Source organism: Ruegeria sp. CDSB013, assembly GCF_059611165.1.
The window spans coordinates 1-57,671 of record NZ_JBXWPA010000002.1 but is presented as its reverse complement, the minus strand read 5'-3'; the positions used below and the strand labels follow the sequence as shown (position 1 = coordinate 57,671).

Here is a 57,671-nt window from a genome sequence, read left to right as displayed (position 1 = left end):
GTTTGTCGTCGCGGTTTTCAACCTGACGCGAAAGCTGGGACAGGGCGATCACCGGAATTTGCAATTCCTTGGCGATGGCTTTCATGCCCATCGAAATCTCGGCAATTTCGTTGACGCGGTTTTCGGCCATGCCCCGGCACAGCTGCAGGTAGTCGATAACGAGCAGGTCCAAACCATGTGTCCGTTTCAAACGGCGTGCCCGAGCCGCCAACTGCGAAATCGGCAGGGCGGGCGTGTCGTCAATGAAAAGCGGGCAGGCTTCCAGTTCCTTGGCCGCGTCGACAAAGCGGCGGAACTCGGACTCGGTCATGTCACCCTGGCGGATCTTATGGGATGAGATTTCGGAGGCTTCAGCCAGAACTCGGCCTGCCAGCTGTTCCGCACTCATTTCCAATGAGAAAAAGCCAACGACACCGCCGTCAATCGCGCCCTCTGAGCCGTCTGGTTTCAGCCCACGTTTGTACGCCTTGGCCACATTGAATGCCACGTTGGTCGCCAAAGAGGTTTTCCCCATCGACGGACGACCGGCAAGAATGATCAGGTCAGACGGGTGCAATCCACCCAGTTGTTTGTCCAAGTCGGCCAGACCGGTGGAAATCCCTGCCATGCCACCACCGCGCTGGTACGCTTCGTTGGTGACGTTGACGGCTTCTGTGACCGCCTTGAGGAAGGATTGAAATCCCTGTTCGGTCTGGCCCTGCTCGGATAACTGATAAAGCTGTTGCTCGGCCTCGACGATTTGTTCTTTCGGCTCGCTTGAGACATCAACCCGCGCCGCCTTGTCCGAGATATCCCGACCCAGCCGGATCAGCTCGCGCCGGATTGCCAGATCATAAATCATCTGGGCATAGTCATGCACCGCAAAGGCGCTGATCGATGCGCCCGCCAGTTTGACCAGATAGGCCGGGCCACCCAGTTCCTGCAGGCCCTCATCCTCGGCCATGAAGGATTTCAGCGTCACGGGCGAGGCCAGCGCATTCTTAGCTATCCGGGTCGAGGCGACCTCATAAATCCGAGAGTGAACCGGGTCATAGAAATGCTCGGCCCCGATGATCGAGGCGACCCGATCATAAAGATCGTTATTGGTCAGGATCGCACCCAGAAGCTGCTGTTCGGCCTCAATGGAATGCGGCATGGTTTCGGCGTTCTGAATCCGAGCTGCTGCCTGCTCGATGCTGCTGATCTCGTTCATTTTGTCCCCGCTGCCCTGCGGCGCTTTCTACACGCTATTTCGGCGTGTCGGCTATCTGGAAATACCTGTGGCTAACTATGGATAAAGCCTTGGGATAACTTTCCTGACAGTTTGGATACCTGTGTATGCGTAGCTTATTATGTAGGATTTGGGGAAAAAGTCACCAGATATCGTGGCCGGTCGCCCGATTCTTCCGGGCTTATCCCCAATCTGTCCACAAGAGGTTTACGTGGATTTATTTGCTTCCTGCCAGCCACGCGGGTCTTTCAGGAAGGCTTCGACACCGTCAAGTGTTTCCTGATCAAAGGCTTTCTGCGCTTTGGCCTCGGCCAGAACATCCCACCATGTGCAAAGGTGATGCAGTTGGATGCCGTGGTCGCCCAACGTTTTTTCAGTCTCGGGAAAGATGCCATAGTAGAAGATGACCGCCGTGTGCCCGCAAGTGGCACCTGTTTCGCGGATCGCATCCACGAAGGACAGCTTGGACCCGCCATCGGTGGTCAGATCCTCGACCAGCAGCACGCGCTCTCCTTCGCTCATCGCGCCTTCGATACGAGCGTTGCGGCCATAACCCTTTGGCTTTTTGCGCACGTAGGTCATCGGCAGCGCCATACGCTCAGCCACCATGGCGGCGAAGGGGATGCCCGCGGTCTCACCGCCGGCGATATTGTCGAATGCCTCAAACCCGGCATCCCGCATCACGGTGACGGTCAGGAAATCCATCAGGGTCGACCGAATGCGCGGGTACGAGATCAGCTTGCGGCAGTCGATATAGGTTGGGCTGGGCAAGCCGCTGGCCAGTGTGAACGGCTCACGCGAATTGAAATGGACGGCTTTGATCTCCAGCAACATCCGTGCGGTAAGGCGAGCGATTTCGGTGCTGTCGGGGAATGAACTGGGGATCATAACGGTACCTCTGGGCTGAATGGCATTGCGGGCTGATAGCCTGTCCCCCGTCCCAGAGTCGAGAGGGGTGTGCGCAAAAGAAAAGCGGACCTCACGAAGAGGCCCGCTTTGGCCCTTGCGGGCAAGAGGCAGCCAAGGTGGGCTTAGCTGCTCATGTCATAGGCACGCTCGCCGTGTACCGACAGATCGAGCCCGTTTGTCTCGGTTTCTGCATCTACGCGAAGCGGGGTGATCAGCGCAACCACCTTGATCAACACAAATGTGACAACTGCCGTAAAGGCACCCACGATCACCAGCCCGCCCAACTGCGCGGTCCAGGCACCCAGGCCGAACACAGCGATCATGATGGTGCCAAAGATGCCGCCTACGCCGTGCACCGCGAACACGTCCAGAGTGTCGTCGATGTTCAGCTTGTTACGGATGATGTTCACGGCCTCCTGACACAACACGCCTGCTACGGCACCGATGATCAGCGCCTGAACCGGATCGACATATCCCGAGGCTGGGGTGATCGAGGCCAGACCCGCAATCGTACCTGTAACCAGGCCCACCATCGAGGCTTTGCCGTATTTGATGCGTTCATACAGCGCCCATGTCAGCGATGCGGTTGCGGCCGAGATATGCGTGACTGTTATCGCCATGGCGGCACCGCCATCTGCCGCCAATTGTGAACCGCCGTTGAAGCCAAACCAGCCAACCCAAAGCATCGCGGCACCGATCATGACATAGCCCGGATTGTGCGGCGGGGTCGTGCGGTTGCGGCGAGGGCCAAGAACTACGGCGATGATCAGCGCGGCCAGACCTGCGGTTTCGTGCACCACGATGCCACCGGCAAAGTCACGCACGCCGATCTCGCCCAGAATGCCGCCATCGGTCAGAATGCCACCGCCCCAGATCCAGTGAACGACGGGTGCGTAGCACAGCAGCATCCACAGGCCTGAGAAGATCATGACAAACCCGTAACCCACACGCTCGACATATGCGCCGATGATCAGGGCGGGGGTGATGATTGCGAATGTCATCTGGAAGGCAAAGAACAGTACCTCGGGCAGGGTGCCCGACAGGCTGTCGACGTCAACTCCGTTCAGGAAGGCTTTGCCGAGACCGCCCCACAGACCCGACCCGCCGTCACCAAATGCGATCGAGTATCCGGCGACCAACCACAGGATGCTCATCAAACAGGCGATGCTGAAGCAGTGCATGAAAACGCTCAGCACGTTGCGGGCGCGGACGAGACCGCCATAGAACAGGGCGAGGCCCGGCAATGTCATGAATAGGACCAGTGCAGTTGCAACTATGATCCAGGCGGTATCGGCTCCGTTCATCAGCCGGTCTCCTCTGTGGCGTCTTCAGCTTGCGTGGCTGGCGTTGAAGCGGAGAGAGGACGGGGAAAAAAGAGGCGGACGGGGTTTTGGGTGCCTGTTTTAAGGGCCTTTTATCAACCGATGATAAAATAGGCGTCAAAAGGTACAGAGTGCTTTATTATTGAGCGAACAACGAAACGCCGTGCGACAGAAGGTTCAGAGCATGATCGCGGGCCGCAATGCGGACCTTGTCACGTCCCAACGGCCCAAATTCGACCGTTTCGGTCTTTGTCTTCTGTCCGTCGGCAGCGAGCCCAAAGCAAACGCGGCCTTCCGGCTTGAATTCTGATCCGCCAGGGCCTGCGATGCCGGTGATCGAAACGGTCAGTTGGGCTTGCGAGTTCTTCAATGCACCTTCTGCCATCTCCAGCGCGACTTCTTCGGACACAGCGCCATGGGTTGCCAGAGTCTCGGCGTTTACGCCCAGCATCTGCTGCTTGGCGTCATTGGTGTAGGTGACAAACCCGCGATCCACCACGGCCGAGCTGCCCGGGATATCCGTCAGCGCAGCAGCGACCATGCCGCCGGTACAGCTTTCGGCTGTCGCGATCATCACGCCTTGCGCCTTGGCGCGGTCAAGCAAAGCGGCGACACTCATAGGCCCAGAACACCGTGCGAGATGCCGGCAAGAACCAGAACGCCGATCCCGGCAAAGACGCCGGCGATCACATCGTCCAGCATCACACCCATCGCGTCACCTTTGCGATCCGCCCAACCCACCGGGCCGAGTTTCGTGATGTCGAACAGGCGAAACAGAAGGAAACCTGCGATCCAGCCGGGCCAAAGGGCTGTGATATCGATTCCATGCGCCCAGGATGGGTAGGAAATGGCCCAAAGCGCGATGAACTGCCCGGTAACTTCGTCGATGACGATTTCAGACGGGTCGTGATCTTCCTGACCAGCAGTCATCACTTTGGTGGCCCACAGGCCGCCGACGAAAACAGCGACAGTGGCGAGGACCAGCAATGGAAAGCCGCCCAGCGTATGAAGGACCCAAGCCAGGGGCAAGGCGGCCAGAGATCCCCATGTTCCGGGTGCAGGGCGTAGATATCCGACGCCGCAAACGGTCCCGATCAGGCGCGCGGCGTTCATGACTTCACCAGACAAGCTGTGGCCAGCGAGGCGATGCCTTCGCTGCGTCCGGTAAAGCCCAGACGTTCGGACGTGGTCGCCTTGACCGAGATCTGATCGGCGCGCAACCCCATGATACTCGCCATTTCTTCACGCATCGCGGGCGCGTGCGGACCGATCTTGGGGTATTCGCAGACCAGCGTGCAATCGACATTTGAAATACTGTAACCCATCTGGACCGACAACTCGACCGCGTGGCGGAGGAATATCTCGCTTGCCGCGCCTTTCCATTGGGGGTCCGAGGGTGGAAAGTGCTGGCCAATATCGCCCTGCGCCAGCGCGCCATAGATTGCATCAGTAACCGCATGCATGCCGACATCCGCATCCGAATGGCCCTGTAGCCCCCGGTCATGCGGAATTTTGACGCCGCACAGGATCACGTGATCCCCGTCGCCAAAGCGATGCACGTCATAGCCGTTGCCCAGTCTCACATCCATGTCTGTCCCCAATACGCGTTCCGCCCGGGCAAAATCCTCGGGTCTTGTGATTTTGATGTTATCGGCATCGCCTGGCACGATCACGACGTTCATGCCAGCGGCGCGGGCGACCTCGACATCGTCCGCCGCGCCGCCAGAATGGGCCGCGTGCGCCGCGACAATCGCGTCATAGCGAAAACCCTGTGGGGTCTGGGCTGCGAAAAGACCCGTCCGGTCCTGCGTACCCGTAACGACGGCTTCGTCACCGGTCCAAAGCGCATCTGTAACGGACAGACCGGGCGCTGCAGCCTCATGCTTGGTCAGGGCGGTCAGGACGCCTGTAATGGTCTGGCTGCTCACGCAGGGGCGAGCGACGTCGTGAATCAGGACATGTTCGATCCCCATCCCATCCAATACATCCAGCCCGTTCCGTACCGACCCGGCACGATCGCTGCCACCTTTTGCCAGCAGCAGATCAGAGCCTAAAAACTCGTCCCAAGCGGTCTTATCATCCTCGGACAGCACCAGAACAATATGATCGACCTGATGGCGAAAGCGGTCGATGGTCCAGTCTGCAACTCTGCGTCCGGCCAATGGTCGCCATTGCTTGGGAATGCCGCCTCCGGCGCGCAATCCGCGTCCTGCGGCGACGATGATGGCGGCGGTGGTCATTGGGCGAATTCTCCGATGATTTGAGCGCAGTGTTTAAGCTGCGGTGAATGTAGAGGCAATCACCCGCGTCGAGTTGCTTAAAAAATAGGCAAGTGGTGATTTTGCAAGCTTGTTTCCTGCCGTTTTGTTGTTCATATGCGCGGAATTCGATATCTAAGTCGCAACTGCCCAAGGATTAAGCACGTTGACCCTGCACCTCGCCGACAAAACCTTAAATCCGCCGGTCATGCTGGCCCCGATGGCCGGGATCACCGATCGACCGTTCCGCGATCTGGTGATGCGCTTTGGCGCGGGCATGGTCGTCAGCGAAATGGTCGCCAGTCAGGAAATGGTTCAGGCCAAACCGGGCGTGCGGGAACGGGCCGAGCTGTCTGCTGACGTTGAAAACACCGCTGTTCAACTTGCCGGGCGCGAGGCGCATTGGATGGCCGAGGCTGCGCGTCAGGTGGCCGATCGTGGCGCGCGGGTGATCGACATCAATATGGGCTGCCCGGCAAAGAAGGTGACGAATGGCTATTCCGGTTCGGCGCTGCTTAAGACACCGGATCACGCGCTGACACTGATTGAGGCCGTGGTCGAGGCTGTCGACATTCCGGTCACTTTGAAAACTCGTCTGGGTTGGGACCACAACTTGCTGAACGCACCGGATGTGGCGCGCCGGGCGCAGGGTGCGGGCATCCAACTGGTCACAATCCACGGGCGGACGCGGTGCCAGTTCTACAAAGGACGCGCGGACTGGCAAGCGATCCGGGCAGTGAAAGAGTCGGTCTCGATCCCCGTCATCGCGAACGGGGATATCGTGAATTCTGACGCGGCACGCACTGCTTTGGACCAGTCAGGCTCTGATGGCGTCATGGTTGGGCGTGGGGCGCAGGGTAAGCCTTGGCTGCTGGCCCAGATGTGCCACGACTTGTATGGCGCACAAGCGCCGGTCATCCCCGCCAATGGCGACCTGATCGACATGGTGCGCGGTCATTATGAGGCGATGTTGGACTTTTACGGCACCGATCTGGGGCTGCGCGTGGCACGTAAACATCTCGGCTGGTACATGGATGAGGCCGCGACCCCGGCAACCTTGCGCCGTGCGGTTTTGACCTCGCGGGATACCACCGAGGTGCTGCGTCTGTTGGGCGATGCCCTGCACAGCGACGCAGAGGCCGCAGCATGACCTCGGACCAAAACATCTGGGCCTCGCTGCCGGTTCCGGCTTTCATCATTGATGCCGATGACCGGATCACAGATGTGAATTCCGCCGGGGAGGGGTTCCTGAATGCGTCCCGCAATGCAGTCATCGGTCACCCGGTCTGGGACCAGATCGCCGTGGATGCCCCACTGGAAGAAGCGTTTTTGCGCGCACGCCAACAGGGCACACCGCTTTTCGTGAACGATGTGGATGTGGGGTCAGGCAATCGGGCGCCGCTGCAATGCGCTTTGCAAATTGCGCCGCTGCTTGGGCATCCGGGGTCGATGATCATGACCATGTCCCCACGCGAACTGGCGGGGCGGATGACACGGGGCAACACGGTAAAATCTGCGGCGCAATCGGCGATTGGCATGGCGGAAATGCTGGCACATGAAATCAAGAACCCATTGGCGGGGATCACCGGGGCTGCGCAGCTTCTGAGCATGAATATCAGTCAGCAAGACCTTGAACTTACAGATCTTATCGTTGCTGAAAGCCGCCGAATAGTGAAGCTGTTAGAGCAAGTCGAGCAATTTGGGAACCTGACCCAGCCAGATTTCAAACCAGTCAATATCCACGACGTTCTGGACCGTGCGCGGCGCTCAGCGCTGTTGGGCTTTGGCGCGCATATGACGATTATCGAGGATTACGACCCCTCGTTGCCGCTGGCCTATGGTGACCCGGATCAACTTTTGCAGGTGGTGCTGAACCTGCTCAAAAATGCATCCGAGGCGTCCCCCAAAGGCGGGACAATCCGCCTGCGGACGTATTTCGAACATTCCTTCCGCCTGCGCCGCAGCGACGGTTCGGGGCATTCTTTGCCCCTGCAGATTGAAATCATCGATGACGGCCCGGGGCTACCGGACAAGATCCGCAGCGACATTTTCGATCCGTTTGTGTCGGGCAGGGAAAACGGCACCGGTCTTGGGCTGGCGCTGGTCAGCAAAATCATCTCGGACCACGACGGCTGGATCTTGGCTGAGTCGGTTCCGGGACACACCGTATTCCGACTGTCGCTCAGGCGCGCACCGCGCGACGCGACCTGAGATGGACAACCGGGCAGAGATAGTAAGGAGAGCACCTGATGGATGGCACAGTACTGGTCGCAGATGACGATCGCACAATCCGAACCGTACTGACTCAGGCCCTGACGCGGGCCGGGTGCAAGGTTCATGCGACATCCTCGCTGACCACCCTGATGCGCTGGGTCGGCGAGGGCAAAGGAGACGTTGTAATCTCGGACGTGGTTATGCCGGATGGCAACGGGCTGGAGATGTTGCCAAAAATCGCGCAGGATCGTCCGGGGCTGCCGGTCATCGTGATCTCGGCGCAGAACACGATTATGACCGCCATTCAAGCGGCCGAGGCGGATGCATATGACTATCTGCCCAAGCCCTTTGATCTGCCAGACCTGATGAAGCGGACCGCACGGGCCTTGGAGCAAAAGCAACGCGTGCAGGCGGATGCGGTCGTACCTGCCGAAGACCGTCCTGAGGAGCTGCCGCTGGTCGGGCGCACTCCGGGGATGCAGGCGCTGTATCGCCTTGTGGCACGTGTGATGAATACCGATCTTTCTGTCATGATTTCCGGTGAAAGTGGCACCGGCAAGTCCTTGATAGCGCGAGCTATTCATGATTTTTCGGACCGGCGCACGCTGCCCTTCGTCACTGCGACCGCTGGTGATCTGCGTGACCTCGAGGGACCTGCGCGCATTATGGCCAGGGTACGGGGCGGCACCCTGTTGATCGACGAGATCGCTGATATCGAAGATGAGGTCCAGGCACGTATTGTCCGGATGATGGACACGCCCGGCGATCATCTTCCGCGTTTTATGGCGACCAGCCAATCGGACCTGACCGAAGCGATGGAAAGCGGGCGGGTGCGTCAGGATCTGTATTATCGACTGTGCGGTGCGACGATCCACGTGCCAGCGCTGCGCGAGCGGGTGGACGATATCACCCTGCTGGTTGATCACTTCCTTGCCCGCGAAGAACGGGAGCATGGCACAAAGCGCTGGCTCAGCTCCGAGGCCGTAGAACTGGTCCGAAGGTATTCCTGGCCCGGTAATGTACGACAGTTGGAAAACGCGATCCGACGTTTAAGCCTGACCAGCCGGGCCGAAGAAATATCGAAAGCCGAGGTTGAGATGGTTTTGGGCAGTCAGCCCGAAGCGGAACCGATTCTTGGTGACGGCGAAAGGGAGAAACTCTCGGCCTCTGTGGCCCGTCATTTGCGTCGCTATTTCGATCTGCACGGCAATTTGTTGCCACCTCCGGGCCTGTATCAGCGCATCCTGCGCGAGGTTGAGGGCCCCTTGATCGAGCAGGCACTGGACGCAACCGGCGGAAATCAGGCGAAATGTGCGGATTTGCTGGGGATCAACAGGAATACGCTGCGCAAAAAAATCACCGATCTCGATATTCAGGTGACACGCCGACGCAAACTGATGTAATATCGCCACACAAAGCGTGGCATCCGGGTACAAGCCCGGCAACGACCACGAGATATGGCGGTACGTCGCGTAAGCGGCACATCAGGATGAGGGCAGACGGTGGCAACCCGAGCACAGAGCGGGCTGATCCTATCGATTGATCGGTGGCGGAAATCCCGAAAGCTGCGCAATTTTAGCACCTTGGGGCTGGTCCTTCTGGGGCCAATTCTGGCGTTGGCCACGTATCTGGTCATCGGTCCGTTTGATTTGGGTTCGGCAGCGCCTACGCTGCGGCTGATTCTGCTGGCCGATCTGGTCTATGTGCTGGTCGTTGCAGCACTTGTTCTGGGGCAGGTGTTCAGCCTGATCGCTGCACGCCGTGCAAAATCTGCCGGATCTCGTCTGCACCTGCGGCTGATCGGTGCGTTCACCTTGCTGGCCCTGGTGCCGACAGTGACCGTCGCGATCTTTGCCGGCCTGACGGTAAATATCGGGCTTGAGGGATGGTTTTCGGATCGGGTCCGTCAGGTTGTCGGATCATCCCTGTCCGCCGCCGAGGCCTATGAGCTTGAGCACCGCGGCGGCCTGACACAGGACGCTATCGTTCTTTCCCGATTCCTCGACAATGCGCGAACGCTGGACTTCTACATCTCGGACGCAGAACTGCGCGAGGTTCTGGCACAGGGACAATCGCAGATTCAACGGGGCTTGCGCGAGGCCTATGTCATTGATGGCAGTGGCGAAATCAAATCTCGTGGCGACAGGTCCTACCTGTTCAATTATGAACCGCCGACACCGGAGCAGATGGTTGAAGCAACCGACAGTGGCCTTCTGATCATTGCCGATTGGCAAAACAACGAATTCCGCGCGCTGGTGCCGTTACAGGCTTATCTGGACCGATATCTGTATGTTAGCCGCGAGGTGGATGGCGAGCTTCTGAAATTGCTGGATGACACCAAGGAAACGGTCCAATTCTACCAACAACTTGAAAGTGAAAGGGGCCGGGTTCTTTTTGAGTTCGGGCTCTTGTACCTGGGTTTTGCAGTTATTCTGATCCTTGCCGCGATGTCTTTGGGGATGTGGTTCGCTGAACGCCTGTCGCGCCCGGTTGGCCGTCTGACAACCGCGGCACAAAGGGTCGGCGCCGGGGATCTGAGCGTTCAGGTCATCGAAGAGGCCAGCGATGACGAAATCGCCATGTTAGGTCGTTATTTCAATCAGATGACACGGCAACTTAAAGGGCAGCGCGAAACGTTGTTGGAAAACACGCGTCAAATCGAACGCCGCCGCCGCCTGTTTGATTCCGTGCTCAGCTCGGTGACTTCGGGCGTGGTTGGCGTCGACTCGGATGGATGTGTCACTTTCGTAAACCGCTCGGCCGAGCGTCTTCTGGACTGGTCGCGCGGTGAAGAACAATTGGCTATCGGCATCGCGGTTCCCGAATTTCTTCCCTTGTTCGAAAATCTAAAAGCCAGCGGTCAAGAGGCCGTACAGGGTGAGGTTAAGGTCACGCGCAAGGGGCGGTTGGAAAACTTGCTCGTGCGCATGGCGATCCGGCGCGGTGAGGATGGCGGTTTGGAAGGCTACGTGGTGGCCTTTGATGACGTGACCGATCTGGTCAGTGCACAGCGCATGGCGGCCTGGGGCGATGTGGCCCGCCGTATTGCCCATGAGATCAAGAACCCGCTAACGCCGATCCAGCTCAGCGCGGAACGGATCAAGCGCAAATTCTCGCGCAAACTGAACGAAGAGGATTGTGACAGCCTTGAATCCATGACCGATGTGATCGTGCGGCAGACCAACGATCTGCGGCGGATCGTGGACGAGTTTTCGAAATTCGCGCGGATGCCCGAACCGGTTCGGCGTGAGGAAGACGTTGTTAACTTGGTGCGCGAAGCCGTGTTGTTGCAGCAAGCCGGACAGCCGGACGTTCAGATCGACGCGACGTTGCCAGACAACCCCATCCTGGCAGATGTCGATGCGACGATGTTGAACCAGGCGTTGACGAACCTGATAAAGAACGCGGGTGAGGCCATTGAAACACTGAAGAAAAAAGGCCCGCCTGATAATTTGAAGCCACAGATCAAAGTGGACATTTCCAACGATGATCCGGGGACGGTCATTACAATAGCGGACAATGGCATTGGGTTGCCCGAAGATCGGGCGCGGTTATTTGAACCCTATGTCACCACGCGCGACGAAGGCACGGGGCTGGGCCTGCCCATCGTCAAGAAAATCATAGAAGAACATGGCGGAGCGCTGACTTTGGAAGACGCGCCCGTTTTCGACGGGCAGGACCATTTCGGTGCGATGGCCGTGATCCGTTTGCCAGGGGGCAATATTTCCCAGACCGCAGCGCCACAAAAGCAGGCAATTCATACTAACAAACTGAAAGCAGGCCAAAGATGAGCGACATTCTGATCGTAGATGACGAACGCGATATTCGCGAACTGGTGTCCGACATTCTGGAGGACGAAGGCTATTCAACCCGACTGGCGGCAAACTCGGACGAGTGTATGTCGTCGATCAATTCCGAGCCGCCGGGTCTGTTGATCCTTGATATCTGGCTGAAAGACAGCCGTATGGACGGGATCGATATCCTGAAGTCGGTGAAACGCGACAACCCTGACGTGCCGGTGGTGATCATTTCCGGTCACGGCAACATCGAGATTGCTGTGGCGGCGATCAAGCAGGGCGCTTACGACTTTATCGAAAAGCCGTTCAACATCGACCAGTTGATGGTGGTGATCCGCCGCGCCATGGAAACCTCGCGCCTGCGTCGCGAAAATGCGTCGCTCAAGCGGCGTGAGGTCACCAACTCGGACATGATCGGCAAATCGGCCGCGTTCCGGGCGATGCAGAGCCAGCTGGACAAGGTCACCAAGTCGAACGGCCGCGTGATGCTGAGCGGGCCAGCCGGGTCGGGCAAAGAGATTGCCGCGCGTTATATCCACGCCCATTCCAACCGCGCCAACGCGCCATTTGTCACCGTCAACTGCGCCGGGGTCGAACCAGAGCGCGTCGAAGAAGTGCTATTCGGGCGCGAGTCATCGGAACGTGGGATCGAATCCGGCTTGCTGGAAGAGGCTCATGGCGGCGTGATCTACTTTGACGAAGTGGCCGACATGCCCTTGGGTACGCAGTCCAAGATTCTGCGGGTTCTGGTCGACCAGCAATTCCAACGGGTAGGCGGGTCTGACAAGGTGCGAGTGGATCTGAGGGTCATCTCGTCGACAAATCGCGATCTTGATGCCGAAATCGAAGCTGACCGGTTCCGCGAAGAGCTGTATCACCGCCTGAACGTTGTGCCGATCGCCGTGCCTTCGATGGAGGACCGTCGCGAGGATATTCCGGTTCTGGCGCAGCATTTCATCGAAATGTGTAACGAAACCCAAGGCTTACCGATTCGCGAAATCTCGGAAGAGGCGGTGGCATTGTTGCAGACCATGACCTGGCCCGGCAATGTGCGTCAGCTGAAGAACCTGATCGAGCGTGTCCTGATCCTGGGCGATGGAACAGGCCCGATCGAAGCCCGCGAATTGCCAACCGAAGAAGAGAAAACCGACGACTCGGGCCGCGTGGTTTTGTCCGGTGCGCTGGCAACGCTGCCGCTGCGGGAAGCGCGGGAGGCGTTCGAACGTGAGTACCTGCTGACCCAGATCAACCGTTTCGGTGGCAATATCAGCCGAACCGCCAGCTTTGTGGGCATGGAACGCAGCGCGCTGCACCGCAAGCTGAAATCGCTTGGTGTTGTGACCTCGAACAAATCCGGGGCGCGGGTGGCGCAGATCGACGAACCAGAACCGGCGGAGTAATCCGCCGGGGCTTTACCCTGCCTGACCCGGGGTGATGATCTGAAACGAGCCGTCGTCGAATTTCACATAGCAGGATTGGGTTCCCAGCGGCGGCAGTTTCGTTGTGCGCGCAGGTGGAACCTGAGACTTTACGCTCTGTTTGCAGGGTGGCAGGCTGATCGGACGAAAGCCTTTTTTGGCCATGCATTGGGCCTCGACCTGATTGCGCAGACCGGCATTCACGTCGACCGTATACACGCGCCCGGGTTCCCACCAACCAGGCGAGCGATAGCAGTGCCCCCGGTTGTCGCAATAAGTGCGTCCCGGCCAGTATGTGGGCGGGCTTTGCCGCACCTGATTAGCCACGGGAACGTCATTTACCGCCTTAACCTGACATTGCGTGGTCTCGGACTGCGCGCGCGACACGCTTTCACCTTCGCGGTAGTACAGCGAAAGTGGGCCGCTGCATGCGGACAGGACGGTCAGAGGAATTAGTAAGTGAAGCACTGATTTCATAGGGTTATCTTGCCCCAGCTTCGCCCGAATGACAATTCAATTGACCGCTTTGGGGGCATCTGTCATTCAAGGATTTCAGGCAGAAGGGCCAGAAACATGAAGGTCATCATTTGCGGTGCCGGTCAGGTCGGCTGGCAGATCGCACGTCACTTGTCGGGCGAACTGAATGACGTAACGGTGGTGGACAACAATCCCGATCTGGTGCGCCGGGCGACGGAAACGCTGGATGTTCAGGGGATTGCCGGATTTGCCAGCTATCCTGACGTGCTGGAACGCGCAGGCGCGCGGGATGCCGATATGATCATCGCGGCGACCCATTCGGACGAGGTGAATATGGTCACCTGCCAGATGGCGCATTCGATCTTTTCCATCCAGCGCAAGATCGCGCGGTTGCGGGCTAAATCGTATTTGCAGGCGATCCATTCGGATCTGTTCCGTCGTGACCACTTGCCCATCGACGTCGTGATCAGCCCTGAACGCGAAGTCGCAGCTGCTGCCATGCGCCGCCTTTCGGCCCCGTCCGCCTTTGATACTGAGATGTTCATGGATGGGCAGGCGCAGCTGTTGGGCATCCGTATTGACGAAGATTGCCCCATCGTGAACACGCCATTGCGGCAGCTCACGGACCTGTTTTCGACGCTCAGCTCAATCGTTGTCGGTGTTCGGCGGGATGGAACGCTGTTTGCGCCTGAATCCGAAGATCAGCTATTTGTCGGCGACGAATGCTATGTCTTTACCAATGTCAAAGACGTGGACCGCACAATGGAGGTTTTCGGCAAGACCCACAAAAAGCAGGACCGCGTCGTGATCGTTGGTGGCGGCAATGTCGGGTTGGAAGTGGCCCGGACGTTGGAAGAGCGTGAAAGCCGCGTGCGCGCCAAGGTGATCGAGCGTGATCGCCAAAGCGCTGAAATAGCCGCCGAAACACTGGAACGGACGATTGTCCTGAATGGCGACGGGCTGGATGCCGCTTTGTTGCGCGAGGCCGGGATCGAGCGCGCCGACGCGATGTTGGCGGTCACCGATGACGACCGTGCCAACATGCTGGCTGCGGTGCGGGCCAAGGCCGAAGGTTGTGCCTTGGCAATTGCCTTGATCAATGATCCCAGCATGGTTGCCCTGATGGGCCCACTGGGGATCGACGCCTATATCAACCCGCGTGCAACCACAGTCAGCTCGATCCTGCGCCATATTCGCCACGGGCGGGTGCGGCAGGTGTATTCTATCGGGGATGCCGAGGCGGAAGTGATCGAGGCCGAGGTGCTGTCGACCTCGCCCATGGCAGGACAGAAGCTGCGGGATATCGATTTTCCCGAAGGCGTTCTGGTGGGTGCTGTACGAAAAGGCGATGAGCTTTTGCGCCCGACAGGCAGCCTGCGGATCGACGAAAAGGACGTGGTGGCAATCTTTGCGATGGCCAAGGACGTGCCCGAGGTCGAGCGCCTGATGCAGGTTTCAATTGATTTCTTCTGATGGCGCGCGCTCTGAGACAACAGATCACTTTGATACAGCGATTGCCGCTGTTTCTGTTGATCTCGGGAATCGCTGCGTTGTCGATGTGGATTCCAGCGATTTACGCGCTGGCCTTGGATGATCACGACACGTCGCGATCCTTTTTCTATTCCGGCCTTCTGGGACTGTTCGTGGTATCCACGATCGCTGTGGCAGCATCAAACCGGGTGCCGCGACGTGGGACGCTTGGGCAACTGGCCGTGTTGCTGGGGTGTTTTACCGTTCTGCCGCTGTTTCTGGCGATTCCGCTGCATGATGCCTTGGGCAACACCACCTTTTTGAATGCGTATTTTGATATGGTCAGTGCTGTGACCACCACCGGTGCAGATCTGTTTCCGGACCCGGATCGCCTGACCGCACCTCTACACCTGTGGCGTGCTTTGGTCGGCTGGATGGGCGGCTTGCTGATGTGGATTGCTGCCGCTGCAATTCTGGCGCCCTTGTCGCTGGGCGGGTTCGAGATTACGGCGCGCGGCCAGCCCGGTCGCCCGGTGTCGGGCGTCGCACAAAGCGAAGAGGTCGACCCCCGCGGCCGTCTGATCCGTGTGACCCGGACCTTGACACCAGTCTATACCGGTCTGACCTCAACCATTTGGATATTGCTACTGATCGCTGGCGAAAACGGTTTGACTGCCGTGTGTCACGCCATGTCAACCATGGCCACGTCGGGGATATCTCCGGTCGGCGGGCTGGAGGGGGCGCAGGCAGGCATAACGGGCGAGGCGATCCTGTTTCTGTTCCTGTTCTTCGCTTTGTCGCGGCTGACGTTTTCGACCGATACGGCGACCACAGGTTATTCCCGGCTGGACCAAGACCCCGAATTCCGGATTGGCTTGATGATTGTGGTTGTCGTCGCGGCACTGTTGTTCGCGCGCGTCTGGGCCGGCGTTCTGGAAATTGGCAATCAGTTGGAACCGCTTCAGGCACTTAGCGTGATCTGGGGTATGATCTTTACGGCGTTGTCTTTCCTGACCACAGCCGGATTCGAAAGCGCCAACTGGAACGATGCGCAGCAATTGTCCGGCCTTGGCACTCCCGGGCTGATCCTGATGGGTCTCGCCCTGATCGGAGGCGGGGTGGCCACAACGGCGGGCGGGGTCAAACTGCTGCGGGTCTTTGCCCTGTACCTCAATGGCGCGCGCGAGATTGATCGGTTGATCTATCCCTCATCCGTTAGTGGCATTGGCGGCGGTAACCGTCGCATTCAAAGCGACGGGGCCTTTATCGCCTGGATATTCCTGATGATGTTCGCCCTGACCGCAGCACTGTTCAATCTGCTGCTGGCCGCGATGGGGTCGGGGTTTGAACAGGCCATGGTCCTCAGTGTTGCCGCGCTCAGCACCACCGGGCCGTTGATCGAACTGGCCACCGATGTCCCCATCCGTCTGGTCGATTTGCCCTGGGGTGCAAAGCTGACCATGTGTGCGGCGATGGTGATCGGGCGACTGGAAACATTGGCGATCATTGCGCTGATTACGCCAACCCTCTGGCGAGACTAAGAATCCTCACCTTTGCCGACACCTTATTTTTCATCTGGAATATCGGTTAACGACACTCCATACTCTGCCAGAGGGAGCGCGTTGGTCCGCAGCGCGTAGCAAGAACAATGGCGAGATTATAATAATATGGCTTCGGACAGACAGAATCTGCAGGACGCGTTCCTGAATAATGTACGGAAAGCAAAGGTCCCGGTCACAATTTTCCTGATCAACGGTGTGAAATTGCAGGGTGTCATCACCTGGTTCGACAATTTCTGCGTATTGTTGCGCCGCGACGGACAGTCGCAGCTGGTCTACAAACACGCAATTTCAACGATCATGCCGTCGCAGCCGATCAACCTGTATGAGGGCGAAGACGCCTCTTGATGGAACATGACAGGACGCGCACCCGGGCTTGGGTGCTGCATCCGGAAATCAAATCAGATGAACAGCGCCGTGTCCCTGGACCGGCGCTGGAAGAGGCGGTGGCGCTGGCTGCCGCTTTGCCCGATCTGGATGTGATCGGGTCCGATATTGTGCGCCTGCCGCGTGCCCAGCCGGGGCTTTTGTTCGGGACCGGCAAGATCGAAGAATTGGGCGAACGATTTCATGACGCCGAGGTCGAGCTGGTTCTGATCGACGGGCCGGTTACCCCTGTTCAGCAACGCAATCTGGAAAAAGCGTGGAAGGTCAAAATCCTCGACCGGACCGGGTTGATTTTGGAGATTTTCAGCGACCGCGCGCGTACTCGTGAAGGTGTGCTGCAGGTCGAGATGGCCGCGCTCAGCTATCAGCGTACGCGTCTGGTGCGCGCCTGGACCCACCTTGAACGTCAGCGGGGTGGATTGGGGTTTGTCGGTGGTCCCGGTGAAACCCAGATCGAGGCTGACCGAAGGGCGATCGACGATCAGCTTGTGCGCCTGCGCCGTCAATTGCAGAAGGTGATCAAGACCCGGACCTTGCACCGTGCTGCTCGGGCAAAGGTGCCGTATCCGATTGTTGCGCTGGTGGGCTATACGAACGCCGGTAAATCAACTTTGTTCAATCGCCTCACCGGGGCCGAGGTAATGGCAAAGGACATGCTGTTTGCCACGCTGGATCCGACCATGCGGCGGGTTGAACTGCCCGATGGTCCCGAGGTGATTCTATCGGACACGGTGGGGTTCATTTCGAACTTGCCGACCGAACTGGTCGCGGCCTTCCGCGCCACACTTGAAGAGGTTTTGGGCGCAGATATCGTCGTGCATGTGCGCGACATCAGCCATGAAGACACCGAGGCACAAGCCCGGGATGTCGAGACCATTTTGACCTCGTTGGGCGTAGATGACGAACGCCCCCGGCTTGAGGTCTGGAACAAGATCGACCTGTTGAACGAAGATGAGCGCGAGGCCACGTTTGCCCGGGCCGACCGCGACCCGTCGATCTTTGCCATTTCTGCCGTGACGGGCGAAGGCATCGAACCTTTGTTGGCCGAGATCGCGGTTAATTTGCAAGGGGTTCGGCACGAAACGGTACTGACGCTGGCATTTGCCGAAGGCAACAAGCGTGCATGGCTGTTCCGTCAGGACGTTGTTCAATCCGAAGAGCAGACGGATGACGGATTTCAGATCACCGTATTGTGGACCGACAAACAGGCGGCGCAGTTCGCCGCGCTTTGATCGATAAGTGAGGTCACGATGGTAGAATCTAAGGTGGTTCTGCATGGTCATATTTCCGTGCCTGTCGACCGGATCACGCAGGTGCGGGAGGCTTTGCCGGACCACATCGCCCAGACGCGGGCCGAGCCGGGGTGCATCTCATTCGATGTGACAGAAGACGCGGATATTCCCGGTCGCTTCAACGTGCGTGAAATTTTTGAGAACCAAGCGGCCTTTGACGCGCATCAGGCGCGCACCAAAGCCTCGATCTGGTTCCCGGTGACAGAAGGCATTTCGCGCGACTATCAGATCACGCGCGTTTAGGCGGGGCGTCCGCTACTGCCCGTCTATCTGGCGCTGATAGTCGTCTGCATCGAACCAGAAAAGCGAAGATTGGACTTCGTTGTCTTCGGTCAGCTCCCATTCTTCCCAACCACGTGTGACCACGTGGTTGCCGGTCTCGGAATGATGACCTTCCAGTGTCCAGACAAAAATGGCGTGTGGCCCGGCCCAACGCAACATGTCGCAACGCACTTCCAGATCAGGGAAGTTGATGTGGAATCCGCGCGCCATGTCTGCGACGGCGGCACGGCCGACAGTTGGTTCACCCCGGTTAATTGTGATCTGTCCGTCGGGCGCAAAAAAGCTGGCAACTGCCTCTGGGTCGCCCGAACTCCATGCGATTGCGTAATCGCGCGCGAGATTGTTCATCATATCCCGAAAACTGGCCATCTTTACCCCCGGTTCCGAATGGTCGGTCAACAGATCGTAGGCGAAAACACCGGTACGCGTCCACGGCGGGGTAGAAAAGGGGCAAGGTCCTGCCGAAGTGGTGGAAGTCAGCGCGGGATCAGATTGGTCACACCGACCGCTGCAGCCCGGGCCAGATCCATGTCCAGCGACATCGGGATGTATTCGCCCCGCCGCCAAAGCTGGGCCTGATCGTCGTAGTAGCGCGACAGGAAATGCCCCGACTGACCTGTGGCCGTGATAAAGACCGAACTGTTGGGATCAGCAAAATCATAGACACCGCGATATCCCGCACCGTGCACGTTTTGGAAAGGGTTGGGCCCTTCGCCTGATGTCCGTCCGCGCAGTAGGGTGTTGTCGCCGCCGCTGGTGGATTGGCGGATGTTGACGAAGAACCGCAGAATGGGAACCGTGCCCAGAACCGGGTGGTCATGCGTGGCCTGATGGGCGTCTCCCCAGCGCAGCGATTCCAGCGAACCACCGTATTTCTCGCTGATCCAGATCAGCGCGTCGTCCAGCGCCAACCGGGCCATGTCGGTGCAGGTTTCCACTGGCGCGCTCTGGCGCACGTCGCACCAGACCGAGGCGCCGTCGATATCGCGGTAGACCCGTTCGATGAACAGCGGTTCAACATGTTTGTATTCGGCAGCCAACGGCCCCAACTCGTCCGAGATCAGTCGGATCTGCAACGCGCGCAACCATGCGGCATAGATCAGCGGTTCGGGCAGGTGTTCATTCATCTCACCGTTCCATTCGGCCAGCAAGGCCAGCGCGACCTGACGCTGGCGTTCAGGTGTGCCGTCGGGCGCAGAGGCTCCGGTGAACCAAAGATCGGCGCCGATCAGCGGCAGAAGCGAGCGGGCGGTAAAGCTGACGGTATCAAGCTGCGCTTCGATAAAGCTGTCGCGGGTGTGAACCTCGCGCGATTGCATAAGGCGTTCCCAACGGTGCACGCGCTGCGTATCACCCCATTCATACGAGACATGGTCGGGGAAGGGGCGGTCGATGATCTTGTTGTTTGTATTGCCCAAAATCCCCCCTGCCGGAGCCACGAACTCGGGGTTGTTCGCATAGGGCAAACGTCCTTGCCACGAATTCTCGGCCAGCCAACCGGGCGTTGGGATACGGCCGCGGCTTTGGTTGCGAAGGTCTCGGCTTGGCATTGCGCCGATTAGTTTCATGCCGATCGTGTCCTTGTCGACCAGCGACAGGTTTTGCGAGGGCGCAATGAACAGCTCGGCCACATCGATGGCTTCGCGCACACTGTCCGAATTCATCAAGGCCATCGACGCTGTCATCGACGTGTCACGCGGGCTGAGCGCCGTCCAGGACAACGACGCGACGTGTCCGGGCGGGGTGATCGTTTCCAGATCGTAGTGGCTGCCGGGCAAGACGGGTCCGTTCTCGGTCCAGCGCAGGGTCAGTGTGATTGGGGCTTCATCTTTAATCTCGATGATTGAGGGGCGCGAGCGGAACTGTTTATAACCTTCGGGCGACAGGTATTCTTCTGAGTTTTCAGGGTTCAGCTGTTCGATGTGAACATCCTGATCGTCTAGGTAAGACGACGTCAGACCCCAGCCCAGCCGGTCACTGCGGCCCGTCATGATCGCGGGAACGCCTGGAATGGTTGCACCGATGACACCGCCTTTGGCAAGCTCCAGCCGTGCCAGGTACCAAATGCCCGGTGCGGTCAGGCCCAGATGAGGGTCGTTGGCCAGCAGGGTGCCCCCGATCGCCGAACGCGAAGGCGCGGCGGACCACGCGTTCGACGCCCCGGCCAAGCCGCGTTTAGGGAATGGTGACAGCGGCGAGTCTGGCATCGGCGTGCCTTCGGCATAGCGCGGTAGTTCTGGGAACAAAGACGCATATTCCGGCAGCGCCGCGATGCCCGCACCCGGCACATCTGGCAGGATATCGGCCAGCCGCTGAGGATCGTTCAGCATCAGGGATGTGCGGGCGCGCAGGACCTCATCTTTCAAATGGCCGGACAGTTGCAAGCTCATCAGTTTGATGATCGCAATGCTGTCGCCGGGCTGCCACGGCGAAACAGATGCGTTGAACAGAAACATCTCGGGCGCGCCGCGTCCCAATGCGTTCTCATTGATCTCGTCCAGCCGGGCATTTACGCCCGCAGAATAAGCGCGCAGCGCAGCTTTGGTGTAATCGTCCTGCACCTCGACCGAGCGGTGGGCAAGACTGTACAAGTCAAAACGGCGCAAGAGCTTGTCGATGGGGACAGTGCGCTTGCCAAACACTTCGGATAAACGGCCCTGCGCCGTGCGACGCATCACGGTCATCTGCCACAGGCGATCCTGCGCATGGGCATAGCCTAGGCCAAAGAACACGTCCGGGTCGCTTTCGGCCAGAATATGCGGAACATTGGCGGTGTCGCGCACGATCTCGACCGGGGCGCGCAGCCCGTTGACTTCGACGGTCTGATCATAATCCGGCAGGGACTGGCTGGCCAGAAAGTAGACAAGGCCCACAGCCGCAACGGCCAACAGGATCAGGCCCGTAGCAATCCGTACCAGCCAGCGAAAGACAAGACCCATGAACGCCCCATATCCCCATAAGAAATTATTGGCTGAACCCTACTGGAAGGACCGGGCAACCGAAAGAGGAACGCCGCGCGAACGTTGAGTTAACATGTTGAGATGAATAACCCCGCCATATGGTTTTGAACATGTGGCGGGGTTCGTGGCAAAGGGGGGGGTGGTATTCTGTATCAGGGGATGATGCGCGTGTACTTGGTGCCTTCGACGGTCGCGCCGAATTTCAGACCAGCCTGTCCGAAAACGGCGGCCAACACTGGCTTACGCAATTGGGTTGTGTCGGTCGAGAGCGAGTCGCCGGTGGCATCGACGACATAGCCGATATCCGCACCCGCCGTCCAACCGCTGGAGCGGCGGAAGTCATCCAGCGCGTCCTGCGTCATGAAGAACAGGACGTGCGCATATTGTTGCGCGCCGATCTGCAGACCAGCACTGCCGGATAGGGCCGAGTAATAGTCTACCGTTGCACCGTTAATGCGCAGCGCGCCCTGGCCATATGCGCCGCCAAAGATGAACCCGGCCTCGGTGATCAGGGGCATCACCAGCATGCCGTCGGCTTTATTGGCGATCTCGACGGTGTTGGGGTACTTGCTGAACATTTCGTTCAACGTCACGTTTACACGGGCGTCGATCTGGGCCGCATTGGAATTGCCTACACCGTTTCCGCATGCTGCGGTCAGTGTGAGCCCGGCCATGCCAAGCGCAAAGCCACGACGGTTTAGTCGGGGAGAGTTGGAACTGCTCATGTTTTTTTCTCTGTATAAACTGCCTGAAGTGTCGGGTGTTCCCGATCTTGTGTGCAAGAATACGCCGATTGCGTCCGTGTGTCACGGGAAAGCTGATCCAACAGCGTTCACAATCGGCGAAAAGTCGCGACCGTCCGGGGTTTTAGCCCTGAAGGATGCGTGCGACCTGCGGTGCAAAGTAGGTCAGGATTCCATCGCAGCCTGCGCGCTTGAAGGCCAGCAGGCTTTCCAGCATGACCTTCTCACCATCAATCCAGCCGTTCTGCGCCGCAGCCTGTACCATCGCGTATTCACCGGACACCTGATAGGCGTATGTGGGCGCGCCAAACGTGTCTTTCACGCGCCGACAGATATCCAGATATGGCATCCCCGGCTTGATCATGATCATGTCGGCACCTTCGGTCAGATCTCGTTCGATCAGGCGCAGCGCCTCATTCGAATTGGCCGGATCCATCTGATAGGTCTTCTTGTCACCGGTCAGCGCACCTGACGCGCCTACTGCATCGCGGAAGGGACCATAGAATGCGCTGGCATATTTGGCGGCATAGCTGAGGATCATCACGTTGTGGTGCCCCGCAGTCTCAAGCGCGCGACGCATCGCACCGATGCGGCCATCCATCATGTCTGAGGGACCAATGATGTCGGCGCCGGCCTCAGCCTGCGCCAGTGTCATTTTGACCAGCGCCTCGACAGTCTGATCGTTCACAATCTCGCCATCGACGACGTAGCCGTCATGGCCATTGATGTTATAGGGATCCAACGCCACGTCGGTCATCACGGCAATATCAGGGGCTGCAGATTTGATTGCCCGAATGGCCCGGTTTGACAGGTTGTCGGGGTTCCACGCCTCGGCGCAATCTTCGGTTTTTAGATTGGGATCGGTGTAGGGAAAGATGCAGATCGCCGGGATGCCCATAGCCTGTGCCTCGACTGCGGCCTTTGCGATCAGATCGACCGAGCGCCGCACAACGCCGGGCATCGAAGGTACGGGTTCTTCAATGCCTTCACCATCGCGCACAAAAACCGGCCAGATCAGATCGTCTGTCGTCAGCGCGTTTTCCCGCACCAACCCACGAATGGCGCCGGATTGGCGCGCCCGGCGAAATCGCGTAAGGGGGTAGGGGGCGATGGTCGGTTTCATGTCGCGCTCTCCTTGAATAATCGTGCATTGGGTGGCATGAATTCCCGATGGTCTCAAGGGTAACATTGGACGCGCCTGCGCGAAGAACGCCCCAAGGACAATGAACAAAGGGCTGATGCGTGGATTTGCACTCTTCGATTTTCGAACTCATCGACATGCGCAGCTTTTCGAATCTGTGGTACTGGATCGTGCTGGCGGTGCTCTGGTCGTCGGCCAGCCACTGGGCGATGGGGGTTCCCTACGATCTGCTTGTACGTGCCCGTCGTGTTGGCGGACAGTCCGAACAGGACCTGCTGGATATCGTTCGGATCAATGGGAACAGGCTGCTTTACATCGTTGATATGTCAGGCCTGGTTATTCTTGCTTTATGCTGTTTCTTTTTTACCGGGCTTGCGATGTTGGGTTTCTACTATGGCGTTGAATTTGCACAGGCCGTGTTTTTGTTGCTGTTCCCCGTGAGTTTGGTGATGCTGATCAACATTCGCGCCGCGCGCAAGTTGCAAGGCATCGAGCCGGTGCTCGGAAGCGTGTCAAAGATCCTTGTACGCTGCAGGATTTACACCCAGATCATTGGCATGATCTCAATTGTCATCACGTCACTTTGGGGTATGTACCAGAACGTCTCGATCGGCGTTCTCGGGGGATGAAAACCAGAAAGGCAAAGCGATGACAGCTCCGAACCATGTGACGGTTGGCGGCGCTCCCGAAGGGTTTGACGCACAGCTTGTTCTGAATGAGATCGCGCGCGTTGGCGGGCCGGTCTGTCACGTCGCGCGTGATGACAAACGGATGGAGGCAATGCGGGCCGCACTGGCCTTCTTTGCCCCCGATATGCCGGTCTTTGTGTTCCCGGGGTGGGACTGCCTGCCATATGACCGGGTGTCACCCAACGCCGACATTGCGGCGGCGCGTGTGGCGACATTGGCGGCATTAGTACATCAGATGCCGGATCGGTTTGTCCTGCTGACCACACTCAATGCCGCGACCCAGCGGGTGCCTGCGCGGGATGTGCTGCGCGAGGCGGCCTTTACCGCTCGCGTGAATCACCGCGTCGACGAAACGGCGCTGCGGAACTTCCTTGTACGCATGGGGTTCACGCAAAGTCCGACGGTGATGGAGCCGGGCGACTATGCGGTTCGTGGCGGAATCATCGACATTTTCCCTCCGGGCGAATCCGGTCCCGTACGTTTGGATCTGTTCGGAGACGTGCTTGACGGCGCGCGCCGGTTCGATCCGGTCTCGCAACGCACGACCGAAAAGCTGGATGTTGTCGAATTGGCCCCGGTGTCCGAGGTCATTCTGGATGACGCCGCCATAACGCGGTTCCGCCAAAACTATCGCATCGAATTTGGTGCCGCGGGCACCGATGATCCGCTGTACGAGGCGATCAGCGCGGGCCGCAAGCATCAGGGCATCGAACACTGGCTACCGTTCTTCCACGAAAAGCTGGAAACCCTGTTCGATTATCTGCCGGATGCGACGATCACCGTGGATGATCAGGTGACACCCACGCGGCTGGCACGCTGGGATACAATTGCCGATCAGTATGAAACGCGGCGTCTGGCACTGGAAAACCGTTCGCGCATGGATACGGTGTATAAGCCAACACCTCCCGGATTGCTCTATCTGGACGATGCCGCGTGGGAGCAGGCGGTCGGGGACCGGCGGGTGATGCAGTTCAGCCCGCTGCCTCAGGCCAGCGGTCCCGGTGTGATTGATGCAGGCGGGCGGATTGGCCGCAATTTCGCACCAGAGCGGCAGCAGGAAAACATCAGCCTGTTTGGTGCTTTGGCAAGCCATATCACCGACAAGATGGCCAAGGGGCCCGTCTTGATTGCGTCATATTCTGAAGGGGCACGAGAGCGCCTAACAGGGTTGATCGAGGATGAGGGCCTGGCCGAAGCCGTCCCTGTCACCAATGGCACCCGGATCGGCAAACGCGGATTGCATCTGGCTGTCTGGGCGCTTGAGCACGGGTTTGAAACCCCCGGTCTGACCGTGATCGCCGAGCAGGACGTGCTGGGTGACCGCCTCATCCGCCAGCCCAAGAAGCGCCGCAAGGCCGAGAATTTCCTGACCGAAACCCAGTCGCTCAGCCCAGGCGATCTGGTGGTTCACGTCGACCACGGGATCGGGCGGTACATGGGGATGGAGGTGGTCACGGCCGCCGGTGCCGCGCATGAATGCCTGCTGCTGGAATATGCAGAACAGTCCAAGCTGTATCTGCCGGTTGAGAACATCGAGCTGCTGTCGAAATACGGCCATGACGAAGGTCTGCTGGACCGCTTGGGTGGAGGTGCGTGGCAGGCTAAGAAAGCCAAGCTGAAAGAACGCATCCGCGAGATGGCGGACAAGCTGATCCGTATCGCCGCTGAACGCGCTTTGCGCAAAGCTCCGGTCATGGATCCACCGCCCCACGCGTGGGAGGAGTTCAGCGCCCGCTTTCCATATCAGGAAACCGACGACCAGCTGCGCGCGATTTCCGAGGTGATGGAGGACATCCATTCCGGCGCACCGATGGATCGGTTGATCTGTGGTGACGTGGGCTTTGGCAAAACCGAGGTTGCCATGCGCGCGGCCTTTGTCGCCGCGATGTCCGGTGTTCAGGTGGCCGTGATTGCGCCGACCACATTGCTGGCGCGTCAGCACGCGGCCAGTTTCAAGGAACGGTTCCGGGGCTTTCCGCTGGAAGTGCGGCAGCTGTCGCGGTTTGTGTCCGCGAAAGATGCACAGCAGACCCGTGATGGTATGGCGCGCGGGACCGTCGACATCGTGATCGGCACCCATGCGTTGCTGGCCAAGGGTATCCGGTTTAACAATCTGGGCCTGTTGATCATCGACGAAGAACAGCATTTTGGCGTCGGTCACAAGGAACGCCTGAAACAGCTGCGCAGCGACATTCACGTTCTGACCCTGACCGCCACGCCGATCCCGCGGACGCTGCAACTGTCACTGACAGGGGTGCGCGACCTGTCGATTATCGGCACACCGCCTATCGATCGTCTTGCCATTCGCACGTATGTCAGCGAATTCGACGCCGTGACCATACGCGAAGCCCTGCTGCGCGAACACTATCGAGGCGGGCAGAGCTTCTATGTAGTTCCCCGCATCTCGGACCTGCCAGAGATCGAAGAATTCCTAAAAGAACAACTGCCCGAGCTGACTTATATGGTTGCGCATGGGCAAATGGCGGCAGGCGAACTCGACGACCGAATGAACGCCTTTTATGACGGAAAATACGACGTGCTGTTGGCAACGACGATTGTCGAAAGTGGGCTGGATATCCCTACCGCGAACACGATGGTCGTGCACCGGGCGGATATGTTCGGGCTGGCGCAGCTCTATCAGATCCGTGGTCGGGTGGGGCGGTCCAAAACCCGTGCTTATGCGTACCTGACCACCAAACCGCGTCAGAAACTGACGGCGACAGCCGAAAAGCGCCTGCGGGTTCTGGGCTCGCTGGATACACTCGGTGCCGGTTTCACGCTGGCATCGCAGGATCTGGACATTCGTGGTGCGGGCAACTTGCTGGGCGAGGAACAGTCCGGCCAGATGCGCGACGTCGGCTATGAACTTTACCAGTCGATGCTGGAAGAGGCGATTGCCAAGATCAAAGCCGGAGAGATGGAGGGGCTGTCTGAAGCCGACGATCAATGGGCGCCGCAGATCAATCTTGGCGTGCCGGTTCTGATCCCCGAAGATTACGTGCCCGATCTGGATGTGCGCCTTGGGCTTTATCGTCGCTTGTCATCGCTTTCGACCAAGGTCGAGTTGGAAGGTTTTGCCGCAGAACTGATCGACCGGTTCGGAACGCTGCCGAAAGAGGTGAATACCCTGATGCTGGTCGTGCGTATCAAGGCGATGTGCAAGCGTGCAGGGATCGCCAAGCTGGATGGCGGGCCGAAGGGTGCGACAATCCAGTTTCACAACGACAAGTTCGCCTCGCCGGAGGGTTTGGTAGAGTTCATTCAGAACCAGCGCGGGTTGGCCAAGGTCAAGGACAACAAGATCGTCGTCAGACGCGATTGGAAGAAGGACAGCGACAAGATCAAAGGTGCATTTGCCATCGCCCGCGATCTGGCGGAAAAGGTCATGGCAGCGAAGAAGAAAAAGGCGAAAGCCTAGTCTCCGCTGACGAAAGTGCACAATTGCCATTCGCCCGCGTCCGATTTCACAAGCGCGGCGCGGTGACCTGTCATGGGCCATAGAAAGTCGCCGTGCATGAATCCCCGCGTGCCGTCAGTCAGCATCACCGGTTGATAGTCGGCACCGTCTCGATGGGTCGGGACGATGACGATCTCGTAGCTGATGAGGCTCAGCGCTGGGGAGCCTGGTTCGGCGGCTTGCCGAAGACTGACGTTCTCACCGGTGACAAAGTAGGCCACGTAAGGGTCCAATGAGGCAGGCAAGGTGATCTGCCATTGATGCGGCATCCAAAACTCGCCCTCGTCGTCGAAATAGCCCGGTTGGGACAGGGTGGTTTCCAGATCGCTCCAATAGGCTTCGCGGCTCTGGTCTTCTAGAGAGCTGTTTTCCGGGCCGAGGTATTCAAGGAATTCCCCGGGCCCACCGCTTCCGCCATGGCTGAGGTAGATGTCCGAGCAAGCGGCTGCGATCACGGCCTCGGTATCCCGTGCGGCCACGCTCGCCAGCAAACTATCCCGAAAGGCCACGAGGGTAGGATCGCGGTCTGCTTCATCAACCGGCGGAAAGGATTGGCGGTCAGCCAGGGCTGGGCTACAAAAAAGCAGCGACAACATAACTGCGCGGATCATTCTGCGGCCTTCATTGCTGCCTGAGCGCAAAAACACGAGGCCCCGACGGCCCGGTCAGCGCGGGCAAGCGCCAGATCAAGACGCTGTTTGATCAGTTTGATCTCGCCCCCTTCACCGCGTGCTTTTAGACAATCGTGCAGGCCCTTCAGGCTCCAAACATTGTCGGGGTGGATTGAGGCGCGGCTGAGGGTGCCGCCAAGCCCAAGGTCCTCACGATACACCGCTTCGGCCTCGGCCACGTGGCCTTGCTCAAACAACAGCGCACCAAGCGCGTGACGCGCGGGTTGCATCCACCCCCATGGCTCGTCGTAGGGTAGCGTGTCGTCCAATTCGACCGAGCGCCTAAGATGCGCGAATGCGGCGTCATAGTTGCCTTTGCGATACTCAATCTCGCCCCGCAGCATTTCGCGGGCGATGTCCAGCAAGTCGATCACGCGGTTGTTGTGTAGCAGCCGGGTTTCCGGAACCCGCTCCTTGGCGGCAAGGAACAGTTGCTCTTCGGCCTCTGCTTCGGCGACCTGATCTGTGGCGGCAAAAGCGATTGCACGGGCGTAATGGGTGGTCGCGGTGACGGTGCGGTAGAGGTCCTGATCCTCGGGCAAGGGCAGGGCCTTTGCTTCTTCCCACCGGCCAAATCGGATCAGGATGTGCGGCCCCATCGACATGTAGCTTTCGAAGAAATCCGCCATGGGCGGGCTTTCCGTGCGCAGCATCTCTTCGGGGGTGGTGTCCCATATGCCCTGATTGGCGCGCAGGGCAGGTTCCATCTGACCCAGAAACAGCGCGCCATAGATAGCAAAGTGATAGTCGTGCTGGCGATAACCTGTGTAGATGTTGAACGCACCTTCGCGCTCATAATACTTCAGATCAGCTTCGGTCGCCTTTTCGTTCCAATGGACGACGTTCTGATAATGCCCGCACAGGACATCGATATGGGTGGGCATGTGCACCAAATGCCCCGCATCCGGGACCAATGTGCGCAAGATATCCCCGGCCTTCAGCGCCTTTTCTGGTGTTGGCGACATCTCCATCAGATGAACATAGAGGTGCAGCAAGCCCGGGTGCGACATGGCTGCCGGGTCGTCTGCCATTGCGTCTTCCAGGGTTTTTTCCGCCTCCAACGTGGCTGCGCCTTCAGCGGGCTCACCGGTTCTCAAGTTCCACATCTGCCAAGGAGTCAGGTTGAGTAACGCCTCGACATATATAGTGCGCAGATCGAGGTGGTCCGACTGCTCTGCAAAGGCCACGCGCATCGCATCGGCGAAGTCATGGTCCCAGCTATGCATGTCGTCGACGGGATCGCGTTGAGGATACCGCGCGGGTAGGGCGCGGATCAGCGCCTGTTCCGTCGGGCTGCACCCTTCGGCCAAAGCCACGGCTTTCTGCGTGGCATCATAGGCCAGTGCCAGCGCCTTTCGTTGCCCGCGGTCATCCAGCAAGTTCCAAGGAAGGTTGTAGTTTGGCCCTGCAGCATAAGCCACGCCCCAGTGGGCCATCGCGCAGTCAGGGTCAAACTCAAGCGCGCGCTGAAAACACACAACCGCTTCGTCGTGGTTATAGCCGTAGGTCCAATTCAGCCCTCGGTCGAACCAAAGCTGTGCGTCTGCTGAGGCCGTCGTTATCGGACAGGAATATGCGCCAAGATCGTAATAGTCGCTCACTGAAAAACTCCACTCATATTGAGCAGATGTTAGCCTGATTCACCGTTCCTGCACAGATCAGGCTGGAAGCCTGTTTTCGATCCGCCCCATATGCAGCATCAGGCCGAAGCCCGCGGCGCTCATGGCCAGGATGCCAACAGCCAGCGGGGTGATAGACCCGTCGAACATCTGCCCGATGGGGGCCGCAATCGCGGCTGCAAACACGGTCGAGATCGCTCCGATCACCGAGGCTGCCATGCCCGCGATATGGCCCATTGGCTCCATCGCGATGGCGTTCAGGTTGCCCATAGTCATGCCTGCCATAAAGAAGACTGCCGTTTGCCAGCTTACGAAAACGGCGAAAGACATGGTGGGCGAAAGGTCTGCCGCATTCAGGGCGATGACAGCTGTGGTAAAGAGGACCTGCGCGCCCAACGCCCATGTCACGATCCGGCGCATGCCCAATTTGATAACAAGGGCCGCGTTTAAAAGGCTGGCTGAGCCCGCCATCAACGCCACGAACCCGAACCAGAACGGAAAACTGTCGGCACTGTCGTGGATGACATCGTAGACCGGTTGAACCATCGTCAGCATGGTGAACAACATGCCCAGACACAATGTCTGAACCAAGATCGACAGTCGGACAGTTGGATGTGTGAACATCTGGCGTGCGGCGTCCAGTATAAGGGGCAGTCGCAGCGGGCGACGGTTCTCGACCGACAGGGGTTCCGGAAGGCGCAGGCCCATCCAGACGATGGTGATTAGTGAGAACAGGATGAATGAGGCAAAGATACCCCGCCATCCGGTCAGTGCGATCACTCCGGCACCAAGCATTGGCGCGATCGCAGGGACCAGGGTGAAGATCATCATCGCAATCGATACAATCCGCGCCATCTCGCGGCCCGAATACAGATCGCGAATAATCGCCATGGCCACCACGCGCGGGGCCGCACATCCGATCCCCTGGAAGATACGGGCGACCAATAGCATTTCGAGTGATGAACTGGCCCAGGCAGCCGCCGCTGCAATGATATACAGTGCCGATCCGACGTAGATCACTGGTTTGCGGCCAAAGGCGTCCGACAGCGGCCCGGTAAAAAACGTGCCAATCCCCATGCCCAACACAAACGAGGTTAGGATCAGCTGGGCTTTGTTGACGTCGTCGGGGCTGAGTTGCGCGCCGATATTTGGCAGCGCAGGCAACATGGAATCGATCGAAAACGCGATCGTCGCAAACATCATTGCGACAAGTGCTATGAACTCACCCCGTGACATGCGATTGGCCATAACGCCCTCCTGATCTGTTCGCGCTATCATGGCAAATCAGTTGACGCTAGGTGTCAAATTGCACAGAGGTCTGTGCTATTTTGCAGCGGAAGCCTCAAGTTGAGACATGATTTCAGCAATCACTTTTTCCCACATTTCAGGGGGTTGCGCCCCAGGGACGGCATGTTGATTGGCAACGATGAACGTCGGGACAGAGCTGACGCCCATTTGCCTGGAATGGCTGTCACGGTTGCTGATATCCTCGCGATCGGCATCGGATTTCAGCAGTTTCAGCACGACCGCTGCGTCCATGCCTGCATTGTCGGCAATATCCGCCAGAACCTCATGATCGCCGATATCGCGGGCCTGTACGAAATAGGCATCGAACAGTGCATCGACCACGGCGTTCTGTTTGCCTTCAATCCCTGCCCAATGGATCAGGCGGTGCGCGTCCAGAGTGTTGGGCGTGCGCTTCATACCTTCGAAGTCGATCTTAAGGCCTGCGTTCTCGGCATGATCAACGACCGGAGCATAGGCACGCACCGCGCCTTCCTTGCCCCCGAACTTGCGTTCGAGATACTCGCGGCGATCCATCCCGGCATCCGGCATGTCGGGGTTCAACTGGAACGGATGCCATTCGATCACAAACGGATGGTCCGGGATCGCCGCCAGCGCCTTGTCCAGATGGGTTTTGCCGATATAGCACCACGGGCAGATCGGGTCGGACATGATATCAAGCTTGACGGTCTCGGTCATGGGTTGGTCGCCTTGAAATAGGCCGGCAGCGCCCGGCGCAGAAGTTTCCCGTTCCCGCCGGTGGGCAGTTCAGGCAGATGGATAAAGGCGCGCGGTTGCTTATAGCGCGCCAGATTTGCCTCGACATAGGTGTGCAGGGCGTCGTCGTCCAGCTTTTCTGGTCCTGTATAGAAGGCTGCTATCACAAATGTGTCCTGTTTGACCTCGACTGCCGCAGCCCCGACCTGCGCGATGCCGGGATATCGGGACAGCGCGGCCTCGACCTCAACCGGAGACACCCTATAGCCGCCTGCATTCATCATATCGTCATCGCGTCCCAGATAGGTGATCTGGCCATCCACGGCCATGGCCCCTTGATCGCCGGTTACGAACCATTCGTCCTGCATCCGGGCTTCGGCCTCGTCCGGGGCGTTGAGATAGGTCAGCATCAAGCCGGGGTCGGACCGGTGTATGGAAATGGTGCCTTCCTGACCCTGAGGAACGGGACCGTCAGGTCCCAGGATGGCCACACGGCGGCCGGGCTGCGGTTGGCCCAATGCATCGGACCGCGCTGGATGCGCCGGGCTGGACGAAATGAAAGTCGAACACTCGGACATGCCATAAGCTTCGTAGAGTTCAGTGCCGGTCGCTTGCGTCCACTGTTCATGCAGATGCCGCGACAGTTTTTCTCCGGCGCATAACCCATGCCGCAATTCCGGTAGGTTGAGGTTGTCTGTTGCACTCACCACCTTACGGAATACGCCGGGTGCTGCAGCAAAGATGGTGGCCTGATGACGGCGTAGCAGGGCGGGTAGTGCGTCCAGATCGGTGCCCGGCGCGGGGATAAGAGCCGTTGCGCCAATGGTCCAGGGATCCATTAGACCGGTGCCCAAAGTATAGGTCCAGTTGAACGCGCCCGCGTGACACAGGCGATCGGTTTCACGCAGCCCGTACCAGCCATCCACCATCATCTGACGCGCCCAGATGGCACGATGGGCATGGGCTACAGCCCTCGGTTTTCCCGACGTGCCCGAAGTATAGACGACATAGGCCATCCTTTCCGGGTCACCCATTTGATACTCAGCAGCAGGCAGATCACGCATTCCGGCCAAATCGGACAGGTCAATCTGAACCGGGTGCGCGGCGCACGCAACCTGTGGGTCACGCAGAATGGCGGCAGGCTTGAGGTCCTTGATCATGCGCTCTGTTTCTGGTTCGGTCAGCTGCGATGATGTTGGCACCGGGACGATGCCGACAGCAATCGCTCCGAGATAGGCAATCGGGAAATCGACCGTGTTTCCAAGCCGCATCAACGCGATATCGCCGGGCTTCAAACCAGCTTTCAACAACCCTGTGCCAGTGCCCAGAATGGCCTGCTGCAACTCGCTATACGTCAAATGCTCGGCATCCGAAGACCCTAGAACAGACAGGGCGGTCTTGTCCGAAAGCTTGGCGGCACAGCGCAGCACATGCGCTGCCAGATTGAATGGAGAGGGGCAGGCGGGCGGCGGTCCCTGATCAAAAATAGAAAGCATGGCAACTGGCTAGCGCGACCACTGCTGCGTTGCAAGCGCGACAGGCTGCGCCTATAGAATGACGCATGAGCACCCAAGACCAGACATCTTTGATCCGCATTGCCCGGGACTCGGGCGAACATACGGAAGTTGAACCACTGGACCTCGGCGCGCGTGTGCGCGAGCTGCGGAAAGCGCGGAAATGGACGCTTGAACAAGCGGCCACGCAGGCTGGTCTGGCGCGTTCAACGCTCAGCAAGATCGAAAACGGTCAGATGTCGCCCACCTATGACGCGCTGAAAAAGCTTGCGACCGGTCTTGAGATCTCGGTGCCACAGTTGTTCACGCCGCCACAGCGGGATCAGGTGATCGGCCGGATGGCCGTGACGCGCATGGGCGAAGGGTCTGCCCATCCCACAACCACCTATGAACATGAACTGCTGGCCGAAACGCTGACAAAAAAGCAGATGCTGCCCTATCGGGCCCGTGTCCGCGCGCGGTCAATGGATGAGTTCGACGGCTGGGTCCGACACGACGGCGAAGAGTTCTTGTATGTCCTGACGGGTGTTGTGCGCCTTTATACCGAGTTTTATGAACCAGTCGAAATGCGCCGCGGCGACAGCGCCTATTACGACGGGAGCATGGGGCACAATGTAATCTCGGTCAGCGACGAAGATGCAATGATCCTGTGGGTGACATCACTTACTTAACGACCGGCTGAATTCGCGATTCAAACCTTCCGTGAACAAAAAATCTTCAAGCTCTTCGTGGGCTTCGTTCATGGTCAGTTGATGACGTTCAGCCAGATACGCTTCGAAACATTTGCGGTCTTGGCTTAACCGCACCATGTCCTGATCCCGCAGGTTCGGAAATCTCCGTTTGGCGCGCGTATACATAGCGTCCAGGTCTTGCGTCAGATCGGTCCATTTCAACATTAGACAGCTTTCCGTTTTCATGGTTTCAAACCGCTCGCCCCAAGAACCAGCGTACGAAGGTGGTGGGGGCGTTCGGGCATGACAAAATGTCGCACCCGAGGTCGGGAGGCGGTTTGATTTTTGACGGGGTTGAAAGTGCCCGTTGCAGCCTATCCGCAACGGGCAGACGGACCTGATTTTGAGTGAGTGGAGGCCGGTCCGTAAATTCGATGTGCTGCGCACCGGACGAAGAGTTACGTTTTGAAATTCAAAGCAATAATCAATTCGTGCAGCGTACTGCAGCTTATGCACAAGCTATATCGCTAAACCCAGTTCAGTAAAGCTTTTTGTGTGAGTTTCTTAGGGGAGCACTTGACGTTGGGGCAATTGCAACATGTTGGCGCACCAAAAACTCGACCCGCAATATGCGGTGCCAATAGGCTGTGCGCCGATTTCCGCCCACGTCCCTTTGGTGCTGCGCGTGACCCGTTACTGTTCGTACCACCAAACCTGCGGCATGTATTCTGGCCCATCGCCATAGATCGGCAAGTTTTCCGGCTGCTTGAGTTCCTTGGCGTGGGCGATCCTGCCTACATCAAAGTTCCAGATCGGAATGACATAGCGCCCGGCGGTCAATACACGATCAAGCGCGCGCGTTGCAGCAACGAAATCCTCATGACTTTCCGAGGCCAGCATGGCGTCAATCATTCCGTCCACAGCGGGTGAAGCCACCCCCATCAAATTGCGCGTGCCCGGAGTATTCGCGTTTTCGCTGCCCCAGTAGAGGCGCTGCTCGTTGCCGGGTGACAGGGACAACGCACGACGGAAATAGGTCATGTCGAAATCCAACTCGGATGTACGGCTGGTGAACTGGGCGCTGTCGACCTGCTCGGTGCTCACCGCGATGCCAAGACGTTCCAGTGCGCGCGTGTAGATCTCGATTGCCGTTTCGCTTTCGGTGTCGCCCTGTTGCAGCAACACGGTCAAGGTAAAGGCATCGCCGTTTTCGTTACGCAGCACGCCGTCCTGAATGGTCCAGCCAGCCTCGGCCAACAGTTTGGTGGCGGCGCGGATGTTCGAACGATTGCGGGCCGATCCGTCACTTTCAGGCAATGTATAGCCTTCAAGCGTTCCGGGAGGCAGGTCGTCCTTGAACTCCATCAGCAACTCTTCGATGCGACCACTTGCCGGGCCAGGCTGCATCGAAAGGTCCGAGCCTGAGAAATAGGATGTGATACGCGGCTGTGCGTTGCCGGTAATCGTGTCGTTGATGAATTCGAAATTGAACGCCAGCGTGAGCGCCTCGCGGACACGCCAGTCGTCAAACGGTGCTTTGCGGGTGTTCATGACAAACCCGGTCATGCCCGAGGGCTTGCCGTGCGGGATCTCGGTCTTGACGACATCACCACGCTGGACGGCCGGGAAATTGTATTGGTTGGCCCATTTGTCGGCATTGAATTCACGTACCGCGGTCAGTTCTCCGGCTTTGAAGGCCTCGAATAGAACAGTGCCGTCGCCGTAGAACTCGATCCGCATTTCGTCCAAATTCATGGTGCCTTTACGGAAGGGGATGTCAGTGCCCCAATAATCCGGGTTCCGCTTGAGGTTCACGTATCTACCGGCCTCATAGCTGTCGACAACATAGGGGCCTGTGCCGATAGGGATGTCATGCAGCCCGGCATTGGCAAAATCTTTACCTTCCCACTGGGCTTTCTGCAGGATCGGGCGCAGGCCGGCGATCAGGGCAAGCTCGCGGTCGGGTTCGTTAAAGGTGATGCGCACCGAGCGGGGCCCGGTCTGTTCAATACTGTCAATCTTGCTCCACAGCCCGCGATAACGCAGGTGGCCTTCGGTTCCCAAAGTCTCATACGACCAGATGACATCGTCCACTGTTACTGGTGTACCATCCGAGAATTCTGCGTTCTCACGCAGGGTGAATTCGACCCAGGACCGGTCCGGCGCTGTCTCAACTGATTCGGCTAACAGCCCGTAAAGAGTGAAAGGTTCGTCCCAGGATCGGCCCATTAGGCCCTCGTGGGTCCAAAATCGCAATTGCCAGGGCGAGCTGCCTTTTTGCACGAACGGGTTCAAACTGTTATAGCCGCCCGTATTTCCGAACACGACTTTCCCGCCTTTGGGCGCGTCTGGATTTGCGTAGGGCAGGGACACAAAATCCGGTGGTAGGGCCGGGTCACCATACATAGCTATGCCATGGGTCGATTCTGCATAAGCAATTGACGTGCTCAAAAGTGCAGTGATTCCCGCGATCAATGGACGAACGGGGCGGAGAAAATCGGGGCTCATTTTGGAAACAATCCTGCTCTGGCCTTATTTTGTTGGGATTCATCGTAGCTATGATTTTTCTTGTTTTCAAACTTTTAGCTTGGACGAACACAAGAAATTGCTTATAAAGGACGCACTGCTCGATAGGTTTCTTGCCTGTATGAAACCTGCCTCAATAACTTAACGCCCGCTTCGTGCGGGCGTTTTTTTTTGTTCGGATCTGTCGTAGGATGCGTCGCCCGAATGTTTCCCCGTTTTCTTTGCAGCTGCAGCATGGCACTGTGTCGCCAAAGTTGATTTTGTGGGAGTTCGGCCATGAGCCTTTCGGGAAAAACAGCCATTATCACCGGATCGAATTCAGGGATCGGATTGGGCGTCGCGCGTGAGCTGGCGAAGGCCGGGGCCAACGTTGTGCTGAATTCATTTACCGACCGCGACGAAGATCATGCGCTGGCCGCCGAGATTTCGAAAGAGACGGGTACCAGCGCACGTTATATCAAGGCAGACATGTCTAAAGGTGAAGAATGCCGCGCGCTGATCGAAAATGCGGGGGCGTGTGATATTCTGGTGAACAACGCGGGCATTCAGCATGTCGCGCCGGTTGATCAGTTTCCGGTCGAAAAGTGGGATGCGATCATCGCGATCAACATGAACTCGACATTTCATACGATGGCCGCAGCGCTGCCAATGATGCGGAAGGCCGGGTGGGGACGTATTGTGAATATCGCCTCGGCACACGGGCTGACGGCATCCCCGTTCAAGGCGGCCTACGTTGCGGCAAAACACGGCGTGGTTGGCATGACCAAAACCGTCGCTCTGGAAACAGCGCAAGAGCCGATCACATGCAACGCGATCTGCCCGGGTTACGTCCTGACCCCATTGGTCGAAGCGCAGATCCCGGGCACGATGAAGGAATACAACATGAGCCGTGAGGACGTGATCAAGAACGTGATGCTTGAACGGCAACCTTCGAAAGAATTCGCCACGGTCGAGCAATTGGGTGGCACCGCGATCTTCCTGTGCTCGGATGCGGCAGCGCAAATCACCGGGACCACGATCTCGGTCGATGGCGGTTGGACAGCGTTGTGAGGTTTCACGGGGGCGATGGCCCCGCACCCCCGGAGTATTTTGGAAAAGATGAAGGGGCAGGACGGTGAAACGGATCAATCTGGCTTTGCAGGGTGGGGGCGCGCACGGTGCCTTTACCTGGGGCGTTCTGGACAGGCTGCTGGACGAAGAAGATATCGAGGTTGCGGCGATCACAGGGACCTCGGCCGGGGCGCTGAATGGCGCTGCCTTCAAATCCGGGATGGTGCACAACGGACGCGACGGCGCGCGGGCCTGTCTGGACGGGCTATGGGCACGGATGGGTGCGGTGGGGGATATGCGCCTTGCCAACTGGATGCAGGCGCTGGAGCCCGCACAGATTGCCCAGTCGATGGAGTATTCACTGCCATTCTCGATTGGCGATGCCTGGTCGCGAATGGTGTCGCCTTATGCCTATGGTCCGTTTTACCGCAATCCTCTGAAACCGGTTGTGGATCGGTTCAACTTTGATGAGATTTGCACGGATCAGGGACCCCAGTTGTTTGTCTGCGCGACCTGTGTACGCAGCGGCAAGATCCGGGTGTTCACCGGGGAAGAGATTTCAACGGATGCCATTTTGGCCTCGGCCTGCCTGCCGAACCTGTTTCAGGCCGTCGAGATATTTGACCCCAGCTCGGGCCGGACCGAGGCATATTGGGATGGTGGTTACACTGGAAACCCGGCGCTTTATCCCCTGTTTAACAATGATTTGCCTGAAGATGTCGTGGTCGTGAACATCAACCCGCTTGAGCGTGATGAGGTGCCGAAAACTCCGCAGCAGATCCAGAATCGGATCAACGAGATCAGCTTTAACTCATCCCTGTTTCGCGAGCTGCGGGCGATCAATTTTGTTCAGCGTCTGTTGGCGGACGGCAAGCTGACGGCCGGAGAGATGAGCCGCGTATTTGTTCACATGATCGCGGATGACGAATTGATGAACGATTTGTCCGTGGCAACCAAGACGGTTCCCAACCCTGTGATACTGCATAAACTGAAGGACGCCGGGCGCGCCGCAGCGCATCGGTTCATTGGTGATCACAAAGCCGATCTCGGCGCACGCAGCACCGTCGACTTGCCCGAGATGTTCGGCTGATCACTCCGGTGGCTGCGTCGGGTCTTTTTCGTTGGGGTAAACAAGGCCTGCGGAAATCACCAGCTTTGCGGCGTCCTCGATAGTCATATCCAGCAGGATCACGTCCTCGGCTGGGAAGAACAGCAGGAAGCCCGAGGTCGGGTTGGGCGTGGTCGGAACAAAAACGCCCAGCAGTTCGCCCCCGGTTTCAGCCCGCTCGCTGACTTCGCCTTTTGCCGCGGTAGAGACGAAACCGATCGCCCAGATGCCGCGGCGGGGGTATTGGATCAGGCATGCTTTTTCGAATGACCGTTCAGTCTGGGCAAACACCGTTTCCGAGATCTGTTTGATCCCGGAATAGACGGATCGAACAACGGGCATCCGGCTGACAAGGCTTTCGGCAATTTGGATCAGGGACCGGCCCAGAATACCTTTGGCGATCCATCCAACCAGAACTGTGAAGATCAAAAAAATGACAACGCCGACGCCGCGCAGGTTGATGCCCACGTATTCCTGCGGCTGGAACCGCTGTGGAATTATGGGCAGCACCGCGCTGTCGATCCAGCCGACCACGGACCAGATCAGCCAGATGGTCAGCCAAACCGGCGCAATCACAACGATGCCCGTCAGGAAAGACGCGCGCAGTCGCGAAAACAGGCCCGGGCGGCGATGTGGTTCTTCGTCAAATGGCGTGTTCATTGCGGTCCTGAGCGGTTTTCTGCCGAGTTAGTTAAGCAGTCGGGTGCCTTGGTACAATAGGCTTAAGTCAATCGGTCTTCGCGGCTAGAGCACGGGCAATCCCGGCTGCCAGTCGCGCGTTGTTGCGGACCAAAGCGATATTGGCGGCCAGCGAACGCCCTTCGGTCTGTTCGTAGATCCGCTGCAGCAGGTACGGCGTGACACCCTTGCCGCTGATCCGGTGCGTATCTGCGTCGGCCTGTGCCGAGGCAATGATAGGTGCCAGTTCTTCGGCCGGGATCTGATCGTCGGCTGGGATCGGGTTGGCGACCAACTGACCGCCGGGCAAGCCAAGCGCGCGGCGCGTGGCGTGGGCCGTGGCGATGTCTTCGGCGCTGTCCATACGCAGGGGCGCGGCATACGGGGATTTGGCGGACCAGAAGGCCGGGAATTCGTCCTGCCCGTAGGCGATGACAGGAACGCCCAGCGTTTCCAGAACCTCGAGCGTTTTTGCCAGATCGAGGATAGCCTTTGCGCCCGCGGCTACAACTGTAACCGGAGATTGGGCCAGCTCATGCAGATCGGCTGAGATATCAAAGGTCGTCTCGGCACCCTGATGCACGCCGCCGATGCCACCGGTGGCAAACACTTCGATCCCGGCATAATGGGCGGCGATCATCGTGGCGGCGACCGTGGTCGCTCCGGTTCCGCCAGTTGCCATGCAGGCGGCCATGTCTGCGCGTGACAGCTTGGCGACGCCCTGCGCCTGACCCAACGCTTTCAGCTCATCAGCCTCAAGGCCCACATGCAGTTTGCCATTGATCACGGCCATTGTGGCCGGAACCGCGCCCGCGTCGCGGATGTCCTGTTCGACCTGGGCCGCAACTTCGATATTCTGAGGGTAGGGCATCCCGTGGGTGATGATGGTGCTTTCCAGCGCAACGATGGGTTGGCCTGCGTCCTTGGCGGCGCGGACCTCGGCGGAATATTGAATGTCTATCACAGTGGGGTCTCTCCGGATACGTAAGTTGCGGCGGCGTTTAGGGCGCGGGTCAGGGCCTCGGCACTGGATGCTCCACCGGATTCTGAGGCGATGTGGGCCGCCATGAATGTGTCGCCTGCGCCGGTTACGCGGGTAACCAGAACGGACGGGGGTGTTTGGGTCAGGATTTCGTCCGCATTACCAACCGTGGCCGAGCTTCCGCCGTCGGTGACCAACACGCGCAGCGCGCCGCGATCCAGCAGGCCTTTGGCGGCGCTTTCGGAATCCTTGAATTCGCGCTGGCACAGGATGCCGGCTTCTTCGAGGTTCACATACAGCGTGGCCCGCGCATGCCTCAGGAACGGCAGCAAGCGTTCGGCTTTACCGGGCGAGGCCGGTGCCACACGCAGATCGGCGCGCGCAAAGGCGGGGCTTTGGGCGATTTCCTCAAGCAAGTTCAGTGTCAGATTGCCGTCCAGTGCGATAGGTCCTTCAAACGGCTCGTTTTCGTACCCTAGCGGCCCGTGCATTAGCGGGCGCAGGATTTTGGCACCCGCGGCCTCAAGCGAATGCGCATCGGCAATGGCTGCGATCAGGCCGTTGGCCCCTTCGACTGCCATGTACCGGTCGGTCGGCAAATCCTGCGAACGGTAAATATGATCCGTCACCATGCCCAATCGGGAACACGCGTTTGCCAGCTCATCACCCTCAGGATCGCGCCCGATGGCAGTCAGCAGAGTGGGGGTCATGCCAAAGCGCACAAGCGTCATGGCGATGTTCATGGCCACGCCGCCGGGCAGGCGGGTGATCCGCCCCGGAACGTCCGAGCCCTGCCGCATGGCGCTGGCGGACCGGCCAATCACGTCCCAAAGAACCGAGCCGATACAAAGGATGTCGCTGTTCTGAGTCATGTCGTCGTCATGCCGCAGCCCCGGCGAAGGTGCAAGCGTTAACGCTCGCACTGATCAGCGCATCGCGTCAGTCAGATCCTTCAGCGCGGCCAGAGGGTCATCTTGTGACCAGATCTCGTCCCCGATTCCGAAAAAATCGGTGCAGGGGGCTAGGTCGCGAACCAAGTCGGGATTCAGGCCACCCTCGGCAACGACTGGAACTTCAATCGTCTCAGACCACCATTGGAACAGATCCATTTCGGCCATCGTGCCATCACCCAGCGTTGACGCGCCCACCGGTCCAAAGGCGACATAGTCCGCGCCGGCCTCACCCGCGGTCATCCCATCATGGCTGGACGCACCGCAAAAGCTGCCAACGATGGCGTCCGCGCCCAATTCCTTTCTTGCAAACCGAACCGAGCGCGCGGCGTCATCCAGGTGCACCCCGTCCAACCCCAATCGCTGCGCCAGCAGAACATGGTTTGAGATAACCAGCGCCACATCGCGCGCATGGGCAACCTCACGGCAGGCGTCCGCCGCGCGGGCGATGGTGTCTTCATCGCCACCAGCCAAGGCCAGACGGATACAGGCGATCTCTGCCCCGTCCAGCACGCTGGCCAAGCGGTCGGGAAAGCTGCTCAGTTCGATGGTCGGTGGCGTAATCAGGTAAATCTGCGGCTGCTCGGGGGTGTCCATTGGCGCGTCCTTCGCTTTCAGTCTTTTGCGCGGTTTAGCGGATTGCGGCGGGGAAGCAAACTTTTATGCTGGTTTCCGGCCCAAATGAAGGCGCGAACGGCTTGCCCTGCCTGCGCGCGCAGATTAGAGCAGGCGGAGCTTTCGGAGACAGCCATGCCCAGCGATAAATCCCAACCCTCATTCGTGCTTGTGCGCCCGCAGATGGGTGAAAACATCGGTGCCGCCGCGCGGGCGATGTGGAATTTCGGGCTGGATCGGATGCGGATCGTGGCACCTCGGGATGGGTGGCCGAACCCCAAGGCTGTGGCGATGTCCAGCGGGGCCGGGCGATTGCTGGATGAGGCGCAGCTATATGACGATCTGACCGGTGCGCTATCCGACAGCACTTTTGTTTTTGCGACCACGGCGCGACAGCGTGGATTGACCAAGCCGGTCTACAGCCCGGAACGCGCAATGCAGTTGGCTGCCGAAAAGGTTGCTGCTGGTGAAAAGGTCTGTGTTCTGTTTGGCCCGGAACGCGCAGGGCTTGAAAACGAAGACATCGCTAAGGCAAACGCGATCATCTCGGTTCCGGTAAACCCGGAATACGCCTCGCTGAATCTTGGCCAATGCGTGCTTCTGACCGCCTATGAGTGGATGCGCCAGACCGGCGATGTGGTTCATGAGGCCACCGATCTGGGCAAGGGCGACTGGGCCACGGGCATCGAGGTCGAGAAACTGGTCGAACACTATGAAGACCGGCTGGAAAAGGCGGGGTTCTTTTATCCGCCCGAAAAGGCCGAAGGTATGAAGACGAACCTGCGCAACCTTTGGTCGCGGATGCGCATGACGCGGGCGGATGTGCAGATGTTGCATGGGGTCATGCGGCAGATGGTCCGCTGGAAAGACAAAGGCTGAGGCTGGACCTATGTTCCGCTTCACCCTAGCTTGCGACGAAATCCAAGGCACAAGAGGACAGCATGAGCGGTAAGCGCAGCATCTTCGAAGACGTCTCAGACACTGAAAAACAACAAGCTGTTCAACCGGGTATGATCGATCGTGGCCGCGGGGGTGCGCGTAAGGCCATTCGCGCCTGGCTGATGATCCTGTTTGCCCTTGTGGTCGTGATGATCGCTGTGGGTGGGCTGACACGCCTGACCGATAGCGGATTGTCGATTACCGAGTGGCGGCCGATTACCGGGGCCATCCCGCCGATGAATGAGGCGGACTGGCAAGCCGAGTTCGACAAATACAAGCAGATCGACCAGTGGCGCATCCAGAACCAATGGATGGAGCTGGGCGATTTCAAATCCATCTACTGGTGGGAATGGGGCCATCGTCAGCTTGGCCGCGTGATTGGATTGGTCTGGGCGCTTGGTTTCTTTGGCTTTCTTATTGCGCGGAAAATTCCGACCGGGTGGACAGGTAAACTGCTGATTCCGGGCTTTTTGGGTGGTGTTCAGGGCGCTGTTGGCTGGTGGATGGTCGCCTCAGGCGTAACGCAGGGCGAAGGGATGATCGCTGTCGCCAGCTATCGCCTTGCCATCCATCTGGGGTTGGCTTTTGTAATTCTCGGCTTCCTTGTCTGGTACATCTTTGAACTGGGCCGCGAGGAGCGTGACCTGATGCAGGCCCGTCGCGCGAAAGAGGCGCGTCTGTTCTCGTTGTCCACTGGCCTGATGCATTTCGCCTTTTTACAAATCCTTATTGGCGCGCTTGTCGCCGGGATCGACGCCGGACGGTCTTATACCGACTGGCCGCTGATCGGCGGGCAGTTACTGCCGCCTGATATGACGATGCTCGAACCGATGTGGCGCAACTTTTTCGAAAGCCCCGGTCTGGTTCAATTCATCCACCGTTGCGCTGGCTATCTGCTGTTCATCTTCGGCATCGTCGTTTGGCGGCGCGGAAGCACCAGTGCTCATCCGCAAACTCGCTTTGCCTTCAACGCGGCCTTCGCAGCGCTGTCGCTGCAGGTGGTGATTGGGATCGCGACCGTGATCTACGCAGCCCCGTGGCAGATCGCCATCTTCCACCAGTTCATGGCCGTCGTCGTCTGGACCCTGATCCTACGGGCGCGGTTCCTGACCGCTTACCCAATAGCTACCTCTCTGCGCGGAGCCTGATTTCCATGAGTGCTTATGACGATTTGATGGCCTTCCAGCGCGAAACATCGGCCTTGGGCGAAATTGCCGGACGCTTGGGCTGGGATCAGGAAACAGTGATGCCCCGGGGGGCCGCGTCGCAGCGGGCCGAGGAAATGGCAGCGATTGAAGCGGTTTTGCACGCGCGCCGATCCGATCCCCGTGTGGCTGAATGGCTGGAGCAAGCCGAGCCTCAGGATCAGGTCGGGCAGGCGCAATTGCGAGAAATCCGCCGGTCCTATGAACGGACGGTCAAGGTGCCTGCCGACCTGGCAACGGCCATTGCACGCGTGACGTCAGCAGCACAGGGAACCTGGGCGCAGGCCCGCGCAGACGAAGATGTCGCCGCTTTCTTGCCCGTGCTGGATGAGGTCGTGGCGCTAAAGCGTGAAGAAGGTGCCGCACTGGCGCAGGGTGGCAATATCTACGACGCGATGGTTGAGGATTATGAGCCTTACACGACCGGATCGCAGATCGCCGAAATCTTTGACCAGATGCGCCCGCGTCTGGTAGCTCTGCGCGCCGCTGTTCTGGATAAACCTGCACCTCAGGCTTTGACGGGGAGTTTCGATGAGCTGAAACAGATGCAATTGTCCGAGAAACTGGCCACCACTTTCGGGTATGACCTGAATACAGGCCGTATCGACAAGGCCGTTCACCCGTTCAGCTCGGGCAGCGGCTCGGATGTTCGGATCACCACCCGGACCAGTGAAAACGATCCGTTCAACTGCTTCTATTCGACAATCCACGAGGTCGGCCATGCCGCCTATGAACAGGGGATTGATCCGGCTTATGCCCTGACGCTGCTGGGGCGGGGTGTGTCGATGGGTGTGCATGAAAGCCAAAGCCGGATCTACGAGAACCAACTGGGCCGATCCCGTGCCTTTACCGGTTGGTTGTTTGGCCAAATGAAAGACGCGTTTGGCGATTTTGGCATCTCCGACCCGGATACGTTCTATGCAACGGTCAACGGTGTTCACAACGGGTACATCCGCACCGAGGCGGATGAGGTGCAATACAACCTCCACATCATGCTGCGCTTTGATCTGGAGCGCGCGCTGATGGCCGGTGATTTGCAGGTGAATGACCTGGAGGTTGCGTGGAACGACCGCTTCAAAGCGGATTTTGGTTATGCCGTCGACACACCGTCAAACGGGTGTCTGCAGGATGTGCACTGGTCAGTGGGTCTGTTTGGTTATTTCCCAACCTATTCGCTGGGCAATGTCTATGCAGGATGCCTTTACCAAGCGTTGCGGAACGCTGTGCCGGAACTGGATGCGCAACTGGCAGCAGGTGACACGACAGGCGCAACCGATTGGCTGCGTAAGAATGTCCAGCAACACGGTGGGCTTTACGCTCCGCGCGAGACCATTCAGCGTGCAAGCGGTATGGAACCCGGACCTGACCCGTTACTCGGGTATCTGGAACAAAAATTTGGCGAATTATACGGGCTCTGAGGTCAGGAAACGTTTCGTCAAGTTGCCGTGTAGGTGCATTGGTTTTGACCTGAATGAGGGTAGGGTGGTTCGAACGGTTTTACCAAAGGAACCACCTTGTTCTTTGCAACACATGTCAAACCACACATAGCGTCAATTCTGACCAGCAACACGCGCCTGGTGGCGCGTAGGCGCGTGTTGGAGGCAAAGCATCAGGTGCTGAACCGGCCGCGCGTTGTCCAATATTTCCATGATGTTTCCGACCCATACTGTCACCTCACCGCACAGGTCTTGCAGCAGTTTCGAGACACCTATGATGTCGAGCTGCGCCCGCATCTGATTTCGGGCCCTCCGGCCGAGGCTTTGCCGGACCCGGCAGCACATCGGCAAAATGCTATCAAAGATGCGGCAAGGCTGGCCCGAAAGCTTGGTCTCAGCCCTCCTGAAGGCGCAGTTCCTGACGAGGCTTTCATTGCAATTGCGGAAAAACAGATGGCAGCCGAACTGACGAATGAGAGCTTTGTTAAAAATGTCCGAGGTATCAGCGAAGATCTTTGGTCGGGAAAGGGCTTTTCGTCGTCTGATCACCCCTTACCGGCTGCGCTGATCGAGGATGGTGACCAGCAACTTTCAGCTTTGGGTCACTATCTCGGCGGAACGTTTCACAACGATGGTGAATGGTATTGGGGCGTTGATCGTCTTCATTACCTCGAAAATCGGTTGCTGCACGTGGGTCTGGGAAGCGGATCGTCACCGATAGTGCCTTTGCCTTCAGTGCAACTGGACCAAGAGAAGTCTAAAGATCAGGAGATTGAGTTCTTCTTTTCTTTCCGCAGCCCTTATTCGTATCTGGCATTTGACCGGGCCGTCGACTTGGCACGCCATTACAACGCACGGCTGGTTCTGAGGCCGGTTTTGCCAATGTTGATGCGAGGCTTACCCGTCCCTCCACCCAAGTCCTCCTACATCCTTTATGATTGCGTGCGCGAAGCGCGGCGGTTGGGGATCCCGTTTGGGCGTATCTGTGATCCTTTGGGCAAAGGAGTCGAGCGTGGCTATGCCTTACTGGATTATGCCGAAGCGCAGGAAAAACTGCCTGAGTTCTGTTCCGCCTTCCTGCGCGGCGTCTGGTCAAAGGGTCTAAATGCTGCAACCGATCGTGGGCTTCGGATTATCGTCGAAAACGCGGGGTTGGATTGGCAGAGTGCGAAACCGCACGTTAGCTCGGATCATTGGAGAGATCGGGTAGCGGTCAATCAGGACCGCCTGCAAGAGATCGGGCTATGGGGTGTCCCAAGTTTCCGTGTCGCCGGGGAAAGTGTCTGGGGACAGGATCGCCTTTGGGCGGTCGAAGACCTTTTGATAAATAAAAAGGCGCCACACCCGAAAGTGTAGCGCCTGAATAATGTTATGGATCTGTCGGTTACTCTTCCGCTTCGTCCTCGTCGCCTTGATCGGCGATCCAGGCAACACTGACGACCACTTCGCCTTTGCCGGTGTTGAAGACCTTCACGCCACCGGCCGAGCGGGAGCGGAACGAAATCCCATCAACCGGCACCCGGATCGATTGGCCTTTGGACGTCGCCAGCATGATCTGATCTTCCATATCGACCGGGAACGAGGCGACGAGTTCGCCACCACGCATCGCCTTGTCCATGGCGGCCACACCCATCCCGCCGCGTCCGCGGACTGGGTAGTCGTGGCTAGAGCTCAGCTTGCCCGCGCCGCCTGCTGTGATTGTCAGGATCAGGTTTTCGGCTGCCGACATCTCGGCATACTTTTCCTGGTTGAAATCACTGCTTGCCGCGGCTTCCTCTTCGTCACCAGCGTCATCTTCGGTAAGCCCTGCAACCGCACGGCGCATTTTGAGGTAAGCCACACGATCTTCGGGGGTCGCTTCGAAATGGCGGATCACCGACATCGAAACCACGCGGTCTCCATTGGACAGCCTGATACCGCGCACACCGGTGGATTCGCGCGAGTTGAACACTCGTACATCGGTGGTGCGGAAGCGGATTGCACGACCCGAATTGGTGACCAGCATCACATCTTCATCTTCCGAGCAGATACGGGCGTTCACCAGCTCAACATCTTCGGGCAGTTTCATTGCGATCTTGCCGTTGCGTCGGACATTGGTGAAGTCTGACAAGCGGTTACGACGCACGTCGCCCGCGCTGGTGGCGAAGATGATTTGAAGGTTCTCCCATTCTTCATCGGGTACATCCACCGGCATGATCGCGGCGATGGAAACACCGGTCGGGATCGGTAAGATGTTGACGATTGCCTTGCCCTTACCAGTGCGCCCCGATTGCGGCAGACGCCAGGTCTTGAGTTTGTAGACCATGCCATCCGTCGTGAAGAACAGCAGCTGCGTGTGGGTATTGGCAACGAAGAGGTTAGTGACAACATCCTCTTCCTTGGTCTGCATCCCCGACAGGCCCTTGCCGCCCCGCTTTTGCGCGCGGAAATCGGCCAGCGGAGTACGCTTGATGTATCCGCCCGACGTGACGGTCACGACCATATCCTCACGTTCGATCAGATCCTCGTCTTCCATGTCGCCGGACCAATCAACGATCTCGGTGCGACGGGGCACGGCAAACTGTTCACGAACGCTGCGCAGCTCATCTCCGATGATCGACATGATGCGCTCTCGCGAGGACAGAATATCGAGGTATTCCTGGATCTTACCTGCCAGTTCTTCCAGCTCGTCCGTGACCTCTTTGACACCGATCTGAGTCAGTCGCTGCAGACGTAGGTCAAGGATGGCGCGGGCCTGAACTTCGGTCAGGTTATAGGTGCCGTCGTCATTCATCTTGGACAGAGGATCGTCGATCAGGCGCAGATAACTTTCGATCTCAGCCGCAGGCCAGCGGCGGGTCATCAGCTTTTCACGCGCTTGCGCCGCGTCAGCGGATGACCGGATCGTGGCGACCACCTCATCCACGTTCGACACAGCCACGGCCAGACCACACAGGATGTGGCTGCGTTCGCGGGCTTTGCGCAAGTCATACGCGGTGCGACGGGCGACGACATCTTCACGGAAGTCGATGAAAGAGGTCAGGAACCGGCGCAGGGTCAACTGCTCGGGCCGGCCACCATTCAGCGCCAGCATGTTGCAACCAAAAGAGGTCTGCATCGGCGAGAAACGGAATAGCTGGTTCAGAACAACTTCGGGCGTCGCATCACGTTTGAGTTCGACCACGACACGCACCCCATTGCGGTCGGATTCGTCCTGAACGTGGCTGACGCCTTCGATGCGTTTTTCGCGAACGGCTTCGGCGATTTTCTCGATCATCGAGGCCTTGTTCACCTGATAGGGAATCTCGTCCACGACGATGGCGTAGCGGTCCTTGCGGATTTCCTCGACGCGGGTCTTAGAGCGGATAATGACGCTGCCGCGCCCTTCCAGATAGGCTTTGCGCGCACCGGAACGGCCCAGCATCACACCACCGGTTGGGAAATCGGGGCCGGGAATATATTCGATCAGCTGTTCGGATGTCAGATCCGGTTCATCGATCAGCGCCAGCGTTGCGTCGATGACTTCGCCAAGATTGTGCGGCGGGATGTTGGTTGCCATGCCGACGGCGATACCACCGGCACCGTTGACAAGCATGTTCGGGAAACGGGCGGGCAGAACCGTCGGTTCGCGGTCCTTGCCGTCATAGTTGTCCTGAAAATCGACCGTCTCTTTTTCGATATCGGCCAGCAGAGATGCGGCGGGCTTGTCCATCCGCACTTCGGTATAGCGCATGGCCGCCGGGTTATCGCCGTCCATCGAGCCAAAGTTGCCCTGACCATCCAGCAGCGGCAGCGACATCGAGAAATCCTGCGCCATCCGCACCAGCGCGTCATAGATCGCGCTGTCACCATGCGGGTGGTACTTACCCATGACATCGCCAACCGGACGGGCCGATTTGCGGTATGACTTGTCGTGGGTATTGCCCGTCTCGTGCATGGCATAGAGGATGCGCCGGTGCACCGGTTTCAGGCCATCGCGCAGATCGGGGATCGCGCGGGACACAATGACCGACATCGCATAGTCCAGATAGGACGTGCGCATCTCGGATTCGATGGATACCGTCGGGCCGTCATATACGGGACGCTGGGGCGGTGTTTCATCCATGTTTTCTGGGGTTTCTGGCGTATCGCTCACGTAACCTGCCCGTTTATTGTGCTGGGTCTATATCTTGTGGATGTACCTTATCAGACCCGGCACATAAGGTGCAAGCAAGCAGCGCATTCTAGGCAAAAAACACCCGTAACACTGGGGTAACATATTGTTAACCAAGGGTTAGGTGGTTTCTGTGCTATGCTGAAGAGACCTTGCAACAATTTTGGAGGTCTGCATGGAGCAAAGCGAAACAGAACTGATGCTCAAGGGGTATGGGCTGACGACGGCCGAATTTTTTTATCACATGCCCGACTATATTCACGTGCTAAATACATTTATCTGGCAGGAATACGACCTTGCACCGGATCATCCCAAACTATTCGATTTTATTGAATTCTGGCAGCGAGAGATCGAAGGACCGCTGCATTCCGTGCGGTTTACACATCGAAAAATGATCGCGCCCGGGGAATGGCGCAACGTGGTAGGCGAATTCCGAGTGAATTGACGCCCGGGCGCATCAGGCCCAAACCCATATACATTTCCGGTGCATCCGGTATCGTGGCGGCGAAGTCATTGGCCACAAGCGGAAACCGGAATGCCCAGAGTTTTTTTGATTGCAGTTGCCATCTGCCTAGCCGGGCCGGTGTCGGCCGAAGGTGTCCTTGATAAAATCAAGAAGGGCGCTGAAAATACGGCTAATGCTGTCGGACGTGGGGCAGAAACCGTCGGGCAAACACTCGAAAAAGGGGCGAACGCGGTTGATGAAACCATCACGTCCACCTCTGATTTGCTGTCAAACGAGGCGACGCCCGAAGAGACACGCGCCAAGCTGGATGTCATGGCCGTCGATGTGTTGGCGCAGTTGCTTGCCGAAAACCCCGAAGCACAAGCGCTATATGATGTCAGTGCGGGATATGCTGCGTTCGATTCCCGCAAAGTGACAGTTTTCCCGGTGTCCGCAGGGTACGGGCGCGGTGTTGCCGTGAACAAAGAGACTGGTCAGCACACCTATATGAATATGGGAACCGGCGGCGTGGGCGCGGCGATCGGTATCGGCGGGTTCGAGACCAAATTCGTGATCCTGTTTGAAACCCAAGCAGATTTGGACAGTTTTATCACGCAAGGTTACGACGCGACTGCGGAATCCGGCGCAATGTATGGAGATGAGCGCACCGATGAGACGCTCAGGTTCACAGATGGGCGGTCGTTTTTTGTGCTCAGCAAAAAGGGCTGGCGCGTTTCGGCTGGGGCGTCAGGCACAAAATACTGGAAATCGCCCGAGCTGAACTGATCAGCCCGAGCAGCTGGCGCCGCCCAGAACGCAGAACTTTGCGCAATGTGGGTGGTTGAGGTGTACGTCGGCCTCGGCCTCGGCCAGTGTGGTGCCCAATTCAAACTCAGGCTCGTACGGCAGTAGGGTACAGGCCAGAACGGCAGGCCGTTCTGCGCCTTTGCGTTTGACCACCATGCGGGCATTCGAACACATTACAGCCTCGGGTGTTTTGTTCAGAATGCCCCAGCAAGCGGTTGTGATTTCCGGGACTTCGACGGTTTCGTCCATCTCGGGGAACAAAACGGTCTGGCCAGGATTCTGTGCGTCGATGTCAAAGCTGTGCCGCTTGAAGAACGCCTCATACCCGGCGCGGCTGTCGGCGTCGCTGTCACCCCAGACCGTGCGCCCTGCGATAGCGATATTGAACCCGTTGTCGCGCAACCACTCCATGCCAGTGATGGTCTTGTCAAAGCTGCCTTTACCGCGTTCTTCGTCATGCAGTTCGGGGCGATAGTGGTCCACGGAAACTCGAAGTGTCAGCTTGTTTCCATAGTTGCGCTTCAGATCCAGCAACCCTTCGCGCATCTTGCGGCGCATCATCGGCAGCATTGCATTCGTCAGAATCAGGACCTCATAGCCGCGCTCCAGCGCGGCGCGGGTCATGTCGATCATCTCGGGGTTCATAAAGGGCTCACCCCCGGTGAACCCAATCTCACGCACCGGCCAGTTGCGTTCTTCGATCTGGTCCAAGTAGTCGCGCACCTCTTCGGTGGTGATATAGACCAGCGCGTCGTTGGTTGGACTGCTGGCGATATAGCAGTTGACGCATTCGATGTTGCAAAGGGTGCCGGTATTGAACCACAACGTTTCGGGGTTCTTCAGCGCTACGGTAGCGCGGGTTTGCCCATCTGCTGTCACCAATTTGTTCTGAAACTTGCCGATATTGGCGGTCTGAGGCGCGTTGTCTTTCATTCCGGTATCCGGTTCTTTGAAGTTAGTTCTGATGTAGCTGCTCGACTCGGATTAGTTAAGTCAGGCAAGTGCGACCTGACAGAGTTTTGATGATGGGGGATTTACGCTGACCGATTGCGCTAACATTGGACATGCCCGGCGGGGCAAGATAAGGAAAAACCATGGTTTCTCGCGTCATACCTGTTGATCCGTTCGATCTCGTCATTTTTGGCGGGACCGGCGACTTGGCACAACGTAAGATTCTACCGGCCCTGTTTCGGCGCTTTTGTTCAGGGCAGTGGGCCGAAGGCGTCCAAATCATTGGCGCGGCGCGCACGGTCCACGACCGCGCGGGGTTTCAGGCATTGGTCGCCGAATCGCTGCGAACCCATGCGGCTGCGCAATGCCAGGACGAGGGCGCATTGCGCGCGTTTCTGGACCGCGTCGACTATGTAACTCTGGACGGATACTCGAATGAAGGATGGGATCAGCTTTCTGACAAGCTGAACCAAGATCGGGTGCGCGCGTTCTACTTCTCGGTCGGTCCGCGCCTGTTCGGGCCATTGGCCGAGCGGATCAAAGCGCATGATCTTGCGACGCCAAGCACGCGGATTGTCGTTGAAAAACCATTTGGCCACGATCTGGAAAGCGCACGGGCGTTAAACGCGACCCTGGCTGAGCATTTTCGGGAAAGCCAGATATACAGGATCGACCACTATCTGGGTAAGGAAACCGTCCAGAACCTGATGGCCGTCCGCTTTGGCAATATGCTGTTCGAACCGCTGTGGAATAGCCAGTATGTCGATCACATCCAGATCACGGTGGCCGAATCCGTAGGTATCGACGGGCGGGAAGAGTACTATGAGCGCGCAGGTGCCATGCGCGACATGATGCAGAATCACCTGATGCAGCTTTTGTGTCTGATCGCGATGGAGCCTCCGGCAAAATTTGATCCGGACGCTGTGCGGGATGAAAAACTCAAGGTTATTCGCGCGTTGGATCAGGTCCAGCCACACCATATCGTGCGAGGGCAGTTCGATGGAGGTGAAAGCGGGAAAGGATACCGCGAAACCGTGGGTAATCCGCGCTCGACCACCGAAAGTTATGTGGCGTTGCGGGCGCATATTAGCAATTGGCGGTGGGCGGGCACGCCGTTCTACTTGCGCACGGGCAAGCGTCTGGTGGCGCGGTCTTCGGTGATCAACGTGATGTTCAAGGACGCGCCGCATTCGATTTTTGGCGAAGAGGCCGGACGCCACGCCAATGTCCTGTCGATCCGGCTGCAACCGAACGAAGGTATCACGCTGAAGGTGACGATCAAGGAACCTGGGCCGGGCGGTATGCGTCTGGTCGATGTGCCCTTAGACATGAGCTTCGCCGAGGCGCTGGGGTCGGGAAACCAAGACCCCCCGGATGCATATGAACGGCTGGTCATGGACGTGATCCGGGGCAACCAGACCCTGTTCATGCGCGGGGATGAGGTCGAGGCCGCATGGGCCTGGACCGACCCGATCATCGCGGGCTGGCACGCGCGCGGTGACGTACCAAAACCTTATGAAAGCGGCAGCACAGGCCCGGGCGACGCCGAGCTGCTGATGAAACGAGATGGTCGCCGCTGGCAAGGAATAAACCCATGAAGATTCAGGAATATGCTGATCGCGACATGCTGGCAATTGATGTCGCAAACGCCTTGGCCGGAGAGTTGGAGGCTGCCTTGCTGCATCACGACATGGTTTCGTTGGCCGTGCCGGGCGGCACGACCCCCGGGCCGGTATTCGATGGCCTGTGCGCGGCTGATCTGGAATGGGACCGTGTGCGGGTTTTGCCCACGGACGAACGCTGTGTTCCGGGTGATAGCGACCGTTCGAACGAACGGCTGATCCGGCAGCGCTTGCTGACAAACCGTGCTTCGGCTGCGCAATACGTGCCCCTGTATGTTGAAGGTAAAGAACCGGACGATGTCCTGCCGGAAATCGAATCCTTGATTACACCAGTCTTGCCGCTTTCGGTTCTGGTTCTTGGAATGGGTGAGGATATGCACACAGCTTCTCTGTTTCCGGGGATGGAGGGGCTTGAAGACGCGCTGGATAGTCACGCGCCACCGCTTGCAGTCGCCCGTCCCGAAACCCAACCCGAGGCGCGGATCACGCTGACTGGCCCCGTGTTGGATGGAGCGCTATCCAAACACCTGATTATCTTTGGCGCCACCAAGCGCGATGCGTTGGATAAGGCCATGTCTCTGCATCCGGAAGAGGCCCCGATCGCTGCCGCGCTAACCGGCATGACGGTTCATTGGGCGGAGTGACACAGATGCAATTGGACCCGCTCAAAAATCTAGCATCCGAAGTGCAGGACGAGGCCATCCTCGGGCTGTTTGAAAGCGATCCGAACCGGGCTCAGCGTTTTTCCGCGTCCACCGGAGATCTGCTGTTTGATTATTCCAAAACCCAGATCACAGATAACGTCCGAAAGGCCTTGATCGCGTTGTGTGATGAGACTGGTCTGGCTTCGCGTCGCGCAGCGATGTTCGATGGTGAAAAGATCAACGAAACCGAAGGCCGTGCCGTTCTGCACACAGCGCTGCGTAATCTGGATGGTGGCCCGGTTGAGGTCGATGGTCTGGACGTCATGCCCGATGTTCTGGACACACTGCAACGGATGCGTGTCTTCGCGGAAGAGGTGCGCGGCGGGGCGGTCACTGGGGCAGGGGGCGGCTTTACCGATGTGGTCAACATCGGCATTGGTGGTTCGGATTTGGGTCCGGTGATGGCGACGCATGCGCTGTCCCCGTATCATGACGGACCAAGACTCCACTATGTCTCGAATGTAGACGGTGCACATATCGCCGACACGCTACGCCAGCTTGATCCGACGCGGACTTTGGTAATCGTCGCCTCCAAGACCTTCACGACAATCGAAACGATGACCAACGCCCGAACGGCACGGGCCTGGATGGAAGATGGCGGCGGCGACCCGGCCAGACAGTTTGCGGCTGTGTCCAGCGCGCTGGACAAGACCCAAGCCTTTGGCATCCCCAAAGAGCGCGTGTTCGGTTTTGCCGATTGGGTCGGCGGGCGCTACTCGGTCTGGGGCCCGGTGGGCCTGCCGGTAATGATCGCCGTAGGGTCGAACGCCTTTGACGCGTTCCTGCGTGGCGGAGAGGCGATGGACGTCCACTTCCGCGCCGCCGACTGGATCGAAAACATGCCGGTCATGCTGGCTTTGGTCGGCATTTGGCATCGTCAGGTTCTGGGTCATGCCAGCCGGACCGTGCTGCCATACGATCAAAGACTGCTGCGTCTTCCAGCGTATTTTCAACAGCTTGAGATGGAATCGAACGGCAAGTCTGTTGCCATGGACGGCAACACTCTGACCGTTCCTTCGGGTCCCGTGGTTTGGGGAGAGCCGGGAACCAACGGGCAACATGCGTTCTATCAGTTGATCCATCAGGGCACCGACGTGATCCCATGTGAATTCATGGTCGCGGCCGAAGGGCACGAACCTGAACTGACCCACCATCACCGCCTGTTGCTGGCCAATTGCCTTGCACAGTCCGAAGCGCTGATGCGCGGCCGGTCGCTGGCTGAAGCACGGCAACGGATGGCGGAGAAGGGGCTGGAAGGGGACGAGCTGGAACGGCAAGCCCGTCACCGCGTTTTTCCGGGCAACCGTCCATCCACAACGTTGATGTACCCAAAGCTCACTCCGTTTGTTCTGGGCCAGATCATCGCGCTGTACGAACATCGTGTGTTTGTCGAAGGCGTTCTGTTGGGCATCAACTCGTTCGACCAGTGGGGCGTTGAGTTGGGCAAGGAACTTGCGACATCTCTCGGCCCGATCGTTGATGGTGATGAAAGCGCATCCGGCAAGGACGGCTCAACCGCTGCTCTGGTTGCCTATACAATGCGCCACCGCGATCAGTAACGCGGTATTTTGCAGGCTGCCGTTAAGGCAGACTGCATTCTTTTATTGTCAGACAATTAAATGATTGGCAGGGTCAGTTCTTAGGGAACGCCCTGAACTCTCTGCTTTGCGCACGCGGATAAGAGGCTTCGGGCAAGCAGACAGCGCTGCTCAACTGCGTGGTGCTGACAATGGGAGGATGTCCATGCTGGGACAGATGATGACGCAGCCTTTGCTGATTTCGTCGCTGATTGATCACGCCGAACGCTATCACGGCCAGACCGAGATCTACTCGGTCGAAACCGATGGGTCGGTCACCGAAACCACATGGGGGCAGGTGGCGCAAAACGCTCGAAAGCTGGGATCAGCGCTGACCAAGCTGGGGTTGGAGCCGCAGGATCGCATTGGCACGTTGGCCTGGAACAACCGGCGACATCTGGAGATCTACTATGCCACGTCCGGCGCGGGTTTCGTGTGCCACACGGTGAACCCCCGGTTATTCCCTGAGCAACTGACTTACATCATCAACCACGCAAAAGACCGGGTTCTGTTCTTTGATAAAACATTCATCCCTCTGGTCGCCGCCCTGCACGAACACCTGTCCGAGGTCAGCCATTTCGTTTTGATGGGGCCACGAAATGAGGATGCCATTGTTCAAATCCCGGGCGTGGTGCTCTATGATGAGCTGATCGAAACAGGCGATGACGGTTTCCAATGGCCCAGTTTTGATGAAAACACGGCGTCCAGCCTTTGCTACACCTCGGGTACGACGGGCAATCCCAAAGGCGTTCTGTATTCCCATCGTTCCACAGTTCTGCACAGTTTCGGATCGAACACGCGAGATGTCATCGGCTTTTCAGCTATGGATGTCGTGATGCCAGTGGTTCCGATGTTCCACGTCAACGCCTGGGGGTCGCCCTATGCCTGCGCCATGTCCGGCTCGCGCATGGTGCTGCCGGGGCCGGGCCTGCATGGCGAAGCCTTGGTGAATTTGGTCGATAAATATGGCGTGACGCTTGCAATGGGCGTTCCGACGATCTGGCAGGGCTTGCTGGCACATGCCGAAAAATCAGGAAGCAAACTGGCCAGCTTGAACCGCACCGTGATTGGTGGTGCTGCGTGTCCGCCCTCGATGATTGAGACCTTCCGCGAAACTTATGGCGTTGATACGGTTCACGCGTGGGGTATGAGCGAGATGAGCCCGTTGGGTACAACGAACAATCCGTTGGCCAAGCATTTTGACCTGCCGCTTGAAGAACAACACAAGCTGCGCGAAAGCCAGGGCAGACCGCCTTATGGCGTCGAGTTGAAGATCGTCGATGATGACGGCAAGGATCTGCCTCAAGATGGCGTCACGCAGGGCGATCTGCTGGTGCGCGGGCATTGGGTGTTGGACAGCTATTTCCAGATGCAGGATGAAGACCTGCTGCAGGACGGATGGTTCGCGACCGGAGATGTCGCAACGTTGGACCCGGACGGATACATGACAATCCGGGACCGGTCCAAGGACATCATCAAATCCGGGGGTGAATGGATCAGCTCGGTCGAGTTGGAAAACATCGCCGTCGCCCACCCACAGCTCGCCACGGCAGCCGTTGTTGGTGTGCCTCATCCCAAATGGGACGAACGCCCCTTGTTGGTGGCCGTCAAAGCCGAAGGTTCCAACCCCAGCGAAGAAGAGTTGCTGGCCTTCTTTGACGGCAAGATTGCCAAATGGCAGATTCCCGATAAGGTTGTCTTTGTGGACGCGCTTCCATTGAACGCGACCGGCAAGGTCCTAAAGCGCAACCTGCGCGCAGATTTTGAGGATGCCTTAACGGGCTAAGCGCCTGATATTTTTGGAAATGGCTCCGGCGGTAGGGATCGAACCTACGACCAATTGATTAACAGTCAACTGCTCTACCGCTGAGCTACGCCGGAAC

General features: G+C 58.3%; 49 protein-coding genes and 1 tRNA gene (1 of these 50 running past the window's edge). 25 read left to right on the top strand and 25 right to left on the bottom strand.

The genetic code is table 11. From position 1 onward, the window contains the following. The 6 genes from AC2FJF_RS03735 to AC2FJF_RS03710 form a co-directional block, all read right to left on the bottom strand. Nucleotides 1-1,192, bottom strand: partial view of a replicative DNA helicase gene (locus AC2FJF_RS03735; protein WP_496723064.1) — the 5' portion only. Its footprint begins 299 nt before the window's first position; only the first 1,192 of its 1,491 coding nucleotides appear in the window; its start codon is at nt 1,190-1,192; the stop codon falls past the left edge of the window. A gap of 225 nt (nt 1,193-1,417) precedes the next feature. Beyond that, on the bottom strand, nt 1,418-2,098 hold the full coding sequence (locus AC2FJF_RS03730) for an orotate phosphoribosyltransferase (RefSeq protein WP_108858457.1): 681 nt from the start codon (nt 2,096-2,098) through the stop codon (nt 1,418-1,420). A gap of 143 nt (nt 2,099-2,241) precedes the next feature. Next, nucleotides 2,242-3,423, bottom strand: coding sequence for an ammonium transporter (locus AC2FJF_RS03725; RefSeq protein ID WP_496723061.1), 1,182 nt, complete (start codon nt 3,421-3,423; stop codon nt 2,242-2,244). A 157-nt stretch (nt 3,424-3,580) separates the two neighbouring features. Then, on the bottom strand, nt 3,581-4,060 hold the full coding sequence (locus AC2FJF_RS03720) for a CinA family protein (RefSeq protein WP_496723059.1): 480 nt from the start codon (nt 4,058-4,060) through the stop codon (nt 3,581-3,583). Then, complete coding sequence (locus AC2FJF_RS03715; protein WP_496723058.1) at nt 4,057-4,554, bottom strand: phosphatidylglycerophosphatase A family protein; 498 nt, start codon at nt 4,552-4,554, stop codon at nt 4,057-4,059. Before AC2FJF_RS03715 ends, AC2FJF_RS03720 begins: the two co-directional genes overlap by 4 nt. Further along, nucleotides 4,551-5,681: a bifunctional 2-C-methyl-D-erythritol 4-phosphate cytidylyltransferase/2-C-methyl-D-erythritol 2,4-cyclodiphosphate synthase gene (locus tag AC2FJF_RS03710; protein ID WP_496723056.1), complete on the bottom strand. Its 1,131-nt coding sequence runs from the start codon at nt 5,679-5,681 to the stop codon at nt 4,551-4,553. The genes AC2FJF_RS03715 and AC2FJF_RS03710 overlap by 4 nt, the downstream gene beginning before the upstream one ends. Nucleotides 5,682-5,865: 184 nt before the next feature. On the opposite strand from AC2FJF_RS03710, the gene dusB reads away from it, so the two are divergent. The 5 genes from dusB (at nt 5,866) to ntrX (ending at nt 13,110) form a co-directional block, all read left to right on the top strand. After that, nucleotides 5,866-6,849, top strand: a complete 984-nt coding sequence (gene dusB / locus AC2FJF_RS03705; RefSeq protein ID WP_496723054.1) for a tRNA dihydrouridine synthase DusB — start codon at nt 5,866-5,868, stop codon at nt 6,847-6,849. Continuing rightward, nucleotides 6,846-7,910, top strand: coding sequence for a two-component system sensor histidine kinase NtrB (locus AC2FJF_RS03700; protein WP_496696576.1), 1,065 nt, complete (start codon nt 6,846-6,848; stop codon nt 7,908-7,910). Before dusB ends, AC2FJF_RS03700 begins: the two co-directional genes overlap by 4 nt. A gap of 38 nt (nt 7,911-7,948) precedes the next feature. Beyond that, nucleotides 7,949-9,316, top strand: coding sequence for a response regulator (locus AC2FJF_RS03695; protein WP_496723053.1), 1,368 nt, complete (start codon nt 7,949-7,951; stop codon nt 9,314-9,316). Nucleotides 9,317-9,415: 99 nt separating this feature from the next. Then, a complete protein-coding gene (locus AC2FJF_RS03690) occupies nt 9,416-11,704 on the top strand; it encodes a sensor histidine kinase NtrY-like (protein WP_496723052.1) in 2,289 nt (762 codons plus the stop codon). Next, nucleotides 11,701-13,110: a nitrogen assimilation response regulator NtrX gene (ntrX, locus tag AC2FJF_RS03685; protein WP_496723050.1), complete on the top strand. Its 1,410-nt coding sequence runs from the start codon at nt 11,701-11,703 to the stop codon at nt 13,108-13,110. Before AC2FJF_RS03690 ends, ntrX begins: the two co-directional genes overlap by 4 nt. A gap of 12 nt (nt 13,111-13,122) precedes the next feature. On the opposite strand, the gene AC2FJF_RS03680 is transcribed toward ntrX, so the two are convergent. Continuing rightward, a complete protein-coding gene (locus AC2FJF_RS03680) occupies nt 13,123-13,605 on the bottom strand; it encodes a hypothetical protein (RefSeq protein ID WP_496721695.1) in 483 nt (160 codons plus the stop codon). Nucleotides 13,606-13,701: 96 nt separating this feature from the next. On the opposite strand from AC2FJF_RS03680, the gene trkA reads away from it, so the two are divergent. From trkA to AC2FJF_RS03655, 5 genes are all read left to right on the top strand, one after another. Beyond that, nucleotides 13,702-15,078: a Trk system potassium transporter TrkA gene (trkA, locus tag AC2FJF_RS03675; RefSeq protein WP_109311769.1), complete on the top strand. Its 1,377-nt coding sequence runs from the start codon at nt 13,702-13,704 to the stop codon at nt 15,076-15,078. Beyond that, nucleotides 15,078-16,616, top strand: coding sequence for a TrkH family potassium uptake protein (locus tag AC2FJF_RS03670; protein WP_496723048.1), 1,539 nt, complete (start codon nt 15,078-15,080; stop codon nt 16,614-16,616). The genes trkA and AC2FJF_RS03670 overlap by 1 nt, the downstream gene beginning before the upstream one ends. 126 nt (nt 16,617-16,742) lie before the next feature. Beyond that, on the top strand, nt 16,743-16,982 hold the full coding sequence (gene hfq, locus AC2FJF_RS03665; protein WP_005982826.1) for an RNA chaperone Hfq: 240 nt from the start codon (nt 16,743-16,745) through the stop codon (nt 16,980-16,982). Further along, nucleotides 16,982-18,253, top strand: a complete 1,272-nt coding sequence (hflX, locus tag AC2FJF_RS03660) for a GTPase HflX (RefSeq protein ID WP_108858469.1) — start codon at nt 16,982-16,984, stop codon at nt 18,251-18,253. The genes hfq and hflX overlap by 1 nt, the downstream gene beginning before the upstream one ends. 18 nt (nt 18,254-18,271) lie before the next feature. Next, on the top strand, nt 18,272-18,556 hold the full coding sequence (locus AC2FJF_RS03655) for a putative quinol monooxygenase (protein WP_496723046.1): 285 nt from the start codon (nt 18,272-18,274) through the stop codon (nt 18,554-18,556). Between the two features lie 12 nt (nt 18,557-18,568). Here the strand turns inward: AC2FJF_RS03655 and AC2FJF_RS03650 are convergent, their stop codons facing one another. From AC2FJF_RS03650 to hemB, 4 genes are all read right to left on the bottom strand, one after another. Continuing rightward, a complete protein-coding gene (locus AC2FJF_RS03650) occupies nt 18,569-18,964 on the bottom strand; it encodes an SgcJ/EcaC family oxidoreductase (RefSeq protein WP_496723044.1) in 396 nt (131 codons plus the stop codon). 107 nt (nt 18,965-19,071) lie between these two features. Then, entirely contained in the window at nt 19,072-21,534 is a 2,463-nt protein-coding gene (locus AC2FJF_RS03645; RefSeq protein ID WP_496723042.1) for a penicillin acylase family protein, read from the bottom strand. 173 nt (nt 21,535-21,707) lie between these two features. Beyond that, nucleotides 21,708-22,280, bottom strand: coding sequence for a lipid-binding SYLF domain-containing protein (locus AC2FJF_RS03640; protein ID WP_058271789.1), 573 nt, complete (start codon nt 22,278-22,280; stop codon nt 21,708-21,710). A gap of 142 nt (nt 22,281-22,422) precedes the next feature. Beyond that, a complete protein-coding gene (hemB, locus tag AC2FJF_RS03635) occupies nt 22,423-23,421 on the bottom strand; it encodes a porphobilinogen synthase (RefSeq protein WP_496723039.1) in 999 nt (332 codons plus the stop codon). A gap of 119 nt (nt 23,422-23,540) precedes the next feature. Between hemB and AC2FJF_RS03630 the strand changes: the two genes are divergently transcribed. After that, a complete protein-coding gene (locus AC2FJF_RS03630; RefSeq protein ID WP_496723037.1) occupies nt 23,541-24,068 on the top strand; it encodes a component of SufBCD complex in 528 nt (175 codons plus the stop codon). A gap of 19 nt (nt 24,069-24,087) precedes the next feature. Beyond that, a complete protein-coding gene (gene mfd / locus AC2FJF_RS03625) occupies nt 24,088-27,546 on the top strand; it encodes a transcription-repair coupling factor (protein ID WP_496723035.1) in 3,459 nt (1,152 codons plus the stop codon). Here mfd and AC2FJF_RS03620 read toward each other — a convergent pair. The 5 genes from AC2FJF_RS03620 to AC2FJF_RS03600 all read right to left on the bottom strand — a co-directional run bounded on the left by AC2FJF_RS03620 (nt 27,543) and on the right by AC2FJF_RS03600 (nt 33,372). Further along, a complete protein-coding gene (locus AC2FJF_RS03620) occupies nt 27,543-28,196 on the bottom strand; it encodes an SH3 domain-containing protein (protein ID WP_496723033.1) in 654 nt (217 codons plus the stop codon). The two genes, mfd and AC2FJF_RS03620, sit on opposite strands and share 4 nt — an antisense overlap. Further along, nucleotides 28,193-29,857: a hypothetical protein gene (locus tag AC2FJF_RS03615; protein ID WP_496723031.1), complete on the bottom strand. Its 1,665-nt coding sequence runs from the start codon at nt 29,855-29,857 to the stop codon at nt 28,193-28,195. Before AC2FJF_RS03615 ends, AC2FJF_RS03620 begins: the two co-directional genes overlap by 4 nt. A gap of 57 nt (nt 29,858-29,914) precedes the next feature. Further along, entirely contained in the window at nt 29,915-31,123 is a 1,209-nt protein-coding gene (locus AC2FJF_RS03610; protein ID WP_496723847.1) for an MFS transporter, read from the bottom strand. Nucleotides 31,124-31,198: 75 nt separating this feature from the next. Continuing rightward, on the bottom strand, nt 31,199-31,858 hold the full coding sequence (locus AC2FJF_RS03605) for a DsbA family oxidoreductase (RefSeq protein WP_496723029.1): 660 nt from the start codon (nt 31,856-31,858) through the stop codon (nt 31,199-31,201). After that, nucleotides 31,855-33,372, bottom strand: a complete 1,518-nt coding sequence (locus AC2FJF_RS03600; protein WP_496723027.1) for a class I adenylate-forming enzyme family protein — start codon at nt 33,370-33,372, stop codon at nt 31,855-31,857. Before AC2FJF_RS03600 ends, AC2FJF_RS03605 begins: the two co-directional genes overlap by 4 nt. Nucleotides 33,373-33,437: 65 nt before the next feature. On the opposite strand from AC2FJF_RS03600, the gene AC2FJF_RS03595 reads away from it, so the two are divergent. Further along, on the top strand, nt 33,438-34,061 hold the full coding sequence (locus AC2FJF_RS03595) for a helix-turn-helix domain-containing protein (protein WP_108858481.1): 624 nt from the start codon (nt 33,438-33,440) through the stop codon (nt 34,059-34,061). Here AC2FJF_RS03595 and AC2FJF_RS03590 read toward each other — a convergent pair. Together AC2FJF_RS03590 and AC2FJF_RS03585 are read right to left on the bottom strand one after the other, a co-directional pair. Continuing rightward, on the bottom strand, nt 34,050-34,286 hold the full coding sequence (locus AC2FJF_RS03590) for a hypothetical protein (protein WP_496723024.1): 237 nt from the start codon (nt 34,284-34,286) through the stop codon (nt 34,050-34,052). The two genes, AC2FJF_RS03595 and AC2FJF_RS03590, sit on opposite strands and share 12 nt — an antisense overlap. Before the next feature lie 468 nt (nt 34,287-34,754). After that, nucleotides 34,755-36,569, bottom strand: a complete 1,815-nt coding sequence (locus tag AC2FJF_RS03585) for an extracellular solute-binding protein (protein WP_496723022.1) — start codon at nt 36,567-36,569, stop codon at nt 34,755-34,757. Between the two features lie 294 nt (nt 36,570-36,863). Here AC2FJF_RS03585 and AC2FJF_RS03580 point away from each other — a divergent pair, with 294 nt between their 5' ends. Continuing rightward, nucleotides 36,864-37,637: a 3-hydroxybutyrate dehydrogenase gene (locus tag AC2FJF_RS03580; protein ID WP_496723019.1), complete on the top strand. Its 774-nt coding sequence runs from the start codon at nt 36,864-36,866 to the stop codon at nt 37,635-37,637. 64 nt (nt 37,638-37,701) lie between these two features. Next, the gene (locus AC2FJF_RS03575; protein WP_496723017.1) at nt 37,702-38,727 is read left to right on the top strand and encodes a patatin-like phospholipase family protein; all 1,026 of its coding nucleotides are present in this window, start codon (nt 37,702-37,704) and stop codon (nt 38,725-38,727) included. On the opposite strand, the gene AC2FJF_RS03570 is transcribed toward AC2FJF_RS03575, so the two are convergent. The 4 genes from AC2FJF_RS03570 to AC2FJF_RS03555 all read right to left on the bottom strand — a co-directional run bounded on the left by AC2FJF_RS03570 (nt 38,728) and on the right by AC2FJF_RS03555 (nt 41,952). Further along, complete coding sequence (locus AC2FJF_RS03570; protein WP_058278068.1) at nt 38,728-39,405, bottom strand: DUF502 domain-containing protein; 678 nt, start codon at nt 39,403-39,405, stop codon at nt 38,728-38,730. It abuts the gene before it with no gap. Nucleotides 39,406-39,472: 67 nt separating this feature from the next. Next, nucleotides 39,473-40,387 (bottom strand): pseudouridine-5'-phosphate glycosidase, encoded by a 915-nt coding sequence (locus AC2FJF_RS03565; RefSeq protein WP_496723014.1) that lies wholly within the window; start codon nt 40,385-40,387, stop codon nt 39,473-39,475. Then, nucleotides 40,384-41,277: a PfkB family carbohydrate kinase gene (locus tag AC2FJF_RS03560; RefSeq protein ID WP_496723012.1), complete on the bottom strand. Its 894-nt coding sequence runs from the start codon at nt 41,275-41,277 to the stop codon at nt 40,384-40,386. The genes AC2FJF_RS03565 and AC2FJF_RS03560 overlap by 4 nt, the downstream gene beginning before the upstream one ends. A gap of 54 nt (nt 41,278-41,331) precedes the next feature. Further along, nucleotides 41,332-41,952, bottom strand: coding sequence for a thiamine phosphate synthase (locus AC2FJF_RS03555; protein ID WP_496723010.1), 621 nt, complete (start codon nt 41,950-41,952; stop codon nt 41,332-41,334). A gap of 153 nt (nt 41,953-42,105) precedes the next feature. Between AC2FJF_RS03555 and AC2FJF_RS03550 the strand changes: the two genes are divergently transcribed. The 4 genes from AC2FJF_RS03550 (at nt 42,106) to AC2FJF_RS03535 (ending at nt 46,906) form a co-directional block, all read left to right on the top strand. After that, nucleotides 42,106-42,849 (top strand): RNA methyltransferase, encoded by a 744-nt coding sequence (locus tag AC2FJF_RS03550; protein ID WP_496723008.1) that lies wholly within the window; start codon nt 42,106-42,108, stop codon nt 42,847-42,849. Nucleotides 42,850-42,911: 62 nt separating this feature from the next. Continuing rightward, a complete protein-coding gene (gene ctaA / locus AC2FJF_RS03545) occupies nt 42,912-44,057 on the top strand; it encodes a heme A synthase (RefSeq protein WP_496723006.1) in 1,146 nt (381 codons plus the stop codon). A 5-nt stretch (nt 44,058-44,062) separates the two neighbouring features. Continuing rightward, nucleotides 44,063-45,532, top strand: a complete 1,470-nt coding sequence (locus AC2FJF_RS03540) for a carboxypeptidase M32 (protein WP_496723001.1) — start codon at nt 44,063-44,065, stop codon at nt 45,530-45,532. 159 nt (nt 45,533-45,691) lie between these two features. Further along, nucleotides 45,692-46,906: a DsbA family protein gene (locus tag AC2FJF_RS03535; RefSeq protein ID WP_496722999.1), complete on the top strand. Its 1,215-nt coding sequence runs from the start codon at nt 45,692-45,694 to the stop codon at nt 46,904-46,906. 28 nt (nt 46,907-46,934) lie between these two features. On the opposite strand, the gene gyrA is transcribed toward AC2FJF_RS03535, so the two are convergent. Then, a complete protein-coding gene (gyrA, locus tag AC2FJF_RS03530) occupies nt 46,935-49,664 on the bottom strand; it encodes a DNA gyrase subunit A (protein WP_496705394.1) in 2,730 nt (909 codons plus the stop codon). Between the two features lie 193 nt (nt 49,665-49,857). Between gyrA and AC2FJF_RS03525 the strand changes: the two genes are divergently transcribed. Together AC2FJF_RS03525 and AC2FJF_RS03520 are read left to right on the top strand one after the other, a co-directional pair. Next, entirely contained in the window at nt 49,858-50,127 is a 270-nt protein-coding gene (locus AC2FJF_RS03525; protein WP_058271768.1) for an usg protein, read from the top strand. A 90-nt stretch (nt 50,128-50,217) separates the two neighbouring features. Beyond that, the gene (locus AC2FJF_RS03520) at nt 50,218-50,913 is read left to right on the top strand and encodes a lipid-binding SYLF domain-containing protein (protein WP_496722996.1); all 696 of its coding nucleotides are present in this window, start codon (nt 50,218-50,220) and stop codon (nt 50,911-50,913) included. Here the strand turns inward: AC2FJF_RS03520 and AC2FJF_RS03515 are convergent, their stop codons facing one another. Continuing rightward, a complete protein-coding gene (locus AC2FJF_RS03515) occupies nt 50,914-51,867 on the bottom strand; it encodes a radical SAM protein (protein ID WP_496722994.1) in 954 nt (317 codons plus the stop codon). 161 nt (nt 51,868-52,028) lie between these two features. Here AC2FJF_RS03515 and zwf point away from each other — a divergent pair, with 161 nt between their 5' ends. From zwf to AC2FJF_RS03495, 4 genes are all read left to right on the top strand, one after another. Beyond that, nucleotides 52,029-53,483, top strand: a complete 1,455-nt coding sequence (gene zwf, locus AC2FJF_RS03510) for a glucose-6-phosphate dehydrogenase (RefSeq protein ID WP_496722992.1) — start codon at nt 52,029-52,031, stop codon at nt 53,481-53,483. Next, complete coding sequence (pgl, locus tag AC2FJF_RS03505; protein ID WP_496722990.1) at nt 53,480-54,151, top strand: 6-phosphogluconolactonase; 672 nt, start codon at nt 53,480-53,482, stop codon at nt 54,149-54,151. Before zwf ends, pgl begins: the two co-directional genes overlap by 4 nt. Before the next feature lie 5 nt (nt 54,152-54,156). Continuing rightward, the gene (gene pgi / locus AC2FJF_RS03500; protein ID WP_496722988.1) at nt 54,157-55,770 is read left to right on the top strand and encodes a glucose-6-phosphate isomerase; all 1,614 of its coding nucleotides are present in this window, start codon (nt 54,157-54,159) and stop codon (nt 55,768-55,770) included. 184 nt (nt 55,771-55,954) lie between these two features. Then, complete coding sequence (locus tag AC2FJF_RS03495) at nt 55,955-57,574, top strand: long-chain-fatty-acid--CoA ligase (protein WP_496722986.1); 1,620 nt, start codon at nt 55,955-55,957, stop codon at nt 57,572-57,574. 20 nt (nt 57,575-57,594) lie between these two features. Here the strand turns inward: AC2FJF_RS03495 and AC2FJF_RS03490 are convergent. After that, nucleotides 57,595-57,669 (bottom strand) — tRNA-Asn (locus AC2FJF_RS03490). Nucleotides 57,670-57,671: the final 2 nt, after the last annotated feature.

Bases quoted from the DNA above. Each gene is read 5' to 3' on its own strand.
- AC2FJF_RS03555 (WP_496723010.1), bottom strand. From the start codon at position 41,952: ATGGACACCCCCGAGCAGCCGCAGATTTACCTGATTACGCCACCGACC.
- AC2FJF_RS03680 (WP_496721695.1), bottom strand. From the start codon at position 13,605: ATGAAATCAGTGCTTCACTTACTAATTCCTCTGACCGTCCTGTCCGCA.
- AC2FJF_RS03560 (WP_496723012.1), bottom strand. From the start codon at position 41,277: ATGACTCAGAACAGCGACATCCTTTGTATCGGCTCGGTTCTTTGGGAC.
- hfq (WP_005982826.1), top strand. From the start codon at position 16,743: ATGGCTTCGGACAGACAGAATCTGCAGGACGCGTTCCTGAATAATGTA.
- AC2FJF_RS03670 (WP_496723048.1), top strand. From the start codon at position 15,078: ATGGCGCGCGCTCTGAGACAACAGATCACTTTGATACAGCGATTGCCG.
- AC2FJF_RS03550 (WP_496723008.1), top strand. From the start codon at position 42,106: ATGCCCAGCGATAAATCCCAACCCTCATTCGTGCTTGTGCGCCCGCAG.
- AC2FJF_RS03495 (WP_496722986.1), top strand. From the start codon at position 55,955: ATGCTGGGACAGATGATGACGCAGCCTTTGCTGATTTCGTCGCTGATT.
- AC2FJF_RS03620 (WP_496723033.1), bottom strand. From the start codon at position 28,196: ATGATCCGCGCAGTTATGTTGTCGCTGCTTTTTTGTAGCCCAGCCCTG.
- AC2FJF_RS03695 (WP_496723053.1), top strand. From the start codon at position 7,949: ATGGATGGCACAGTACTGGTCGCAGATGACGATCGCACAATCCGAACC.
- ntrX (WP_496723050.1), top strand. From the start codon at position 11,701: ATGAGCGACATTCTGATCGTAGATGACGAACGCGATATTCGCGAACTG.
- mfd (WP_496723035.1), top strand. From the start codon at position 24,088: ATGACAGCTCCGAACCATGTGACGGTTGGCGGCGCTCCCGAAGGGTTT.
- AC2FJF_RS03725 (WP_496723061.1), bottom strand. From the start codon at position 3,423: ATGAACGGAGCCGATACCGCCTGGATCATAGTTGCAACTGCACTGGTC.
- zwf (WP_496722992.1), top strand. From the start codon at position 52,029: ATGGTTTCTCGCGTCATACCTGTTGATCCGTTCGATCTCGTCATTTTT.
- AC2FJF_RS03640 (WP_058271789.1), bottom strand. From the start codon at position 22,280: ATGAGCAGTTCCAACTCTCCCCGACTAAACCGTCGTGGCTTTGCGCTT.
- AC2FJF_RS03570 (WP_058278068.1), bottom strand. From the start codon at position 39,405: ATGAACACGCCATTTGACGAAGAACCACATCGCCGCCCGGGCCTGTTT.
- hflX (WP_108858469.1), top strand. From the start codon at position 16,982: ATGGAACATGACAGGACGCGCACCCGGGCTTGGGTGCTGCATCCGGAA.
- AC2FJF_RS03730 (WP_108858457.1), bottom strand. From the start codon at position 2,098: ATGATCCCCAGTTCATTCCCCGACAGCACCGAAATCGCTCGCCTTACC.
- AC2FJF_RS03525 (WP_058271768.1), top strand. From the start codon at position 49,858: ATGGAGCAAAGCGAAACAGAACTGATGCTCAAGGGGTATGGGCTGACG.
- AC2FJF_RS03655 (WP_496723046.1), top strand. From the start codon at position 18,272: ATGGTAGAATCTAAGGTGGTTCTGCATGGTCATATTTCCGTGCCTGTC.
- pgl (WP_496722990.1), top strand. From the start codon at position 53,480: ATGAAGATTCAGGAATATGCTGATCGCGACATGCTGGCAATTGATGTC.
- AC2FJF_RS03590 (WP_496723024.1), bottom strand. From the start codon at position 34,286: ATGTTGAAATGGACCGATCTGACGCAAGACCTGGACGCTATGTATACG.
- AC2FJF_RS03645 (WP_496723042.1), bottom strand. From the start codon at position 21,534: ATGGGTCTTGTCTTTCGCTGGCTGGTACGGATTGCTACGGGCCTGATC.
- AC2FJF_RS03580 (WP_496723019.1), top strand. From the start codon at position 36,864: ATGAGCCTTTCGGGAAAAACAGCCATTATCACCGGATCGAATTCAGGG.
- hemB (WP_496723039.1), bottom strand. From the start codon at position 23,421: ATGAAACCGACCATCGCCCCCTACCCCCTTACGCGATTTCGCCGGGCG.
- AC2FJF_RS03715 (WP_496723058.1), bottom strand. From the start codon at position 4,554: ATGAACGCCGCGCGCCTGATCGGGACCGTTTGCGGCGTCGGATATCTA.
- AC2FJF_RS03595 (WP_108858481.1), top strand. From the start codon at position 33,438: ATGAGCACCCAAGACCAGACATCTTTGATCCGCATTGCCCGGGACTCG.
- AC2FJF_RS03710 (WP_496723056.1), bottom strand. From the start codon at position 5,681: ATGACCACCGCCGCCATCATCGTCGCCGCAGGACGCGGATTGCGCGCC.
- AC2FJF_RS03605 (WP_496723029.1), bottom strand. From the start codon at position 31,858: ATGACCGAGACCGTCAAGCTTGATATCATGTCCGACCCGATCTGCCCG.
- AC2FJF_RS03600 (WP_496723027.1), bottom strand. From the start codon at position 33,372: ATGCTTTCTATTTTTGATCAGGGACCGCCGCCCGCCTGCCCCTCTCCA.
- AC2FJF_RS03585 (WP_496723022.1), bottom strand. From the start codon at position 36,569: ATGAGCCCCGATTTTCTCCGCCCCGTTCGTCCATTGATCGCGGGAATC.
- AC2FJF_RS03720 (WP_496723059.1), bottom strand. From the start codon at position 4,060: ATGAGTGTCGCCGCTTTGCTTGACCGCGCCAAGGCGCAAGGCGTGATG.
- AC2FJF_RS03520 (WP_496722996.1), top strand. From the start codon at position 50,218: ATGCCCAGAGTTTTTTTGATTGCAGTTGCCATCTGCCTAGCCGGGCCG.
- ctaA (WP_496723006.1), top strand. From the start codon at position 42,912: ATGAGCGGTAAGCGCAGCATCTTCGAAGACGTCTCAGACACTGAAAAA.
- AC2FJF_RS03540 (WP_496723001.1), top strand. From the start codon at position 44,063: ATGAGTGCTTATGACGATTTGATGGCCTTCCAGCGCGAAACATCGGCC.
- AC2FJF_RS03650 (WP_496723044.1), bottom strand. From the start codon at position 18,964: ATGGCCAGTTTTCGGGATATGATGAACAATCTCGCGCGCGATTACGCA.
- trkA (WP_109311769.1), top strand. From the start codon at position 13,702: ATGAAGGTCATCATTTGCGGTGCCGGTCAGGTCGGCTGGCAGATCGCA.
- AC2FJF_RS03515 (WP_496722994.1), bottom strand. From the start codon at position 51,867: ATGAAAGACAACGCGCCTCAGACCGCCAATATCGGCAAGTTTCAGAAC.
- pgi (WP_496722988.1), top strand. From the start codon at position 54,157: ATGCAATTGGACCCGCTCAAAAATCTAGCATCCGAAGTGCAGGACGAG.
- AC2FJF_RS03700 (WP_496696576.1), top strand. From the start codon at position 6,846: ATGACCTCGGACCAAAACATCTGGGCCTCGCTGCCGGTTCCGGCTTTC.
- AC2FJF_RS03610 (WP_496723847.1), bottom strand. From the start codon at position 31,123: ATGGCCAATCGCATGTCACGGGGTGAGTTCATAGCACTTGTCGCAATG.